The 46,083-nt window shown below is 73.8% G+C and carries 36 protein-coding genes and 4 tRNA genes; 19 read left to right on the top strand and 21 right to left on the bottom strand.

Annotated features, from left to right (window positions below):
- Window positions 1-22: 22 nt before the first annotated feature.
- A complete protein-coding gene (locus AR3_RS30690) occupies window positions 23-346 on the bottom strand; it encodes a hypothetical protein (protein WP_067915302.1) in 324 nt (107 codons plus the stop codon).
- Window positions 347-554: 208 nt separating this feature from the next.
- Here AR3_RS30690 and AR3_RS17585 point away from each other — a divergent pair, with 208 nt between their 5' ends.
- Window positions 555-1,826, top strand: a complete 1,272-nt coding sequence (locus tag AR3_RS17585) for a sensor histidine kinase (protein WP_083951630.1) — start codon at window positions 555-557, stop codon at window positions 1,824-1,826.
- Complete coding sequence (locus AR3_RS17580) at window positions 1,814-2,473, top strand: response regulator transcription factor (RefSeq protein ID WP_067915301.1); 660 nt, start codon at window positions 1,814-1,816, stop codon at window positions 2,471-2,473. The genes AR3_RS17585 and AR3_RS17580 overlap by 13 nt, the downstream gene beginning before the upstream one ends.
- Before the next feature lie 160 nt (window positions 2,474-2,633).
- Here AR3_RS17580 and AR3_RS17575 read toward each other — a convergent pair whose 3' ends face one another.
- The gene (locus AR3_RS17575; protein ID WP_067915300.1) at window positions 2,634-5,162 is read right to left on the bottom strand and encodes an ABC transporter permease; all 2,529 of its coding nucleotides are present in this window, start codon (window positions 5,160-5,162) and stop codon (window positions 2,634-2,636) included.
- A gap of 3 nt (window positions 5,163-5,165) precedes the next feature.
- On the bottom strand, window positions 5,166-5,933 hold the full coding sequence (locus tag AR3_RS17570; RefSeq protein WP_067915299.1) for an ABC transporter ATP-binding protein: 768 nt from the start codon (window positions 5,931-5,933) through the stop codon (window positions 5,166-5,168).
- Window positions 5,934-6,239: 306 nt separating this feature from the next.
- On the opposite strand from AR3_RS17570, the gene AR3_RS17565 reads away from it, so the two are divergent.
- Window positions 6,240-7,181 (top strand): CPBP family intramembrane glutamic endopeptidase, encoded by a 942-nt coding sequence (locus AR3_RS17565; protein WP_083951629.1) that lies wholly within the window; start codon window positions 6,240-6,242, stop codon window positions 7,179-7,181.
- Window positions 7,182-7,305: 124 nt separating this feature from the next.
- Here the strand turns inward: AR3_RS17565 and AR3_RS17560 are convergent, their stop codons facing one another.
- Window positions 7,306-7,545, bottom strand: coding sequence for an EF-hand domain-containing protein (locus AR3_RS17560; RefSeq protein WP_067915298.1), 240 nt, complete (start codon window positions 7,543-7,545; stop codon window positions 7,306-7,308).
- A 177-nt stretch (window positions 7,546-7,722) separates the two neighbouring features.
- Window positions 7,723-10,233 (bottom strand): ATP-dependent Clp protease ATP-binding subunit, encoded by a 2,511-nt coding sequence (locus AR3_RS17555; RefSeq protein ID WP_217998606.1) that lies wholly within the window; start codon window positions 10,231-10,233, stop codon window positions 7,723-7,725.
- Window positions 10,234-10,886: 653 nt separating this feature from the next.
- Here AR3_RS17555 and AR3_RS17550 point away from each other — a divergent pair.
- Window positions 10,887-11,714 carry an SAM-dependent methyltransferase gene (locus tag AR3_RS17550; protein ID WP_067915297.1) on the top strand — a complete coding sequence of 276 codons (828 nt, stop codon included), beginning with the start codon at window positions 10,887-10,889 and terminating at the stop codon, window positions 11,712-11,714.
- On the opposite strand, the gene AR3_RS17545 is transcribed toward AR3_RS17550, so the two are convergent.
- From AR3_RS17545 to AR3_RS17525, 5 genes are all read right to left on the bottom strand, one after another.
- Window positions 11,635-13,134 carry a glycosyltransferase family 4 protein gene (locus AR3_RS17545; protein WP_067915296.1) on the bottom strand — a complete coding sequence of 500 codons (1,500 nt, stop codon included), beginning with the start codon at window positions 13,132-13,134 and terminating at the stop codon, window positions 11,635-11,637. The two genes, AR3_RS17550 and AR3_RS17545, sit on opposite strands and share 80 nt — an antisense overlap.
- 173 nt (window positions 13,135-13,307) lie before the next feature.
- Window positions 13,308-14,504 (bottom strand): L,D-transpeptidase, encoded by a 1,197-nt coding sequence (locus AR3_RS17540; protein WP_067915295.1) that lies wholly within the window; start codon window positions 14,502-14,504, stop codon window positions 13,308-13,310.
- 243 nt (window positions 14,505-14,747) lie between these two features.
- Entirely contained in the window at window positions 14,748-15,935 is a 1,188-nt protein-coding gene (locus tag AR3_RS17535) for a L,D-transpeptidase (protein ID WP_067915294.1), read from the bottom strand.
- 152 nt (window positions 15,936-16,087) lie between these two features.
- Window positions 16,088-16,816: a VC0807 family protein gene (locus AR3_RS17530; RefSeq protein WP_227023150.1), complete on the bottom strand. Its 729-nt coding sequence runs from the start codon at window positions 16,814-16,816 to the stop codon at window positions 16,088-16,090.
- Between the two features lie 217 nt (window positions 16,817-17,033).
- Window positions 17,034-18,017, bottom strand: coding sequence for a LysR family transcriptional regulator (locus tag AR3_RS17525; RefSeq protein WP_067915293.1), 984 nt, complete (start codon window positions 18,015-18,017; stop codon window positions 17,034-17,036).
- A 143-nt stretch (window positions 18,018-18,160) separates the two neighbouring features.
- On the opposite strand from AR3_RS17525, the gene AR3_RS17520 reads away from it, so the two are divergent.
- The gene (locus AR3_RS17520) at window positions 18,161-19,498 is read left to right on the top strand and encodes a pyridoxal phosphate-dependent aminotransferase (RefSeq protein WP_083951627.1); all 1,338 of its coding nucleotides are present in this window, start codon (window positions 18,161-18,163) and stop codon (window positions 19,496-19,498) included.
- 138 nt (window positions 19,499-19,636) lie between these two features.
- Here AR3_RS17520 and AR3_RS17515 read toward each other — a convergent pair.
- Window positions 19,637-19,721: transfer RNA gene (locus tag AR3_RS17515), tRNA-Ser, on the bottom strand.
- An 89-nt stretch (window positions 19,722-19,810) separates the two neighbouring features.
- Window positions 19,811-20,515: a type 1 glutamine amidotransferase domain-containing protein gene (locus AR3_RS17510; RefSeq protein ID WP_067915292.1), complete on the bottom strand. Its 705-nt coding sequence runs from the start codon at window positions 20,513-20,515 to the stop codon at window positions 19,811-19,813.
- 75 nt (window positions 20,516-20,590) lie between these two features.
- Here AR3_RS17510 and AR3_RS17505 point away from each other — a divergent pair, with 75 nt between their 5' ends.
- Both AR3_RS17505 and AR3_RS17500 read left to right on the top strand, forming a co-directional pair.
- Window positions 20,591-21,508, top strand: coding sequence for a LysR family transcriptional regulator (locus AR3_RS17505; RefSeq protein ID WP_067915291.1), 918 nt, complete (start codon window positions 20,591-20,593; stop codon window positions 21,506-21,508).
- A gap of 95 nt (window positions 21,509-21,603) precedes the next feature.
- Window positions 21,604-22,017 carry a nuclear transport factor 2 family protein gene (locus AR3_RS17500; protein ID WP_067915290.1) on the top strand — a complete coding sequence of 138 codons (414 nt, stop codon included), beginning with the start codon at window positions 21,604-21,606 and terminating at the stop codon, window positions 22,015-22,017.
- A gap of 1 nt (window position 22,018) precedes the next feature.
- On the opposite strand, the gene AR3_RS17495 is transcribed toward AR3_RS17500, so the two are convergent.
- The 4 genes from AR3_RS17495 to AR3_RS17485 all read right to left on the bottom strand — a co-directional run bounded on the left by AR3_RS17495 (window position 22,019) and on the right by AR3_RS17485 (window position 22,928).
- A tRNA-Gly gene (locus AR3_RS17495) sits at window positions 22,019-22,090 on the bottom strand.
- Between the two features lie 67 nt (window positions 22,091-22,157).
- Window positions 22,158-22,228, bottom strand: a tRNA-Ala gene (locus tag AR3_RS17490).
- 28 nt (window positions 22,229-22,256) lie between these two features.
- Window positions 22,257-22,328 (bottom strand) — tRNA-Trp (locus AR3_RS30685).
- Between the two features lie 84 nt (window positions 22,329-22,412).
- Complete coding sequence (locus AR3_RS17485) at window positions 22,413-22,928, bottom strand: PaaI family thioesterase (RefSeq protein WP_067915289.1); 516 nt, start codon at window positions 22,926-22,928, stop codon at window positions 22,413-22,415.
- Window positions 22,929-23,130: 202 nt separating this feature from the next.
- On the opposite strand from AR3_RS17485, the gene AR3_RS17480 reads away from it, so the two are divergent.
- A complete protein-coding gene (locus AR3_RS17480) occupies window positions 23,131-23,703 on the top strand; it encodes a hypothetical protein (RefSeq protein WP_067915288.1) in 573 nt (190 codons plus the stop codon).
- A 1,595-nt stretch (window positions 23,704-25,298) separates the two neighbouring features.
- Window positions 25,299-25,859 (top strand): CGNR zinc finger domain-containing protein, encoded by a 561-nt coding sequence (locus AR3_RS17475; RefSeq protein ID WP_067915287.1) that lies wholly within the window; start codon window positions 25,299-25,301, stop codon window positions 25,857-25,859.
- Window positions 25,860-25,890: 31 nt separating this feature from the next.
- On the opposite strand, the gene folP is transcribed toward AR3_RS17475, so the two are convergent.
- Window positions 25,891-26,721 carry a dihydropteroate synthase gene (folP, locus tag AR3_RS17470; RefSeq protein ID WP_067915305.1) on the bottom strand — a complete coding sequence of 277 codons (831 nt, stop codon included), beginning with the start codon at window positions 26,719-26,721 and terminating at the stop codon, window positions 25,891-25,893.
- Between the two features lie 257 nt (window positions 26,722-26,978).
- Between folP and AR3_RS17465 the strand changes: the two genes are divergently transcribed.
- The 3 genes from AR3_RS17465 (at window position 26,979) to AR3_RS17455 (ending at window position 30,636) form a co-directional block, all read left to right on the top strand.
- Complete coding sequence (locus AR3_RS17465) at window positions 26,979-28,013, top strand: GDP-mannose 4,6-dehydratase (protein WP_067915304.1); 1,035 nt, start codon at window positions 26,979-26,981, stop codon at window positions 28,011-28,013.
- 93 nt (window positions 28,014-28,106) lie between these two features.
- Window positions 28,107-29,669 carry an MFS transporter gene (locus AR3_RS17460; RefSeq protein WP_067915286.1) on the top strand — a complete coding sequence of 521 codons (1,563 nt, stop codon included), beginning with the start codon at window positions 28,107-28,109 and terminating at the stop codon, window positions 29,667-29,669.
- 94 nt (window positions 29,670-29,763) lie between these two features.
- Window positions 29,764-30,636, top strand: coding sequence for a LysR family transcriptional regulator (locus tag AR3_RS17455; RefSeq protein WP_067915285.1), 873 nt, complete (start codon window positions 29,764-29,766; stop codon window positions 30,634-30,636).
- Window positions 30,637-30,731: 95 nt separating this feature from the next.
- On the opposite strand, the gene AR3_RS17450 is transcribed toward AR3_RS17455, so the two are convergent.
- Window positions 30,732-31,661 carry an Lrp/AsnC family transcriptional regulator gene (locus tag AR3_RS17450; protein ID WP_067915284.1) on the bottom strand — a complete coding sequence of 310 codons (930 nt, stop codon included), beginning with the start codon at window positions 31,659-31,661 and terminating at the stop codon, window positions 30,732-30,734.
- A gap of 681 nt (window positions 31,662-32,342) precedes the next feature.
- On the opposite strand from AR3_RS17450, the gene AR3_RS17445 reads away from it, so the two are divergent.
- From AR3_RS17445 to AR3_RS17425, 5 genes are all read left to right on the top strand, one after another.
- Window positions 32,343-33,779 (top strand): GuaB1 family IMP dehydrogenase-related protein, encoded by a 1,437-nt coding sequence (locus AR3_RS17445; RefSeq protein WP_067915283.1) that lies wholly within the window; start codon window positions 32,343-32,345, stop codon window positions 33,777-33,779.
- Window positions 33,780-33,892: 113 nt separating this feature from the next.
- On the top strand, window positions 33,893-35,284 hold the full coding sequence (locus tag AR3_RS17440; RefSeq protein WP_067915282.1) for an LCP family protein: 1,392 nt from the start codon (window positions 33,893-33,895) through the stop codon (window positions 35,282-35,284).
- A 109-nt stretch (window positions 35,285-35,393) separates the two neighbouring features.
- On the top strand, window positions 35,394-36,887 hold the full coding sequence (locus AR3_RS17435; RefSeq protein ID WP_067915281.1) for an LCP family protein: 1,494 nt from the start codon (window positions 35,394-35,396) through the stop codon (window positions 36,885-36,887).
- A 154-nt stretch (window positions 36,888-37,041) separates the two neighbouring features.
- A complete protein-coding gene (locus tag AR3_RS17430) occupies window positions 37,042-38,067 on the top strand; it encodes an enolase C-terminal domain-like protein (RefSeq protein WP_313819684.1) in 1,026 nt (341 codons plus the stop codon).
- Window positions 38,068-38,170: 103 nt separating this feature from the next.
- Window positions 38,171-38,779: a P-loop nucleotide/nucleoside kinase family protein gene (locus tag AR3_RS17425; RefSeq protein WP_067915280.1), complete on the top strand. Its 609-nt coding sequence runs from the start codon at window positions 38,171-38,173 to the stop codon at window positions 38,777-38,779.
- Here AR3_RS17425 and AR3_RS17420 read toward each other — a convergent pair.
- The 3 genes from AR3_RS17420 to AR3_RS17410 are packed head-to-tail and all read right to left on the bottom strand — an operon-like array spanning window position 38,773 to window position 43,565.
- The gene (locus AR3_RS17420) at window positions 38,773-39,927 is read right to left on the bottom strand and encodes an acyl-CoA dehydrogenase family protein (protein WP_067915279.1); all 1,155 of its coding nucleotides are present in this window, start codon (window positions 39,925-39,927) and stop codon (window positions 38,773-38,775) included. The two genes, AR3_RS17425 and AR3_RS17420, sit on opposite strands and share 7 nt — an antisense overlap.
- Complete coding sequence (locus AR3_RS17415; RefSeq protein WP_067915278.1) at window positions 39,924-41,939, bottom strand: acetyl/propionyl/methylcrotonyl-CoA carboxylase subunit alpha; 2,016 nt, start codon at window positions 41,937-41,939, stop codon at window positions 39,924-39,926. Before AR3_RS17415 ends, AR3_RS17420 begins: the two co-directional genes overlap by 4 nt.
- A gap of 9 nt (window positions 41,940-41,948) precedes the next feature.
- Window positions 41,949-43,565, bottom strand: coding sequence for an acyl-CoA carboxylase subunit beta (locus tag AR3_RS17410; RefSeq protein ID WP_067915277.1), 1,617 nt, complete (start codon window positions 43,563-43,565; stop codon window positions 41,949-41,951).
- 424 nt (window positions 43,566-43,989) lie between these two features.
- On the opposite strand from AR3_RS17410, the gene AR3_RS17405 reads away from it, so the two are divergent.
- Window positions 43,990-44,619: a TetR/AcrR family transcriptional regulator gene (locus AR3_RS17405; protein ID WP_067915276.1), complete on the top strand. Its 630-nt coding sequence runs from the start codon at window positions 43,990-43,992 to the stop codon at window positions 44,617-44,619.
- Window positions 44,620-44,676: 57 nt separating this feature from the next.
- The gene (locus AR3_RS17400; protein ID WP_067915275.1) at window positions 44,677-45,198 is read left to right on the top strand and encodes a GNAT family N-acetyltransferase; all 522 of its coding nucleotides are present in this window, start codon (window positions 44,677-44,679) and stop codon (window positions 45,196-45,198) included.
- Window positions 45,199-46,083: the final 885 nt, after the last annotated feature.

Raw genomic sequence — 46,083 nt, 5'->3', positions numbered from 1 at the left:
CCTTGCTCGCGCGTCGGCAGGGTCACCGGCGGATTCCTTCCGGGCCCCGTTCCGGCGGCTCGGGCGGCGCGGTAAGGCGGTCCGAGGAGGCTGCGGGAGGCGCGGTCTCGGTCTGCCGGCGCCGGTTTCGGCGGTGCTGGACGATCAGCGCGGTGGCGCAGGCGAGCGTGGCGAGCCCGAACACGACGCCGACGGCCGCGTGGACGGCGGCGGTCGAGGTGACCATGGTGCCGGTCGCGCTGAGCCCCAGCAGCATCCACAGCACCGCCCGAACGGCCGTCGAGCGCGCGCTCGAGAAGCCGCCGGACGTCCCGGCCGCCCCCGAGATGTCGTGCTCGTTGGCCATCGGCGTGCTCCTCGACAAGTGCCGCGATCGTTCAGCCACACACTAGGAGCGGGCCCGGTCCCCGGCGATCCAGCCTTCGCGCCGTCCTTGGTACAGCAGGCTGTACTTCTTCGGCCGGATGACCGCCAGTGATCGGCCCGTGTCCTAGGGTCTGGGGAACGGAAGGGACGTCGGAGGCGGTATCGCCAGAAGGCGGGAAGAAGTGCCGATGGGCGGCAAGGCCACACGACGCCCCGGTCTCGGGCGGGGCGTCCGAGGACGCGCGGCCGCGCGCGCCCGGGCCCTCCTCGACGCGCTCGAACATCTGGTCGGCGGTCTGGGCACCGCCATGCTGGCGTTCCTCGCCTCGGTGTGGGTGGTGCTGGTCGCGCTGCTGAGCGTCGTCGGCGTGGGCCTGCTGCTGGCGCCCACGGTGCCGCGCGTCGTCCGATCCGTCGCCGAGCGGGAGCGCGCGCGGCTGTCGCGCTGGGGCCCGGAGATCATCGGCGCGGGCCCCGCGCCGACCGCCGTCCGCGCCGCGCTGAACGACACGGCCGTCCGCCGCGAGCTGGGCTGGGTGTTCGTCCACGGCACGCTGGGCCTGGCCCTCGGCGCGGCCGGGGCGACCCTGACGCTCAACGCCATCCAGGACCTCACCTTTCCGCTGTGGTGGCGGCTGCTGCTCCCGCAGGACCCCCGGCCGACCCTGGTGTTCTGGGACGTCCACGACGACCGCGACGCCCTGCTGGTGGCGCTGCTCGGCGCGGGACTGGCCGCCGCCTTCCTGATCTTCGGCCCGGCCATGGCCCGGTTGCAGGCCTGGCCGGGACGGCGGCTGCTGGCGCCCGCCTCGGACGCCGACCTGTCCCTGCGGATCGCGGAGCTGACCGCCACCCGCGCCGCCGCGCTGGACGCGCACGCGACGGAGCTGCGCCGCATCGAGCGTTCCCTGCACGACGGGGCGCAGAACCGGCTCGTCGGCGTCACCATGCTGATCGGCGCGGCCCGTCGCGCGCTGGCCCGCGACCCGGCCGACGCCGAGGCCATGCTGGACCGCGCGCAGGACGCCGCCGAGCAGGCGCTGGCCGAGCTGCGCGCGGTCGTCCGCAGCATCCTGCCGCCCGTCCTGGCCGACCGCGGACTCGCCGGCGCGCTGACCGGGCTGGCCGCCGACTGCGGGGTCCCGTGCACGGTGGACGTGGACGTGCCCGGCCGGTGCGCCGCGTCGGTCGAGGCCACCGCCTATTTCGTGACGGCCGAGGCCCTCACCAACATCTCCAGGCACAGCGGGGCCCGCACGGCCGCGGTGACCGTGCGCCGGCAGGGCGCCCGGCTGCTGCTGCGGATCGAGGACGATGGCGTCGGCGGCGCCGACGAGCACGAGGGCTCCGGCATCGCCGGGATGCGCAGCCGCGTCGAGGCGCACGACGGGCGCCTCACCCTGACCAGCCCCCGCGGCGGGCCGACGACTCTCCAGGTGGAGCTGCCATGCGGATCGTGATCGCCGAGGACGACCCTCTGCTGCGCGAGGGGGTGGCGCTGCTGCTGCGCGCCGAGTCCCTGGACGTGGCGGCCACCGCCGACACCCCGGACGCCTTCCTGGCGGCCGTCGACGCCCACGACCCCGACGTCGCCATCGTCGACGTCCGCATGCCGCCCACCCACACCGACGAGGGGATCAAGGCGGCGGTCGAGGCCAGGCGGCGCCGGCCCGGGCTCGCCGTGCTCGTGCTGTCCGCCTATGTGGAGCAGGCGTTCGCCTCCGAGCTGCTCGCCGGCGGCGCCGACGGGCTCGGCTACCTGCTCAAGGAGAGGGTCGGCCGCGTCGAGCAGTTCCTCGACGCGCTGCACCGGGTGGCGAACGGCGGCACGGCCATCGACCCCGAGGTCGTCGCGCAGCTGCTCACCCGCACCCGCAGGACCAGCGCGCTGGACCGGCTGACCGCCCGGGAGCACGAAGTGCTCGCCCTGATGGCCGAAGGGCTCGGCAACACCGCCATCGCCGAACGCCTCGTCGTCACCGAAGGCGCGGTGCACAAGCACATCCGCAACATCTTCGCCAAGCTCGACCTGCCTCCCACCGACCGGACCGACCGACGCGTCGCCGCCGTCCTGCGCTACCTGGAGGAGAAGGGGCACCTGTCCTGATCACCGCCCTGCGCGGCCGGAGGCGGTCGGTCTCGTCCCGTCGTGTGCGTCCGCGGCCCGGACGTTGAGAAACCCCGTTCCATCGGGCTCAGGGCTGTCGGTGATCAGCAGAAACGGATGAACCGGGTGCGCGGCCCGGCGGGCCGCGCACCCGGCGGGACTACTCTCGAATGCCCATGCCTTCGACCGGCGGGGTGCGCAGGAGCAGCCTGATCGGGACGGCCGTGGACACCAGCGCCAGCGCGACGGCGCCGCCGATGACGGCGGCCCAGCCCTGCGCCGGAACGTGCGGGACGGGCTGCCCGACGACGGCGTCGACGACCGCGGACAGGGCGACCGCCGCGATCGCGACGCCGATCGCGAGCGCCACGCCGAGCAGGGCGGTCTGCTCGGCGTTCGCCATCCGCCTCACCTGGCGGCGGGTCATCCCGAGCAGGCGCAGCAGGGACAGCTCCCGCGCCCGGGCGAGCGCCGCCATGATCAGCGTGTTGGCGGCGGCGAGCGCCGCGTACCCGACCAGCACGGCGACCAGCAGCCTGTTGAGCCAGGAGCCGACCGCCAGGTCCGTGGCCGGCGCGCCGGTGAACCGGTCGGTGCCGGTCACGGCGCCGCCCGGGTAGGCGGCCGCGAGCCGCTCCAACGCGGGACGCACGTCGGCGCCGGGGGCGCTGCGGACCAGCACGTGGTCGTCGACGCCGGCCGCGGTGTGCCCGGCGAGGGTCCGGTTGTCCAACGTGACGTCGCCGAACCCGAGGCCCCGCTCGTAGACGGCGACGACCTTCAGGTCGACCGGCGTGCCGTCGCCCAGCCGCAGCCGGGCCCTGCCGCCGATCTTCCAGCCCGCCGAGTCCGCCTGGGCCGAGGACACCGCCACGGTGCCGGGCCCCAGGTCGTCGAGCCTCCCCGCCTTCACCTTCAGGTCCATGGTCCGGCTCGCGCCCTGCGGGTCGACGCCCTGCGCGACCGCCGTCGTCGCCTCCCCCAGGAACGGGACGATCACCGTGGTGCGGCGGACCCCGGTCGCCGCGAGCACCCCGGGGATCCGGCGGGCCTGCTCCGCCGCCGCAGCGGGCAGACCGGCGGCGCCGACGAGCGCGTGCTGGGCGAGCGTCCCCTCCCTGCTCTGGATCACCGTCTGCCGTTCCAGGTTGTCCTGCAGGAACCAGACGGTGCCGCCGAACCCGACGGACAGCACCAGCGCGGTCAGCACGGCCACCATGCCGCGCGCGTTCGCCCGCAGGTTCGCGGCGGCCAGGTGGCCGCTGTCGCCGAAGACGGTCCGCAGGGCCGGGGCGAGCGCCACCGCCGCGGCCCGGTTGATCCACGGGGCGAGCAGCGCGACCGCCAGCACGAACGTGTACAGCATGGCCACCGCGGCGCCCAGGGCGGTCTGGCCGCCGGTGACGCCGGTGAGGCCGATCAGGGCGACCGCGCAGCCGAGGAGCGCCAGCCCGGAGACCAGCCGCACCCTGCCGCCCAGGGCGGGCTCCACCGCCGCCTCGCCGAGCGCCTCGGTGGGCCGGATGCGGGTGGTGCGCCGCGCGGCGATCCACGCGGACGGCAGCGCGACGGCGGCCACTCCGGCGACCGCCGCCGGCACGGCCAGGAACCCGCCGGTCAGGGCGAAGTCCTCCGGGACGAACCCGCGGGTCGCCGACTGGTCGCGGATCCAGAAGGCGGCGAGCACGCCGCTCGGGACGCCCGCCGCTCCGGCGAGCAGGACGAGCAGGCCCACCTCGCCGAGGACCAGCGCCCGCACCTGGCCCGGGGTCGCCGCGATCGCCCGCAGCAGCGCGAAGTCGCGGCGGCGGTGCCGCACGGACAGGCCGACCGTCGCCGCCACCGCGAACCCGATGATCAGCGCGGCGTAGCCGCCGAACGCCCCTCCGGCCTCGAGGACGAGGCGCTTGGCGGCGGCCGCCTCCGGCCGTTCGGCGAGCCCCCGGTCGTCACCCGTGTACACCGTCGCCCCGGCGCGCTTCGCGAGGCGCTCCACCGCGGCGGTCACGGCCGCCCGGTCGGCGCCCTTGTCGAGGATCACGCCGATCGCGTCGACGCGGCCGGGCCGCGGGGACAGCCGCGCCGCCTGCGCGTCGGTGAAGAACAGCGCCCTTTCCTGCCCGCGCGCACCGGGCGCCTTGACGACGCCGCTCACCCGGACCCGCTGGACGGCCCCGCCGGCGATGACCGTCGTGGCGGCGCCGGGCCGCAGCCTCCCCGCCACGGCGAGCCGCTCGTCGACGGCGACCTCGTCGTCGCCGCGCGGCGGCGCGCCGGACACCACCGTGTACGGGGCGAGCGCCGCGCTCGCCCAGCCGTGTCCGGAGACCGGCTCGCCCGGCGCGGCCGCCACCGCGGTCGAGATCGTGCGGTCCGCCACCGCGGTCGCCACGCCGGGAACCGCGGCCACGTCGCGGACCAGCGCTTCCGGGAGGCTGCCGCGTTCGGGCAGCGGCACCGTGGTGGTCTCGCGTTCGCCGAACACCTCCGGCCCCTGGACCGTGATGTCGTGCCGGGCGACGACGGCGAAGGCCGCCGAGTACCGCTCCGGTTCGCCCCTGTACCACAGCGCCGATTCCGCGAGCATTCCGCAGACGGTCAGGACCATGACGCCGGCGGCGAGCGCGATGAAGGTCGCGACGAAGTCGCCCTTGCGATGGCGGATCATCCGTGCGGCCAGTCCGAGCACCGCTCAGCCCTCCCGGTCCGCGACGGGCCGACGCCCTCCGGCGGGCGTCGCCAGCTGCTCGGCGATGACCCGGACGCCGGGCTGCGGCATGTCGGACGCGATCCGACCGTCGGCCAGCCTGATGACGCGGTCGGCGTACGACGCGGCGACCGGATCGTGGGTCACCATGATCACCGTCTGGCCGGTCGCGTCGACCGCGGACCGCAGCAGGGCCAGCACCTCCGCCGCGGTCCGCGAATCCAGGGCGCCGGTCGGCTCGTCGCAGAAGATCACCTCGGGCCGGGCGACCAGCGCCCGGGCGATCGCCACCCGCTGCTGCTGGCCGCCGGACAGCTGCGCCGGACGGTGCCCGAGCCGGTGGCCCAGCCCCACCCGGTCGATCACCTCGGCGAGCCACGCCGGGTCCGGCCTGCGGCCCGCCAACCGCGACGGCAGCAGGATGTTCTGCTCCACGGTGAGGGCGCCCACCAGGTTGAACGCCTGGAAGACGAAGCCGATCCGGTCGCGGCGCAGCTCGGTGAGCCGTTTCTCCGACATCGTCGACAGGTCGGCAGCGCCGATCATGACGCGGCCGGAGGTCGGCCGGTCCAGCCCGGCCGCGCAGTTCAGCAGGGTGCTCTTGCCGGAGCCGGACGCTCCCATCACCGCCGTCATCGTTCCCCGGCGGAACCGGACGTCGACGTCGACGAGAGCCGTGACGGGATGGTCGCCTCCGTACGTCTTGCTGACCCGTTCGAGGCGAACGGCGTCGGCGGGCGGGGGCACTGACATGGCGGACCTCTTCCGGATGCCTGATTGCGACGGGTCTCGACGCTAGGCAGTGGGCCCCGCCCCAACAATGCAGCCAGTTGCCCATGCGAAGTAGTGCAGGCACTACTCCCCGCTGCGTCGCGCCCACGTCGCGCCGTCGGCTACGGGACCCGCGTTATGGGCCTGGCCTGCGCCGCGTCCAGGCTGCACCACCACGAGGAGGCAGGCTGCTGGAGCGGATATCGAGCAGATGGCGGGAGCGACCCGCGGGGCGTCCCAGTGCTGCCATGGACCGGCACGATCCCCGCTTCACGAAGGGTTCTGGCAATGCACACGCCGACGTCGTCCACCGCGGCGCCCCACGCCGCCCCGCCTGCCCGGCCGCGCCGCGGCGGCCTCACCGGAATCATCCGGCGCTTCCCGCTGACCGCGTTCTTCGTCCTCGCATCGGCGCTGAGCTGGGCCGGGTGGACGCCGTACATCCTGTCCGAGCACGGGCTGGGTCTGGTGCGCGTCGGCTTCCCGTCGGGAGGCGGCGCCCAGCTCCTCGGCATCCTGCCCGGCGCGTACATCGGGCCGCTCGGCGCGGCGCTGGTGGTCACCGCGGCCGCCGGCGGCCGGGAGGGGCTGCGCGCCTGGCGCCGGCGGCTGTTCCGGCTGCGGGTGGCCTGGCACTGGTACCCGATCGTGCTGATCGGCGTCCCGGTGCTGCTGATCGGCGGCACCTTCCTGGTGCCGGGGGCCGCCGACGAGGTGACCGCGCCGCCCGCCGTGGCCCTGGCGGCCTACCTGCCCGCCCTCGTGCTCCAGGTGCTCACCACCGGCATGGCCGAGGAGCCCGGCTGGCGCGACTTCGCCCTCCCGCTGATGCAGCGCCGCCTCGGACCGAACGGCGGCACCTTCCTGCTCGGCATCCTCTGGGCCGTCTGGCACATGCCGCTGTTCTTCACGGACTGGTCGCTGGCCGGCACGCGGCCGGACACCGCGCACTGGTGGACCACCGTCGGCGTCTTCTTCGTCATGTGCCTGGCGATCAGCTACCTCATCACCTGGGTGTTCAACCACACCAAGGAGAGCCTGCCGATCGCCCTGCTGCTGCACGCGAGCAACAACACCGTCGCGTCCGTCATCCTGCCGGAGATGTTCCCCAAGAGCGACGAGGCGGTGATGCTGTCCGGCGGCGCCATCGGGTACGGCGTCGCAGCAGTCGTCCTGCTGGTCGTCACGCGCGGCCGCCTGGGTTACAAGGGGCCCCGCGACCGGATGTGACCGAGCGCCTCTCCGCGGCCCCCGGCCGCGGCGGCGATGAGATCTGACCGTGAGCGGAGACGGGCCGCCCCGCGGAGGACGAGGTCTGACGCGGTGGGCGGTCCCGTCCGTGCGGCTCGGGCGTTCAGTTCGCGGAGTCGAGTTCGGGAAGGTTCTTCGCCAGGGGCACGAACTCGTTCACCGTCAGCCGCCCGTCGCCGTTGGTGTCGTACTCGGCGAACAGCGCCTTGACGATCCCGGACAGGTCGTTCACCTCGGCCGCCGGGAACAGGCCCGCGACCGCCGCGGTCACCTCGTCCACGGTGAGCAGCCCATCGCCGTCGGTGTCGTAGCGAGCGAATACCGCCTCGAACTGTTCGGACATGTCTCCCTTTCGCGAAGCAGCCGTGATCCCCGATCGTAACGACTTCCCGGGGCGGCGATGGCCGAGACGGGGCGAGCCCGGACGAACCGATGCGTCGGCCGGGTCTTCGTCATGGCGGCGCTGCCCGAGCGTCCGGAGCGCTCGCCGGACCGGCGGCGAGGAGGCGGCGGCGCGTGCTCAGACGCTCGCCGTCTGCGGCACCTCGGTGTCGAAGGCCAGGCTGCCCTCCGCCACCCGGACCCGCACGTGCTGCCCGGAGCGCAGCCGTCCGTCGAGCAGCATCGTCGACAGCGGGTTGTCGACCTCGCGCTGGATGGTGCGGCGCAGCGGACGGGCGCCGAACTCCGGTTGGAAGCCGCGCTCGGCCAGCCAGTCCACCGCCTCGGGGGTGAACTCCACGGTGACGTCCTGGGCGTGCAGGCGGCGCCGGGTCTCCTCCAGCAGCAGGTCGGTGATCTGCCGGAGCTGCTCGGCGCCGAGCCGGCGGAACACGATGATCTCGTCGATGCGGTTGAGGAACTCGGGGCGCAGCGACTCGCGCAGCCGCCGCATGACCCGCTCCCGCACGGCCGCGTCCACGGCCCCCGACCGGACGGTGAAGCCGATGCCCGCGCCGTCCTCGGTGATCAGTTCCGAGCCCAGGTTGCTCGTCATGATCACGATGGTGTTCTTGAAGTCGACGGCGCGCCCCTGCGCGTCGGTCAGCCGCCCGTCGTCCAGGACCTGCAGCAGGATGTTGAACACGTCCTGGTGGGCCTTTTCGATCTCGTCGAGCAGCAGCACCGCGTACGGGCTCCGCCGCACCGCGCCGGTGAGCTGCCCGGCCTCCTCGTACCCGACGTAGCCGGGCGGGGCGCCCACCAGTCGGCTCACGGCGTGCCGCTCCTGGAACTCGCTCATGTCGAACCGGATCATGCGGTCGGACGAGCCGAACAGCGCCTCCGCCAGCGCCCGGGCCAGCTCGGTCTTGCCGACCCCGGTCGGGCCGAGGAACAGGAAGCTGCCGATCGGCCGGTCCGGGTCGGCCAGGCCGGAGCGCGAACGCCGCACCGCCTCGGCGACGGCCGCGACCGCCTCGTCCTGCCCGACCACCCGCCGCCGCAGCTGCTCCTCCAGCCGCAGCAGCCGCGCGCGCTCCTCCTCGGTGAGGCGCGCCACCGGGACGCCGGTGGTCCGCGACACGATCTCGGCGATGTCGACCTCGGTCACCTCGGGCACCGCGTGCGGGTCGGCGTCGCGCCGCTGGGCCTGGCCCATCCGGCGCTCCAGGTCGCGGATCTCGTCGCGCAGCGCCGAGGCGCGCTCGTACTGCTCGTTGGCGACGGCGTGGTCCTTCTCGCGGCGGCGGCGCTCCAGCTCCTGCTCCAGCCGGCGCACGTCGGCGGCCGGGGTGCGCACCCGCAGCCGCACCCGCGCCCCCGCCTGGTCCACCAGGTCGATCGCCTTGTCGGGCAGGAACCGGTCGGTGATGTAGCGGTCGGCCAGCTCCGCGGCGGCGACCAGCGCCTCGTCGGTGAAGCGCACCTGGTGGTGGGCCTCGTAGCGGTCGCGCAGGCCGCGCAGGATCTCGATGGTGTCGTCGACGCTCGGCTCGGGGACCAGGATCGGCTGGAACCGCCGCTCCAGCGCCGCGTCCTTCTCCACGTGCTTGCGGTACTCGTCGACGGTGGTGGCGCCGATGACGTGCAGCTCGCCCCGGGCCAGCGCGGGCTTGAGCATGTTCCCGGCGTCCACCGCGCCCTCGGCGCCGCCCGCGCCGACCACGGTGTGCATCTCGTCGATGAACACGATCAGGTCGCCGGAGTGCTCGCGGATCTCGTCGATGATCTTCTTGAGGCGCTCCTCGAAGTCGCCCCGGTAGCGGGTGCCGGCGACCACGCCCGCCAGGTCGAGCTGGACGACGCGGGTGGCGCGCAGCGTCTCGGGCACCTCGCCGTCGGCGACGCGCTGGGCGATGCCCTCCACGATCGCGGTCTTGCCGACGCCGGGGTCGCCGATGAGCACCGGATTGTTCTTGGTGCGGCGCGACAGCACCTCGATCGTCTGCTCGATCTGCTCGTCGCGGCCCACCACCGGGTCGATGCGGCCCTCCCGGGCCATGGCGGTCAGGTCGCGGCCGAACTCGTCCAGTGTCGGCGTGCCGGTCGGCGGGGACGCGCCCGGTCCGCCGGCCCCGGCCCCCTGGAGCGTCTCGGGCGTCAAGCGGACCCTGGCCAGGATGCGACCCGCGGGCGACTCGGGGTTCAGCGGCAGCGCGAACAGCATGTGCTCGGGACTGATGTACGTGGCGCCCAGGGCCCGGGAGATCTGATGGGCGTCCAACAGCGCGCGCTTGGCCGCGGGCGTCAGCACGGGGGGCGTGTCGCGGGGTTCGCCGCGCACCACCTCCGACTCCACCTCCCGAGCGATGGCGTCCGGCTCGGTGCCCGCGCGCTTGAGCAGCCGGCGCGTGGCGTCCTGCCGGGTCAGCGCCCACAGCAGGTGGTCGGTGTCGAGGTCGCGGCTGCCCCACTCGGCGGCCTTGGCGGCCGCGCCCCGCAGCGCCTCCCGCGCCTCCTCGTTCATCAGCCGACCGATGTCGATGCGGTGCATGGGGCGGCGTGCGATGCCGGGACCGAAGAAGCGGGCGAAGAAGTCCTCGAACGGATCGGGGCCGAACGCCCCGCGCCCGAACATGTCGCCGGTCATGACGTTCCCCTTCGTCGGCCATAACGGACTCCTCCCCGCCCTGCCCTGTGATGGACGGGCAAAACGGCCGCCTGGCGGAGGGACGGGCCGCCGTCGCGCACGCCCGTCGGCAGGGATTCGGCCCGCCGCGCCGCGCCGCCCCCGGGTGCGGCGGGTCCAGGGCAGCGGTGCGGCGAACCAGCACAGCACGTCGCGGCGTCCGCCGAAGCGGGTTGGCACGTCGTTGGTCTGCTCATGGTCAGGGGCGTACACACCGCCGTCGCCCGTTCCGGGCCTCGGCCTGGCCGGGGCGGGCACGCCGGAGCCGCGGGACGCGGCGCGCGCGGGCGTCGCGCACCCGCAAGCGGCCGGGGCGGCCGGATTCGGTCACCTGTCAATAACGGTCAAGGGCTCGGTTTTCCCGTGCCGGTCAGGGAATGATCGGTATGTGGCCCAGGGGCGGGCGGCGCTCCCGCGTTCCGCCGGACCCGTCCCCGCCCGCCGTCCGCCGCGCGACGGTGGGCCACCGCGCCGACGGGGGTCGGTTGTCGAACCGAGGGTGAGGTGACCATGTTGCACGACGGGTCCACGTTGGACGACGGGGCCACGTTCCACCGCGCGACCGCGCAGCGCCGCACAGCCGCACACCGCGCCGGGCGGACGGCGGGCCCGTGATGAGCGGACCGCAGGCGGCCCCCGCGGCGCCGCCCGCGCCCGTCCGGTCCGAGCCGTGGGCGACGGCGGGCCAGGCGAAACCGGCGCGGGTCTACGACCTGCTGCTGGACGGCAAGGACAACTACGCCGCCGACCGCGACCTGGTCGACCGGATGCTGCGGGTGCAGCCGCACGTGCGCACCGCCGCCCGGGAGAACCGCGCGTTCGTCCGACGGGCCGTGCGGGCGCTGGCCGAGCGCGGCGTGGCGCAGTTCCTCGACATCGGCTGCGGCCTGCCGACCAGGGAGAACGTCCACGCGATCGCGCAGCGCCACGTCCCGGGCGCCCGCGTGGTGTACGCCGACCACGACCCGGTCGTGCTGTCGCACGCCCGGGCGCTGCTGGCCGACGACGCCAACGTCAGCGTGGTGCGCGCCGACCTGCGCGACCGCGACGGGCTGCTGGAGACGGTGACCGCCGCCGCGCCGCTGGACTGGACCCGCCCGGTCGGCGTGCTGCTGACGAGCGTGCTGCACCACCTCGCCGACGCCGACCGCCCGGGCGATACCGTCGCCGCGCTGCGCCGCGCCATGGCCCCGGGCAGCGCCCTGGTGGTCTCGCATCTGACCGCCGACCCGGCGCCCGCCGCGATCGCCGAGACCGCCGCGCTGTACACCGCGGGCTGCGGCACGCCGCTGGTGCCGCGCGGGCGGGCGGAGGTGGCCGCGTTCCTCGGCGATCTGGAGCCGCTGCTCCCCGGAGTGGTGTTCACCTCCGAGTGGCGTCCGGAGGGCCCGGTGCGCCCGCCGGATCAGGCGCTGATGTACGCGGCCGTCGCCGTGCGGTGAGCGCGGCGGGTCGGGCGGCCCCCGGCCGGCGGGGGCGGACGCCGTCGACGCGGGCCGGGCGGCGGACCGCCGACAGATCGTCCAGCAGCCGGTCCCACTCGGCGCCGACCCGGTCGAGGGCGTAGCGGCGGGCGGTGACGGCGGCGCCCTCGCCAAGCCGGTCCCGCAGCTCGGCGTCCTCGATCACCCGGCGCAGCGCGGCGGTGAGCGCCGCCACGTCCTCGGCGGGCACCACCAGTCCGTCCCGGCCACTGGTGATCATTTCGCCGGGTCCGGTGGGGCAGTCGAACGCGACCACCGCCAGGCCCTTGCTCATCGCCTCCAGGACCACCATGGGCATGCCCTCGAACCGGGACGGCAGCACGTACACCGAGGCCCGCGTCATCTCCCCGGCCAGGTCGCGGGTGCGGCCGCGCAGCTGCACCCGGCCCGCCAGGCCGCGTTCGGCGATCGTCTCGCGCAGCGCGTCGCGCATCGGGCCGGCGCCGAAGATCCGCAGCGTCCAGTCGGGGCGCTCGGCGGCCAGCGGGGCGTAGGCGCGCAGCAGCAGGTCGAAGCCCTTCTGCCGGGTCAGGCGGCCGGCGGCCAGGATCACCCGGTCGGTGCGCGGGGACGGGCCGCCCGGCAGGTCGGGCAGCGCGTTGGGGATGCGCACCACCCGGGTCGGCGCGCCCGCCAGCACGGCCCGGTAGTCGTCGCGGGACGCCTCGGTCAGCACGGTCACCGCGGTGAGCCGCCGATAGGCGCGGGCGATCTCGCGGCGCAGACCGGGCCGGTAGGACGGCAGGTTCATGTGGTCCTGGCCGATGGTGACCGCGCCGCGTCCGCCCAGCTCGGCGGCGAGCAGGTTGAGCGACGGCCGGGTGCCGATCAGGACGTCGGGCGCGGGCCCGCGCAGCGCGCGCAGCAGGCACACGTCCGTCCACAGGCTCACGGTGCGGAACGAGGCGTCGTCGACGGGGACGAGCACGCTGGGCAGCCGCGCCAGCAGGCGCGCGACCCGCCCGGGCGGCGGGACGCGGCGGTCCTCGGCGAACCGGACGGTCACGTCCGGGGAGATCGGGAAGAAGGGCTCGGCCCGGCGCCGGACCACGCTGACGATCTCCACGTCGTGCCGCCGGGCCAGGCGGCCGGCCAGGTTGAGGACGGTGCGGACGGTGCCGCCGGTGCCGTGGGCGTGCTGCAACAGGAACCGCACGCGCAGCCGGCGTCTCCCGCCCGGGCCGGGATCCGCCGCCGCGGCCCCGGACGGCCCCTCGGCCGGAGGAGCGGACGGTGATCCGGGACGCGGCGGCGCGGACGACGGCCGGAACACCAGCGGCCGCACGCTCCACAGCGCCATCCTCCGCACGCCCCGGTGCGCGACCACGAGCAGCCGCCGTCTGCCGCGCCGCAGCCTGCGTCGGACGGCAGCGCGCACGTCGCGCCGCGGCGCGCGCTGTGCTCCTCGTGCTCCGTGCGCCATGGCGCGCCCCCGATCTCCCGGATCCCCCGTAGGGGATATTTCCCGAGATATCAGGACAGCAACGCGAGCGTCGGCGCGCGAAGGCCGCGGGGTCGTTCAGGCGGGGCGGTGGGGGCCGGCGACGCGCCTCAGGCGGTGGAGACTTCGCGGTCGAGGGCGCTGCCCTTCACCCAGCGGTCCCAGCTCATCTGGTAGTAGCTCCACCCGTTGTTCCATTCCAGGCGGCGCTTGCTGCCGGTGATGATGACGACGTCACCCCGGTACGACCAGTTGTAGAACCACTTGGCGTAGGCGGGCGGAGAGTTGACGCAGCCGTGGCTGACGTTCTGGCGTCCCTGGGCCCACACGGTGGACGCCATGGCGTGGATGTACTCGCCGCTGTTGGAGATGCGCACGGCCCACGGGATGACCTCCCGGTAGCCGCCGTTCTTCTTGTCCTTGGGGTCGACGCCCATCCACTCCGACGTCATGATCGCCGGATTCTCCTTGCCCATGGTGAGGTGGATGCCGCTGGTGGTCAGGAAGGTGTCGACGCCGTTGACCACGCGGCCGCCCCGCCCGGCGCTGATCGGCCAGCTCTTGACCCGCCGTCCGTTGCTGGTGGCGACGAGCCGCTTGGTCTTGGTGCTGACCTTGACGATGTGCGCGTCGCCGATGGTGAACCGGCGGGCCACGTCGTTGAGGCCGTAGGTGCCCTTGCCCGCCTTGACCCCGGCCAGGCGGGCGCGGAAGACGACCGTCTGGTTGGGCTGCCAGTAAGCGCCGTTCTTGGTGCGGAAGATCACCTGGTTGGGCGCCGTCCAGAACCACGCGCCCGTCGCGGGCTTGGTGGACTTGACCTCCAGCGCCCGTTCGACCGCGCGCTTGTCCTGCACCGGCCGGTTGAACGTCACGATGATCGGCATGCCCACGCCGACCTTCTCGCCCTGCATGGGCGTCACGTCGGTGACGGTCAGGGCGACCGGGGCCTTCATCGTGGTGAAGGTGCTCTGCACGGTGGTGGTCTTGCCCTGGGGGCTGCGCGCCACCGCCGACACCTCGTACCGGGACCCGGGCCGCAGGGTGCGCGACTGCCAGCTGGTGCGGTCCTGCGACAGCCGGCCCTCCACCGGCTTGCCCTTGCGGGTCAGCGTGACCCGCTCGATCGTGCCGCCCGTGACCCGGACCGTGACCCCCTGGTCGGGACGGGCCCGACCGGTGCCGTTGCCCGGGGTGACCGTCACCTGGGGGGCGCCGGCCTCGCCCTTGCCTCCCACGGTGACCCCGTCGCCGTCCTCACCGCCGGAGCATGCGGCCGTCGCCAGGAGCAGGAGAGCCCCCGTCATTCCCGCGCCCGCCCGGGCTCCCGCGGACAACCTCCGCTGCACTGCTTTCCAACCTCCAGGACCCCGCCGTCTACCACCGGAACATTAGCGACAAATGAGGTTCCTGATGTCGCTAACCGGGGTATTCGGCGGGGTCCGATGCCACGGCGTCGCGGCCGGTCGCGCAGGCCGCCGGACCGGCGACCGAGCGCGATCGGTGAGGAGCGTCCGGGGGACGGCCCCTCTTTGAAGATCGGGACCGCGTCAGGACAGGGCGCTGCCCTTCTTCCACTCGGCGAACGACAGCTGCCAGAAGCTCCAGCCGTTGTCCCATTCGACTTCGCGGTCGGTGCCCGTGAGCTCGATCACGTCGCCGCGCTGCATGATGTCGTAGTACCACTTGGCGTTGGACGGGCTGACGTTGATGCAGCCGTGGCTGACGTTGGCCGAGCCCTGCGCGCCCACCGACCACGGCGCCGAGTGGACGTACTCGCCGCTGTTGGAGAAGCGGACCGCGTAGTTGACCTTCTGCTTGTAGTAGCCGGGGTCGCCCGGCTTGCGGCCCGGCGACTCCATGACGACCGGGTTCCCCTTCTCCATCAGCAGGTGGACGCCGCTGGTGGTGGTGTACTCGCGGGTCGTGCCGTTGCCCGCGCTGAAGGGGATGGTGCGCAGCTTCTTGCCGTCCCGGGTCACCGTCATGTGGTGGCGGTTGATGTTGCCCTTGGTGATCTGGGCGGCGCCGATCTCGATGGTCTCCTCGACGTCCTTGGCGCCGTAGGCGCCGCCGCCGGCGTTCAGCCCGGCCAGCTGGGCGCTGAACCGGACCCGCTGGTGCGCCGGCCAATACGTCGCGGTGCGGTACACCACCTGGTCGGGCGCGACCCACCGCCAGGCGCCCTCCACCGGCTTCTCCGGCGTCACCCGCAGGGCCCGCTCCACGGCGGCCCGGTCGGTGACCGCCCGGTTGAACCGGACGAAGATGGGCATGCCGACGCCGACCTTCTCGCCCTCCACGTTGGGCGTGACATCGATGATCGACAGGGTCTTCGCCGGCTTGAGCGTGGTGAAGGTGCTGCTCACCGTCTCGGTCTTGCCGTCCCGGCGGACCTGCGCGGTCACCGTGTAGGACGTGTTCGGGGTCAGCGTCCGGTCCGACCGCCACGTCTTGCGGTCGGCCGACATCCGCCCGGTGATGACGGCGCCCTTGCCCTGCACGGTGACGTTCTGCAGGGTGCCCTCGGCGGCCTTGACCTCGATCGGGCCGTCCGGCCGGACCGAGGTGGCGCCGTTGGCGGGAGTGATCGTCGCCGTGGCCGTCTTGCCGGAGGCCAGCTCGCCCGAGCCGCTGCCGCCGCTGCAGCCCGCCAGCAGGACGAGCACGGCACCGGCGCCACCGGCCACGGCCAGCCCGAAACGACCTGTGTCGCCCACGAACACCCCCAATGTCATTGAACGGCCCCTTACCTGGAATCTATCCGTAGATGGAAGACGCGACGCCAGGCGGAAAAGTTCGGTTCCGGGTGTGAGATCGACGACGTCGTCGGGACCACCCGGCCTCCGGGCGGCGGGCCGCCGGGCGACCGGCGGCCCGAGCGCGGGCGTCAGGCGGCCGACGGCGCGGGGCGGGCGGCCGGGGCGGCGACGGCCCGCTCGCCGTTGACGTGCCGCAGGCATCGCCGGAAGCCCCACACCGACACCGCCGCGGCGGCCGCCCCCAGCGCGGTCACCAGGCTGGTGCGCACCCACAGATACACGCCGATGGACTCGTTGAACAGCATCCACAGGCTGATCAGCGCGTTGGCGAAGAACACCAGCGACCACAGCAGCGAGATGCGCAGGAAGAACCGCCGGACGCGGTCGTGCTCCAGGAACGCCTCGGGCAGCGGCACCATGTCCGTGGCCAGCTTCTGGGCGAGGGGGCGGCGCAGCGGCACCGACACCAGGAACGCCATGCTCACCGCCAGCGTCCCGAGCGTGGGCTGCAGGAAGTACAGCACCGGGCTGTGCGTGGCGGCCGCCAGGGCCGCGCGGACGGTCACGCCGAGCGCTGCCAGCAGCAGCATCGCCGACACCCCGTGGCCGCGCCACCAGCGCCAGACGATCCCGCCGTAGACCCACAGGACGGCGGCGGCCAGCCCGCCGTTCAGGCCGAGCAGCGCGAACGCCGCGTAGAACACCGCGACCGGCGCGATGACGCCCTCGACGAAGCGCGGCAGGGCGTGCCGGATCAGCGCCGTCAGGCGGGGCATCTCGAAGGCGTGGTGGTCGGTTCGGTCCATGAACGGCTGCGTCCCCGAAGCGGCCAGGTCCGCGCGAGCGGAAGCGGTCACGATCCGCTCCACGGTACGAGATGCCGCATACCGGGCGGGACGGTGTCGCCCCGGATCGCTCTCCATGCTCCGGCGCCTCCCCTCGGCGGCGTCCCCGCGCGGGCGCCCGTGCGCGGGTGTCTCGTCGCGCGTTAGTTCGGCCCGGGCGGCGGCGCGGTCCGGCCCCTGGCCGGATGCGGTCATGATCGAACCGGTTCGGGCCCGTCCCGCGTACCCCTCACCGGTCCGCGCGCGGGGGCGGCTCGTCCGGCGGCGAGGCCGGGCCGAGCTCGTCGTCCGACTCGGGCAGGACTTCCGGGACGTTCTGGGCGGCCTCGTAGATGGCGCGCAGCGTCACCGCGACCGAGGGGCGGCGCACGCTGGCCGCCCGCGTCACCGCGTACACCTCGCGGGCCAGGTCGCAGTCGGGGATGCGGCGCACCGCGACGCGCTGCTCGCCCGCCGCCAGCGCCAGCGCGGGGATGGCGGCGATGCCGATCCCGCGCGCCACCAGGCTGAGGATGGTGTGCAGGCCCTCGAACTCCCACGGCACGGGCCGCCTGCCCCCGACGGTGTCCAGCAGCCGGTCCACGGCCTGGCGGGACGGCTCGCCGGCGGGCGCGGCCATCCACGGCTCCTCCCGCAGCTCCTGCAGGTCGACGGGCTTGGCCGGGTCCGCCATGGGATGCCCGGGCGGCACCGCCAGCACCAGCGGGTCGCGGCGCAGGTGGAAGAACTTCAGCGCGGCGGGCGCGTGCGCGGACAGCTTGCCGGACCAGTCGTCGACGAGCGCGATGTCGACCTCGCCGCTCTGCACCTGGCGGATGCCGTCGCCGGGCCGCGTCTGGCGCAGGACGAACGTCAGCTCCGGGTGGTCGCTCAGGCTGCCCGCCAGCGCGGGGGCGAACGCCACCGCCGCGGACGGGAAGGCGGTGACGACCACCCGGCCCATGGGGGCGTCCGCGTTCGCCGACAGCTCGGCCTCGGCGGCCTCGACCAGGGTGAGGATCTCCTCGGCGCGCTCGGCGAGCCGCCGGCCGGCATCGGTCAGCTCGGCGCTGCGGGCGGTGCGGTCCAGCAGCGCCACCCGCGCCTCCCGCTCCAGCGCCGCCAACTGCTGGGAGACCGCCGAGGGGGTGTAGCCCAGGGCGGACGCGGTCGCCGCGATGCTGCCCCGGCGGGCGAACTCGGCGAGCAGACGCAGCCTGCGCAGTTCAAGCATCAGTTCATCTTACGGTCTGCATCGCTGAGACTCGCTTGTGGTGACGCTTTTTCTGGGAAAACAATGAGTCGAGCCCGGCCGGGTCACTTACGGGGATCCCTGCATGACTCTCCGTGTACGCCACATCATGCCTGGAGCATTTGATGCCTGTCGAGAATGAGTCCACCGAGGCGACGTCCACCGGGTCCAGACCCCGCCGGGTGCCGTTGTCGCCGACGCTCGCCATCAACGAGGCGATAGCCCGCAAGCGCCGCGAGGGCGTCCGGGTGCTGCCGCTCGGCTTCGGCGAGGCCGGACTGCCCATCCACCCGGCGCTGGCGCGCGAGCTGGCGGCCGGCTCCGACCGCGGAGCCTACGGCCCCGTCGCGGGCTCGGCGGCGCTGCGCGCCGCCGCGGCCGGGTACTGGAGCCGCCGCGGACTGCCCACCGAGCCGGCGATGGTGGTGGGAGGCCCGGGCAGCAAGGCATTGCTCTTCGGCCTGGTGATGTCGCTGGGGGGTGAGATCGTCATACCGGCGCCCAGCTGGGTCAGCTACGCCGCCCAGGCGGCCCTGGCCGCCGAGGGGGCGCTCCAGGTCGCCACGCCCCCGGGCGAGGGCGGGCTGCCCAGCCCCGCGCTGCTCGCCGACGCCGTGGTGCGCGCCCGCTCGCAGGGCCGCTCGGTCGCCGGCGTGGTGGTGACGCTGCCGGACAACCCGACCGGAACGCTGGCGTCCGAGCAGTCGGTGCGGCGGCTGTGCGAGGTGGCCCGCGAGCTCGACCTGGTGATCATTTCCGACGAGATCTACCGCGACCTGGTGCACGATCCGTCCCGGGACGTGCCGAGCCCGGCCCGGTACGCCCCCGAACGCACCGTGGTGACGACGGCGTTGAGCAAGCACCTTGCGGCCGGCGGCTGGCGGATCGGCGTGGCCCGGCTGCCGGAGGGCCCGATCGGGGAGGCGCTGCGCTCGGACCTGCTGGGCGTGGGCAGCGAGATCTGGTCCAGCGCGCCGGCGCCGATGCAGCACGCGGCGGCGTTCGCCTTCTCCGAGCCGCCCGAGCTGGTCGAGCGCGTGAACCGCAGCCGCCGCCTGCACGCCATCGTCGCCGCCGCCGTCGCCGAGCGCTTCGAGGCCGCCGGGGCGCGCGTCCCCTCCCCCGAGGGCGCCTTCTACGTCTATCCCGACCTGGAGCCGCTGCGCGACCGCCTGCGCACCGACCACGGCGTGCGCACCGGCACCCAGCTGGCGGAGCTGCTGCTGGAGCGGTACGGCGTGGGCGTCCTGCCGGGCGCCGCCTTCGGCGACGCCGACGAGGCCCTGCGCATGCGGGTGTCCTCCAGCCTGCTGTACGGGGAGACCGAGGAGCAGCGTCTGGCGGCGCTGGCCACCCCGGACCCGCTGACGCTCCCTTGGATCGCCGACTCCCTGGACCGCCTCAGCGAGGTCCTGACCGCGCTGACCGCCCCGACGCCCCTGGCCGCGCCGGCCACCTGCTGACCCCGTCCCCGGCAGGTCGCATCCGTACGCCACGGCGGCTCACCGGCCGCCGTGGCCTCGCCGTGTGAGCCGGGGGGCGTTTCCGGCGTCCGTGCGGAGCAACTGGGCGGCGTCGTCGCGGGCCGCCCGGTCTTCGGGCGGAGGGTAAGGGATTCGAACCCCTACGAGTGTGACCTCGACCACGGTTTTCGAGACCGGTGCCTTACCGTTCGGCCAACCCTCCAACGCCCTGCCATTGCAGCAGCGCGGAACGGGCGGTCTCAACCGAATATCCCGCGGGGCGGCCGTGGACGCCCGTCCACGGCCGCCTTCTCATGCCGAGCCGGCGACGGCCTTGACGAACTCGGCGGCCACCGCTTCGGACGACTGCGGGTTCTGCCCGGTCAGCAGGTTGCGGTCGACGACCACGTGGGACTGCCAGGCCGGGCCCTCCACGAACTCGGCGCCGATCTCCGTCAGGCGGTCCTGCAGCAGCCACGCGGCCTTGTCCGCGTACCCGGCCTGCGTCTCCTCCGCGTTGGTGAACGCCGTGAGCCGGTACCCGGCGAACGGCGAGGCGCCGTCGGGGCGGCGGGCGGCCAGCAGCGCGGCAGGCCCGTGGCACACCGCGCCGAGGGGCTTGCCCGCGTCCAAAGTGGCCGTCAGCACCCGTCCGCACGACGGATCGCGCGCCAGGTCCTCCATCGGGCCGTGCCCGCCGGGGACGAACACCGCGTCGTAGTCGGCCGGGTCGACGTCCTCCAGCGCCACCGGCCGGCGCAGCGCGTCGAACGCCTCCAGGCCGGCGGCGAGCTCCCGGGCCGCCTCGGGCCCGCTCGCCGCGTCTGGTGTCAGGCTGGCGCGGTCCACGGGCGGCTCCACCCCGCCCGGCGTGGCCACCACGACCTCATGGCCGGCCTCGGCGACCGCCCGGTAAGGGGTGACCGCCTCCTCGGCCCAGAAGCCGGTCGGGTGGCGTTCGCCGTCGGCGAGCGTCCAGTGGTCCGCACCGGTCATCACGAAAAGGATCTTCGCCATCGTCGTCCTTCCCATCTGCCGGACGGCATCGAACCTAGGGATCCCGGTGCAAGACAGACAAATAGGATGAACTAGGTGAGCCATCGAAAAACCGATGCCCCGTTGGACCTCAACCAGCTGCGCACCTTCCTCACCGTGCACCGTTCGGGCTCGTTCACGGCCGCGGCCGCGCTGCTCGGTCTGGCGCAGCCGACCGTGACCGCGCAGGTGCGGGCCCTCGAACAGCGGCTGGGGCGCCGCCTGTTCGAACGGCTCCCCCGCGGCGCGGCGCCGACCCCGGTGGCCGACGAGCTGGCCGCCCAGGTCGCCGCCCCGCTGGACGCCCTGGCGGCCGTGGCGGGCGGCGGCGAGCACGAGGCGCCGCCGGCTCCGGTGCACCTGGCGGGCCCCGCCGAGCTGCTGTGCCTGCGGGCGCTGCCGTCCCTGGCGCCGCTGGTGGACGACGGCCTGCGGCTGCGCGTCACCACCGGCCTGACCGACGACCTGCTCGCCGGCCTCGGCAAGGGCGTGTACGACCTGGTCATCGCCACCCGTCGGCCCCGGGGCCGGACGCTGGTGGCCGAACCCCTCATGGACGAGGAGTTCGTGCTGGTCGCCTCGCCGGGCTGGGCGGAACGCATCGGCCCGGAGCGCGTCGCCCGGGAAGGACCGTCGGCCCTGCGCGGCGTCCCGCTCGTCACCTACGCCGAGGACCTGCCGATCGCGCGGCGGTACTGGCGGCACGTGTTCGGCACGCGCTTGGCGGGACCGGCGGCGGTGGTCGTCCCCGATCTGCGCGGGGTCCTGGCCGCGGTCGCCGCGGACGCCGGCATCAGCGTGCTGCCGCGCTACCTGTGCCAGGACGAGCTCGCCTCCGGCGCCGTGGTCCCGCTGCTGGAGCCCGCGGATCCGCCCATCAACACCGGCTTCCTGGTCCAGCGGTCCGGCCCCGCGGACAACCCGCACGTCGCCCTCGTCCGCGACCGCCTGCTCGAGGCCGCGCGCGCCTGGTAGCCGGGCCGGGACGCCCTCCGCGCACGCCTGGACAAACGCCGCCGCGCCGCACTAACGTCCACACCTATTCAACAATCTGACTATGGAGGTGGCGGATGCACCCGTTCCGCGCGGCGGTCGAACGGGGCGACGTCGACGCCCTGCCCAGGCTGCTCGCCGAGGACGTCGTCTTCCTCAGTCCGGTGGCCTTCACCCCGTACACCGGCCGGGCCATGGTCGGCGCGATCCTGCGCGGCGTCGCGCGGGTCCTCGACGACCTGCGGTACGTGCGGGAAATGGCCGACCCGAGCGGACGCGACCACGCGCTGATGTTCACGGCCCGGATCGGCGCCCGCGAGGTCCACGGCTGCGATTTCCTGCGCACGAACGACGCCGGGCTGATCGAGGAATTGTGCGTCATGGTCCGGCCGATGACGGGCATGCGCGCCCTGGCCGACGCGATGGCCGCCCAGTTCGACGCGATTGAACGCGAAGCGCTGGCCGACGGGCGCGCGCGACCGGCGCGATGAGAGCCGTAGCCGGGAGTCGAACCCGGTTCTCCAGGGTGGAAACCTGACGCCTCACCCACAAGGCTTCTACGGCGTGCGGAGAAGGCCGCGGACCTCGCGGCGGGACCGGCGAGGCCCGCCGTGCGGGCTGATCAGCCCCGTGGACCCGCAGGGAATCGAACCCCGATCCTCTGTGTGCAAAACAGATGTGTTCCCTTTACACCACGAGCCCATGACGGCGGGAGCCGCTACTCGTCTCGCAGGGGCGGCAGGAGTCGAACCTGCTTTTCACTGGTTTTGGAGACCAGTCGCCTAACCGGTGGCTCGCCCCTCCGGCCTTTCCCTTTCGGCGTGTTCTAGGATGCGCAGGTCGACGGCGCCCCGCAATTGTTTTTCCGGCAGGGAGACCGCGGCGGTCACAGGTCGGGGCCTGCGGCATCGGCGCCGTCGACGAGACGCAGCGGCTCGCGCCGCGGAACGATCATCATGGAGAAGTCGGCGGAGGCGATCACGCGGTCCTCGGCGTCGGCGACCCGGCATTCGACGATCACCAACCGACGGCCGGCCTTGAGCACCTCCGCGCGGGCGAACACCGTGTCGCCGCGCGGCCGCCCCAGGTAACGGACGTGCAGGTCGGCGGTGACCAGGCCCTGCTCCTCCGGCCGGAAGCCGCTGCCGCGCGCCGCGGCGGTCCCGGCGGCCACGTCGATGAGCGTGGCGATGGCGCCGCCGTGCAGGTTGCCGGTGCTGTTGAAAGCCTCCGGGCGCACCGGCATGGACAGCACGGCGTGCCGCTCGCCGATCTCGACCAGCTCCAATCCCAGCAGCCGGTGCAGCGGGGTGGAGTCGCGCAGCATGGCGTGCAACTCACGCCGCCGTTCGGGCGGCAGGTCGGCGACGCGGACGGTGCCGGGAGGCGGCGGAGCGCTCATGACCGGTCTCCCTCGTGACATGGTCTGGTCATTCCTGTTACTGGCTGGATCGTCACATATAAGCGTGGTGTAAAGTCCAACGTCGCAGGGGCGAATCACACATAGCACCGGTATCGACCTGGTGGCCCGTGCCTGACGTCACAGTGGTAGCCCCACATCGGTGTGATGTGGCGGATGGATCGATGATGCGAGGGGGCCCGCCATGAGGCATGCACGTGACGGGGCTGCCGCGGCGATGAGCGCCGCCTCCAGGATTCTGGTCGCGCGGGGCAAGAACGAGCCTCAGGAGCTGGAGAACCCCGACGTCGGCTGGGGCCAACGCGCCCGCGACGGCGTGTGGGTGCCGACCAAGGACGGCCAGCGCATCCACATCGGGATCGACGTGACGGCCGCCGACACCGTCGCCCAGGTGATCCGGCCGACCTTCCGGGCGTTCATCGGCGTGGACGTCGACACCGACATGCTCGCGCAGACCACCTCCAGCGGCATCCGGCTCCTCACGGTCATCCATGGGCCGGACGCGCCGGAGGAGTACCGCTTCCCCTTCACGCTCGCCGACGGACTGGCGCTGGAGGCCATGCCGTCGGGCGGCTACGACGTCGTCCACCTGCGCTACGGCGCCACGGTGGGCCGCCTCTACAGTCCGTGGGCGTGCGACTCGATGTTCCGCCAGGTCAAGGCCGATTACGTGCTCGACGGCAACGTCGTGACGATGCGCGTCAAGCACGAGGGCGCCTACTACCCCGTCGTCGCCGACCCGATGTACTCGCTCTGAGCCGACGCGCCCGGTCCCCGCGCCCCGCGCCCGCGACGAGGAACGCCGGGACGCCGCCGCCCTCGTCCATGACGGGCCTGGGGTGCGGGACGGGAACACCTGCGTCACCGACTGTCCGGCCGACTACGGCAGTACCGCACGTAATACCGCACGTGATGCAGTACCGCACGTAATGGAGACCAGCGGCGCAAAGGACGGGCCGAAGACCACGACTGCTGGTCGCGCCTCTCCCCTGCCCGCGTTCTCCTGTCGGCGTGCAGCTGCCGACGGACGCGTTCCGGACGCGCCTTCGGCGCCTACCTGAAAGCCCCTCAATGCGTCATTGATCTCGCGCGGGCGGTTCCATCCAGCCGACCGGCCCCACGTGCTCGGCGGCGTTCCGGTCATGGCCCTGGCACCTCCGCCGACCCGCTCGGCTCGGACCGGCGCGGCGGCCCCGACAGGCTCTGACCGGTCGGGCGAGGTCCCCGCGGACCGACGACTCCATGGCGTAAACGATCGTGCCGCGCATCCCGCCCATCTTGACCGCCGCGCGCCGCAGGACGCCAGCGCGGCACAGCCCGCCCGTGGCCGATAGTGGTCACTGAGCACATTGAGCACCAGCGCCCCAGAAGCTCGAGCGGAACATCGCCGACTCCATCCGCACAGACCGGGCACGCCCGGCAACGCCTGCCCGACGACCATGACGCGGTCTGCAACGGATCTTCGCCGAGCGCGCCGCAAAAGCCCCGACGGTCACGCTGGCCGCACCGTGGACGCACACAGGGCTGACAAGCTCACTGCGCCGTTGCTCAAACCCTTGACCCTGCTGGTCGACGAGGCCGCGCGCGACCATCCCACCGGCCGCATCGCCGAGCCCAGCAGCGCCGCCCGCGCCGTCCAGCGCGAACAGCGTGGGACCGCTCCACGATCGCCAGCCCGCCAAGCCTGGCCCCGTTGTGCAGACCCTCGCCCTGCTCACTGCCTCCGGGGTGCGCGGGACGACAGGACCACCGGCCACATCGCCGAATGCGGTCTGCCCCGGGCCGCCCGGCGCCGACGGTGAAGGGCGCAGCCACCCCCTGGCCCGACAAGCCCCACGGCGCCGTTGCGCATGCTCCTGGTCTGCTGATCGACAGCTGCTCCGCGCAGCGCCAGGCTCGCGGGCCGCCTCGTCCATCGTGTCCTATTCCGGCCATCCCAATCTCGGTGAACAGCTGACCCGGATCTCAACGGGCGACCCGACAGGCACTGCGGCGTCGGTCGTGACTCGGGTGGCACGGGCATCGGAGGCAGCCCTGACACCGATCCGACCGCCGTGCTCCGCGAGCGGCAAGATCGCGTCTGGCCTGCGCTGAGAAGGGCGGCGAGAACGACGACGATCCGTGCCTCTTCGTGGGGCTGCGGCGTCGGGGAGAGCGCGGCGCTTGTGCGTCCCATGAGGACGTCACCTGGGGCGACGGCCGCTCGTCGCCGGGCCGCGGGGGCCTGCCTCCGGCCAGGGCGGCGTTCACCCCAGGCGTCATATGGTGATAACGTGCGGCGCTCTCAGGGGGGTCCCTCTCCCGTGCCGCGTTTTCGCACGTCCGTCGCCGGTCTCCGAGACTGGAGTCACAGTGATCTTCACTCATGACGCCGAGCACGCGTTGGCCACCGTCGTCGACCTGATCAACACCGGGCCCGAGGCGTCGGGTGAGGAACGGCTGGCAGACCTGGGCGCGCTGCGGGCGTTCGTCGACCGCAACCGGTTCAGCGACGTGCACCAGTTGACCGAGCGCGACCTGGAGCGGGTGCGCGACCTGCGGACCCGCTTCCACGCGGTGTTCACCGCGCCCGACGTCCAGGCGGCCGTCCGGCTGATCAACGAGATCATCGGCGAGGTGCGCACCACGCCGCACCTGACCGACCACGACGGCTACGACTGGCACGTGCACTTCTTCGCGCCGGGCGCGCCCATGGACGAGCATCTGGCCGCCGACTGCGGCATGGCGCTGGCGTACGTGGTGGCCGCGGGCGAACTGGAGCGTCTGCGCACCTGCGAGGCGCCCGACTGCTCCCGCGTCCTGGTGGACCTGTCCCGCAACCGCTGCCGCCGCTACTGCGACAGCCGCACCTGCGGCAACCGGATGCACGTGGCGGCCTACCGGGCCCGCCAGCGCGAGGCCGCCGCCCACTGACGAGGCCCCGCGCCGTCGGCGCGAAGGGCGGTCACGGGGCGAGGGACGCGACGGCGTCCAGGGCGCGGCGGGCGCCCGCGACGTCGTGGACGCGGAACACGCGCGCGCCCAGCCACGCCGACACCCCCAGCACCGCCATGGTGCCGACGCCGCGCTTGTCGACCGGCTGCCCCAGGGTCTCGCCGATGAAGTCCTTGTTGGACACCGCGACCAGGACGGGCCAGCCGGTGGCCGTCAGCTCGCCGAGGCGGCGGGTGATCTCCAGCGAGTGGCGGGTGTTCTTGCCGAAGTCGTGCGCGGGGTCGATGAGGATGGCGTCGCGCGGCACGCCGAGCGCGACGGCCCGCTCGGCCTCGGCGGTCACGTGCCGGATGACGTCGGCCACCACGTCGTCGTACCCGACGCGGTGCGGGCGGGTGCGGGGCGCCAGGCCGCCCGCGTGCGCGCAGACCAGGCCGATGCGGTGCGCGGCGGCGACCTCGGCCAGCCGCGGGTCCGGGCCGCCCCAGGTGTCGTTGAGCAGGTCCGCGCCGGCGGCGGCCACGGCCTCGCCGACCTCGGCGCGCCAGGTGTCCACGCTGATCACGATGTCGGGGTGCCGGTCGCGGACGGCGGCGACCAGCTCGACCACGCGCCGCTTCTCCTCGGCCGCGTCGACCTCCTCGCCCGGCCCGGCCTTGACGCCGCCGATGTCCACGATGTCGGCGCCCTCGGCGACGGCGCGGTCCACGGCGGCCAGCGCGGCGTCGAAGGCGTAGGTGGCGCCCCGGTCGAAGAACGAGTCGGGCGTCCGGTTCACCACGGCCATGATCGCGTACCGGCCCAGCGGCCGCCCGTTCGGCCGCAGCGGCGGCGGCTCCATCGGCGGCTCCGTCGGCGGGTCGCCGGCGGGCGGACGGGCCTCACCGGCGGTCATCGCAGCACCCCATGATGAGCCCACGCTCGCACAGACCGGCCCCGCGCCGCCACGCGGATGTGAAACTCGAAGCAAATTCGGTGCAAACGGCGCCCTCTCTCGTCAGCGTCGCAAGCGGGTCGCTAACCTCATAATTCACTCTCACAGCGGGGGACCTCCTCGCAGTGAGCCCCGTGAGCGACCGATACGGCCAGGAGGATCCGCTGTCCAGGCGAGCACTCATCACCGGCATCACCGGGCAGGACGGCTCGTACCTCGCCGAGCATCTGCTCGCGCAAGGGCATGAGGTGTGGGGCCTGGTCCGCGGTCAGGCCAACCCGCACGTGGCGCGGCTGCGCAAGCACGTCGGCGACGTGCGGATCACCACCGGGGACCTGCTCGACCAGGGCAGCCTGATCTCGGCGGTGGAGCGGGTGCAGCCGGACGAGGTGTACAACCTGGGCGCGATCTCCTACGTGCCGATGTCCTGGCAGCAGGCCGAGCTCACCGCCGAGGTGACCGGCATGGGCGTGCTGCGCATGCTGGAGGCGATCCGGGTGGTGTCGGGCATCAGCCCGTCCCGCACTCCCGGCAGCGGGCAGATCCGCTTCTACCAGGCCTCGTCGTCGGAGATGTTCGGGATGGTGCGGGAGACGCCGCAGAACGAGAAGACCCCGTTCCACCCGCGCAGCCCGTACGGCGTCGCCAAGACCTACGGGCACTACATCACGCAGAACTACCGCGAGTCGTACGGGATGTTCGCGGTCAGCGGCATCCTGTTCAACCACGAGTCGCCGCGGCGGGGCGCGGAGTTCGTCACCCGCAAGGTGTCGCTGGGCGTGGCGCGCATCAAGCTGGGCCTGGCCAAGGAGCTGCGGCTGGGCAACCTGGAGGCGCGGCGCGACTGGGGCTTCGCCGGCGACTACGCCCGCGCCATGCACTTGATGCTGTCGCAGGACACCCCCGAGGACTTCGTGATCGGCACGGGCGAGACCCACTCGGTGCGCGAGCTGGTCGAGTTCGCCTTCCGCACCGCGGGCCTGGACTGGCGCGATCACGTGGTGACGGACCCCCGCTACACCCGCCCCGCCGAGGTGGACCTGCTGTGCGCCGACCCCAAGAAGGCGCGCGAGCAGCTGGGCTGGGAGCCCGAGGTCACCTTCGAGGAGCTGGTGACGATGATGGTGGAGTCCGACCTGCGGCTGCTGTCGGAGTCGGCGCGCCCGGAGGACGAGCCGTTCAGCCCCGACCACTGGTGACCCCGCCCCGGCGGGACGCGGGAGGCCGCTGAAGCGCCGGCCTGCGACGTGCGACGATGCTGGTATGCCGTCGCGCGAGCCGGTCCGGCGCTGATGCCGGACGTCACGCTGGGAACCGCCCGGGGCCGCTGGCTGCTGCTGGCCACCGTGCTCGGCTCCAGCGTGGCCCTGCTGGACTCCACGGTCGTCAACGTGGCGCTGCCGCGCCTGGCCCGCAGCCTGGACGCGTCCATGGCCGACCTGCAGTGGACGGTCAACGCCTACACGTTGACGCTGGCCGGGTTCATCCTGCTGGGCGGCTCGCTGGGCGACCGGTACGGGCGGCGCCGCGTGTTCCTGATCGGCGTGGTGTGGTTCGCGGCCGCGTCGGCGCTGTGCGCGGCGGCGCAGGACGTCGTCACGCTGGTGGCGGCCCGGGCGCTGCAGGGCGCGGGCGGGGCGCTGCTGACGCCCGGCGCGCTGGCGCTCATCCAGGCGTCGTTCGCGCCGGACGACCGCCCCCGCGCGGTGGGGGCCTGGTCGGGGCTGGGCGGCGTGGCCGCGGCGGTCGGCCCGTTCGTCGGCGGCTGGCTGGTGGAGGCCGCCGGGTGGCGCTGGGTGTTCCTGCTGAACCTGCCGCTGGCGGCCGTGGTGGTGCTGGTGACGGCGCGGCACGTGCCCGAGAGCGCCGACCCCGGCGCGCACGGCCGTTTCGACGCGCTGGGCGCGGCGCTGGCGGCGCTGGCGCTGGCGGGCCTCACCTACACGCTGACCGAGGCGCCCAAGGGCGCCGCGGACGCGGTGGTCGTCGCGGCCGGGGCGGCGGGGGTGCTCGCGGCGGCGGCGTTCCTGCTCGTCGAACGCTCCCGCGGCCGGGCTCAGGCCTCGGGCGGCGTCCGGCGCGGCCGCCGGACGATCCCGCAGCCGATGCTGCCGCTGGAGCTGTTCGGTTCGCGGCAGTTCTCGGCCGTCAACGCCGTCACGTTCGTCATGTACGGCGGGATGGGCGTGATGTTCTTCCTGCTCGTGCTGAACCTGCAGGTGGTGTCGGATTTCACGCCCGTCGCCGCGGGCGCGGCGCTGCTGCCGGTGACGGTGCTGATGCTGCTGCTGTCGTCGCGGGCGGGCGCGCTGGCGCAGCGGATCGGGCCGCGGCGGCCGATGGCGGCCGGACTGGCGGTCGCGGCGGTCGGCGCGCTGCTGATCGGACGCATCGGGCCGCACGCCTCGTACGCGCGCGACGTGCTGCCCGCCGCGGCGGTGTTCGGGCTGGGCCTGTCGGCGGTGGTCGCGCCGCTGACCGCCTCGGTGCTGGCCTCGGTGGACGACCGGCACGCGGGCGTGGCCAGCGGCGTCAACAACGCGGTGGCGCGCACGGCGGGGCTGCTGGCGGTGGCGGCGGTCCCGCCGCTCGCCGGGCTGACCGGCGCCGCCTACGCCGAACCGGCGGTGTTCGCCGACGGGTTCGCGGTGTCGATGCGGGTGTGCGCGGTGATGCTGCTGGCCGGGGCCGCGCTGGCGGCGCTGACCATCGGCGACGACGTCCTGCGCGCCGCGCCCGGCCGCGCGCGCGAGCCGTGCTGCAAGAGCCACTGCGCGGTGGGGGCGCCGCCGCTGGAGCCCGGCCCTGACGCCGCTTCCCCGCCGGCCGCCGCGCCGGGCGGGGGCCTGCGCTAGCACGCTGACGCGGACACGTCCTCGTCAGGGAATTCTCAGGTCCGATTCCGGCTATGTCCGGGACCGAAGCGGTTCGTTGGCATACGGTCAGGGCATGAATCTGCGGCAGCTGCGCTACGTCGTGGCGACCGCCGACCACGGGACGATGACGTCGGCGGCCCAGGCGCTCTACGTCGCCCAGCCCGCGCTGTCGCGGGCGGTCCGCGAACTGGAACGGGAGCTCGGCGTGGAGCTGTTCGCGCGCTCCGGCCGCGGCGTCGTGCTCACTCCGGTCGGCGAGGAGGTGGTGCGGCAGGCCCGGGTGGCGCTGGAGGCGGTCGAGGCGATCGAGGGTCTGTCGGTGGCGCACGGCAACGGCCGGGGCGCGGAGCTGCGCGTCGCCACCCCGCCGTCCCTGGAGCCGGAGCTGACCGGAGGGCTGCTGCCCCGCTTCGCCCGCGACCGTCCGGCGGTGCGGGTGCGGGTGGTGCGCTGCCGCGGCCGCGAGGCGGTGACCGCGGTGCTGCGCTCCGGCCGCGCCGACCTGGCCGTCGCCGACCTGCCGGTGCCCGGCGACCTGATCGCGCATCCGCTCGAGGAACGGGAGGTGGTGCTGGTCTCCCCGCCCGGGCTGCGGCTGCGCGAGCCGGTGCCGCCGGCGGCGCTGGACGGCCTGCGGCTGATCATGCCCGCGCGCGGCGGGGCCAGCCGCGCGGAGCTGGACGCCCTGCTGGCGCGGCTGGGCGTCACACCGGTGCCCGCGCTGGAGTCCGACGAGCGCGCGGCCTGGCCGGGCTGGGTGCGCGCGGGGCTGGGGTCGCTGGTGTGGTACCGCAACCAGATCGACGACACCGAGGGCCTGGTGGTGCGCTCGTTCGGACCGCCGGTCACCCGCATGATCGGCCTGGTGCACGCGCACCGGCAGCTGTCGCCGGCGGCCCGCGACTTTCTGAACTTCGCCAAGGAGAGCGGCCGCGACCAGCACTGACCGGGAGGCGGCCGCGGCGTGCCGGCCCGGCCGCCACGGGAGCGCTCCCGTGGCGGCCGGGCCGACACGCCGGCGACGCTCCGGGCCCCGAAGGGTCAGTGCCCGCCGGAACGGACGGCGCCGTTCAGGGGCTTGTCGGGAAGCTCGACGGCGTAGGACTCCTTGACGACGTCCAGGTGGTGCCACGACTCGCGGACGGTGGCGCCGGGCACGGCGCGGATGGCGTCCAGCACCGACACCAGCTCGGCCCGGGAGGCGGCCTCGGCCTGCCCCACGATGTCGTAGCGGCCGAAGCCGGTCGCCACGTACCGCACGCCGTCCTGCTCGGCCACGGCCTCGGCGACGCGCCGCAGCCCGCCGGTGACCACCAGCCCGAAGCCGCCCAGTTCGCGGGCGCCCAGGGCGTGGGGGTCGGCCAGCCCGGTCACCTGGATGACGCCCGAGCGCATCAGCCGGACCACCCGGGCCCGGGTCGCCGCCTGCGACAGGCCGATGATGTTGGCCAGGCGGGTGTAGGGGGCGCGGCCGTCGCGCTGCAGCTCCTGCAGCAGCCGCCAGTCGATGTCGTCGAGGCTGATCTCGCCCAGCTCGCGCACCACCGAATGGGTGTCGCGGACCGTGGTCACCGACCGGAACACCTCCGCGGCGCGCACGCCGGGGACGGACCGGATGTAGTCCACCTCCGCGGCCAGGGCGGCGTCGTCGCGGGTGCGGATCTGGGCGACCACGTCGTGCGGCCCGGCCGTCAGGGCGGCGAAGCTGACCGCGGGCCGCGCGGCGATGACCGCGGCGACCTCGCGGGCCGAGCCGTCGACGGTGACCGAGACGTGCCCGATCGCCTCCGCGCCGACCACCGCGGCGTGCACGATGCCGACGACGCGCACCACCTGGGACTCGAGAAGGTGCTGCACCCGGGCCCGCACCGCCGTGCGGGACAGCCCGACGCGGTCAGCGAGCGCCTGGAACGTCGCCCTGCCATCCCGCTGGAGCTCGCGGACGAGCACGGCGTCGACCGCATCCAGCACGGCTCTCCTCCTCGACACGCAATGAATCGATTTGCCAATGACTGCAAGATCATTCCATTCGGGGACGGTCTGACGTCAAATATTGATCTTGCTCGTGTTCGTCCTGCCCGGCGACCGTCGATGCGTCGGCGTCCGGTCGCGGCGACGATCGGATGCCGCGTAAACCGGTACGACAGCGCAACGCTGATCGGATCATCGTGCGCGGACGGTGACGCTGGGCGACGGCGCGGCACCGGACGACGTTGCGACGATCACCTGCCGGACGTGACGAGCCCCGGCGCGGGCGGACGCGGCACACCGGGGTCGACAGCGTGACATGCATGCGCTTCTCCCGGTGTTCTGCTGTGACGCCTCCTACGGGGGGCAGCCGTCCGCGTGAGGCACATGTAAGAAAACTGCAACGAGCCGACAGGATCGTCAAGAGGTAACTTTACAGAGAGCGAAACCTCACGTTGCCCACATATCGACTCTTGTCCGTCTGATCACACTGGCCAGGAGAGAAAGCCCTGGCAGCGGCGTTGAGGCCACCACCTCGTCACCCTCAGGTAGTACGCCCCCGACCCCCCGGAAGCCCCGGCGGCGCGGGGGTCGGCGGCGGAGCTTGGCGGAAGCACCCCGGGGTATGGATCACAATGTACGGTGATCCAGCCAGTTTGACTGTGATTGGTGTGTAGTACAGCCGTGCGCCTGCTGAACGGTGAGCGCGTCGCTCACGACCTCACCTATAACGACGTTTTCATGGTTCCCCGCCGTTCGTCGGTCGGGTCGCGGCTGGACGTGGACCTGACCACCTCCGACGGGAGCGGCACCACCGTGCCGATCGTGGTCGCCAACATGACGGCGGTGTCCGGCCGCCGCATGGCCGAGACCATCGCCCGGCGCGGCGGGATCGCGGTGATCCCCCAGGACATCCCGGTCGACGTCGTCGCCGACGTGATCGGCTGGGTGAAGCGCCGCCACCTGGTCTACGACACCCCGATCCGGCTGACCCCCCACTCGACCGCGGGCGAGGCGCTGGCCCTGCTGCACAAGCGCGCCCACGGCGCGGTGATCGTCGTCGAGGACGACCGTCCCGTCGGGGTGGTCACCGAGGCCGACTGCCAGGGCGTGGACCGCTTCTCCCAGCTGCGCGACATCATGTCCCGCGACCTGGTGACGCTGCCCGACGGCATCGACCCGCACGACGCCTTCGACCGGCTGCACGAGCGCGGGCACCGGCTCGCCCCGGTCGTCGACGCGCGGGGCCGCCTGACCGGCATCCTCACCCGCACCGGCGCGCTGCGCGCCACCCTCTACACCCCCGCGGTCGACGCCTCCGGGCGGCTGCGGGTGGCGGCGGCCGTCGGCGTGAACGGGGACGTGGCGGGCAAGGCGAAGGCGCTGCTGGACGCGGGCGCCGACCTGCTGGTGGTGGACACCGCGCACGGCCACCAGGACAAGATGATCAACGCGCTGCGGGCGGTGCGCGGGCTGGACCCGGCCGTTCCGGTCGTGGCGGGCAACGTGGTCACCGCCGAGGGCGTGCGCGACCTGGTGGAGGCCGGCGCCGACATCGTCAAGGTCGGCGTGGGGCCCGGCGCGATGTGCACGACGCGGATGATGACCGGGGTGGGCCGGCCGCAGTTCTCCGCGGTGCTCGAGTGCGCCGCCGAGGCGCGCCGCCTGGGCCGCCACGTGTGGGCCGACGGAGGCGTGCGGCACCCGCGCGACGTGGCGCTGGCGCTGGCCGCGGGCGCCTCCAACGTGATGATCGGCTCCTGGTTCGCCGGGACCTACGAGTCGCCGGGCGACGTGCAGCGCGCCGCCGACGGACGGCTCTACAAGGAGAGCTTCGGCATGGCCTCGGCCCGCGCGGTGCGGCTGCGCACCGCCGACGACTCCCCGTTCGAGCGGGCCCGCAAGGCGCTGTTCGAGGAGGGCATCTCCACCTCCCGCATGTACCTGGACCCCCAGCGTCCCGGCGTGGAGGACCTGCTCGACTCGATCGTGGCCGGGCTGCGCAGCGCCTGCACCTACGCGGGCGCCCGCACGCTGGAGGAGTTCCACGAACGCGCCATCGTCGGCGTGCAGAGCCCGTCCGGCTACGCCGAGGGAATGCCGCTGACCACGAGCTGGTAGACGGCGGGTCCGAAAACCCCCGGCAAACCCCAACCGGCCGTGTCCGCGATGGCCCGGACGGCGGTGATCGGCCCAGGCTGTCCCTCCGGTGCGGTTCGGAGGGGAGAGGCCACATGGACGGCGACGCGCCGTGGCGCGGACTCGGCAGGGCGCTGCTGGTCACGGCGGTCTCGGCGGTGGTGCCGGGCATGGCGCACCTGCGCGCGGGACGGGTCCGGACGGGCACGGCGCTGCTGTTCTCCTACACGCTGGCGCTGAGCGGCGTCGTCCTCGCCGCCGGGTGGCTGTGGTCCGCCCTCGTGGACGCGGCGGTCCGGCCGCAGCGGCTGGCCGCGCTGGTCGTCGGCTGCGCGGCGCTGGCCGGCGGGTGGACGCTGCTGATCGTCCGCTCCTACGCCGTGCTGCGCCCGGACGGGCTGTCCTGGCCGTGGCGGCTGGCCGGCGGCGCCGCCGTCGCGGCGATCTGCGCGCTGGCGGCGCTTCCGCCGCTGACGGCGGCGCACCTCGGCACTCTGCAACGCGACCTGCTCGACAGCGTCTTCCCGGCCCGCGACCCGGTCGCGGCGGGCCTGCCGTCCGCGCGCCCCGGCGGGGCCTCCTCCCCCGTCGGCGCCGCGCCCGCCGGCCGCGACGACGTCCCGCGGGCGCTGCCGCGCCGCCTGGACGTGCTGCTGATCGGCGCGGACGCCGACGTCACCCGCCCCGGGCTGCGCGCCGACAGCATCACCGTGGCGAGCGTCGACACCCGCACCGGCCGCACGCTCCTGCTGGGCCTGCCGCGCAACCTGCAGCGCGTGCCGGTCTGGTCGGGCCGCGGCCGCGTGCCCTTTCCCCGGCGCGAGCTGCTCAACGCCGTGTACGCGCTCGGCCGCGCCCGCCCGGACGCGCTGGCGGGCGGCGACGGCCGCCGGATCCGCGATCCCGGCGCCGAGCTGCTGAAACGCACCGTCGGTCACATCCTGGGCCGTCCGGTCCCCTACTACGTCATGGTGGACATGCGCAGCTTCCGGGAGATCGTCGACGCGATGGGCGGCGTGCGGGTGTGCGCCCGCCGGGCCGTGCCGGTGCCGCGACGGCAGGTGCCCCGGGGACGCGTGGGACCGGGCTGCCGCAGGCTCACCGGACGCGAGGCCCTGTGGTACGCGCGATCCCGCACCGGCAGCGACGACTACGACCGGATGACCCGCCAGAAATGCCTCATGTGGGCGATCGCCCGGCAGGCCCGCCCGCTGCCGGTGCTGCGCAGCTTCCGGCGGCTGTCGCGCACGTTCGCCCGCTCGGTCAGCACCGACCTGCCGCGCGGCATGCTGCCTCATTTGGTGCGGCTGGCCGGACGGGTCCGCGGCGCCGAGATCACGACCCTGCAGTTCACGCCGCCGCTCGTGCGGCCCGGCGCCCCCGACTACCCGGCCATCCGCCGGATGACCGCCGAGGCGGTGGCGGCGTCGCAGAACGGCACCACGAACGCCGTCGGCTTGCATAAGATCAGTAAAAGCTGCACCTGACCTGTCGCGGAGGGCGGCGGTCGACGGCTCCGCAACCCTGCGACGTTTTCACGCGTCCATAATGTAGGCGGGAGCCTGTTTTTGAGCGTGGGTGGGGATCGGAGCGTACATGGCGAGTCGATCGGCGGCGCGTCCCGCCTCTGACGAGGACGAGGACGCCGAAGGCACCGCCCCCGGAGGCCACGGGCTCCTCCGCGCGCTCGGGTTGACCCTCGCGTCCACCCTGCTGTGGGGCGTGGCGCACCTGCGCGTCGGCCGCCGCTGGTCGGGCGCCCTGCTGATGGCCCTGTTCCTGGCGCTGGCCGCCGCCGGCGCCGTCGCCGGACTGTTCTTCCGCCCCGACCTGCTCCAGCTGGCCGTGCGCCCGGACTGGCTGACCGGCCTGGCCGCCGGGATCCTCGCGCTGGGCCTGCTGTGGATCACCGTGGTGATCCGCTCGTACCAGCTCGTCCGCCCCGAGACCCTGTCGCTGGCCGCCCGCGCCGCGGGCGCGGCGGGCGTGATCGTGCTGTGCTTCGCGGTGGCGCTGCCGGCCGCCTGGGCCGGATACAGCGCCTACGTCTACCGCGACGCGCTGACCAGCATCTTCCGCACCGGCGACAGCCGCGGACGCCCCGTCGACGTCAAGGACCCGTGGAACGGGCAGCGCCGCGTCAACGTGCTGCTGCTCGGCGGCGACGCCGCCGCCAACCGGCAGGGCGTGCGCACCGACAGCATGACCGTCGCCAGCATCGACACCAAGACCGGCGACACCGTCCTGCTGAGCCTGCCGCGCAACCTGGAGCGGGTGCCGATGCCGCCCGGCCCGGCCCGCGACCGCTTCCCCTACGGGTTCACCGGCGACGGCCCCAGCACCCCCGGCCTGCTGAACGAGGTCTACCAGTACGCCGAAGACCACCCCGACGTCGTGCCCGGCGCCCGCAAGAACGAGCGCGGCCCCGAACTGCTCAAGGCCACCATCAGCGGCATCCTCGGCCTGCCCATCGACTACTACGTGCTGGTCGACATGTTCGGCTTCGCCGACATCATCGACGCGATCGGCGGCGTCAAGATCAGGATCGACCAGCCGATCCCCTACGGCCTGGAGGGCGGCGTCCTGCAGCCCGGCTACCGCACGCTGTCCGGCAAGGAGGCGCTGTGGTACGGCCGGTCCCGCACCAACAGCGACGACTACACCCGGATGGGGCGGCAGAAGTGCCTGCTGCGCGCGATCGCCCGGCAGGCCGACCCGCGGACCGTGCTGACCAAGTTCGACCGGCTGGCCGCCGCGACCAAGCGCGCGATCTCCACCGACATCCCGCAGGAGCTGCTGCCGGCGTTCATCGAGCTGGCCGACCGGTTCAAGGACGGCGGCCAGGTCACCAGCCTGCAGTTCGTGCCCCCGCTGATCTACACCGGCAACCCCGACTACGCGCTGATCCGCCGCCTGGCCGCGCAGGCCGTGGCCACCCCGCCCGAGTCGTCCGCCTCCCCGTCCGCGTCGCCGTCGGCCTCGGACAGCGGCGCCGCGGATTCGGGCCGGTCGACGCCGCGCGCCTCCTCGTCCGGGCGGCCCGTCCGGCAGACCAAGCCGGTGTCGCTGGACGCCACCTGTCCCTCCTGACGCCTCCCCTCCTGACGCCGCGGGCGCCGTCCCCGGCCGGCGGGCGTCCCCACCGGGCTCCGCGAGGGGGGATCATGGAGAGGGTGAGAGTTCCTCCTCCGGAAGGACGGTGCGGGTGCCCCAGGTCTCAGGATGTGACGTCTTCCGCGTGGCCATGCCGCGCGGGCGGCGCCCGGAGAGCATCCTCGTACGGCTGACCGACCGCGGCGGCGCGGTCGGCTGGGGCGAGGTCGCCGTCCCCGACGGCGCCCCCGGCCCCGACCCGGTCTGGGCCGACATCGAGGAGCGGATGGGCCCGGCGGTCCTGGGCCTGGAATGGGAGCGGCCCGAGGACGTGTCGGCCGTGGCCGACCTGGGCTCGCGCCTCGCCGCCGCGGCCGTCGACATGGCCTGCTGGGACCTGTGGTGCCGCGGCCGGGGCCTGCCGCTCGCGCACGCCCTGGGCGGCACCCGCACCTCCATCGTCACGGGCGCCCGCATCACCCCCGAGCCGCTGCTGGAAACGGTGGTGAGCCGCGTCAACCAGGCCGTCGGCGCCGGCCACACCCGCATCACCGTGGAGGTGCGGCCGGGCTGGGACATCGAACCGGTGCGGGCGATCCGGCACGCCTACCCGGCGCTGGCGATGGTCGTCGACGCCGGGCACTCCTACACCGAGTCGCCCGAGCACCTGAGGGTGCTGGAGGCCCTGGACGCCTACGGGCTGCTCGCCGTCGAACGGCCGTTCCCCGCCGACGACCTCGCCGCGCACGCCCGCCTGCAGCGCCAGATCGCCACCGCCGTCGCCCCCGCGGTCGGCGACCCCGACACCCTGGAGGCCGCCCTGTCCATGGAGGCGGGCCGCGTGCTCAACCTGCGCATCAGCAGCCTGGGCGGCCTCACCGCCGCGCGCAGCGCCCACGACCTGGCCTACGCGGCCGGATGGGACGTGTGGTGCACCGGCTCGGGCGCGTTCGGCATCGGCCAGGCCGCCGCCGTGGCGCTGGCCGCCCTGCCCGGCTGCACCCTGCCGAGCGACGTGACCGACCCGGCGAACGGTCCCGCGTTCGTGTCGCCGCCGGTGCGCTCGTCCGGCGGCATGGTCGGCGTCCCCCTCACCCAGCCCGGCCTCGGCCACCAGATCGACGAGGTGCGCATCGACCGCCTCGCCCGCCGCCGCACCCGGATCCCCGCGTCGTGACCGGGCGGGAACGGCACGGCGCCGCCCGGACGGGACGGCGGCGCGCAAGCCCGGACGGAAGGCGGCGCCGCCCCGGCGCCGCGCACGCGAGCGGAGGGCGCGGATGAGCGTCGCGGCGGTCTGGGTCGTGGCGGGCGCGCCGGGGAGCGGCAAGTCGACCGTGGCGGCGCGGCTGCTGGCCCGGCTGCGCCCGGTGCCCGCCCTGCTCGACAAGGACACCATGTACGGGCCGTTCGTCGCGGCCACGCTGGCGGCGCACGGACGCGACCCGGGCGAACGCGAGGGCCCCTGGTACGACGAGCACGTCAAGCGGCACGAGTACGACGGGATGACCGCGACCGCCCGCGAGATCCGCTCCCACGGCTGCCCGGTGCTGCTGAACGGCCCGTTCACCGGGCAGATCCGCTCGCCGGATCGGTGGGCGGCGTGGGTGGACGCCCTGGGCGGCCCTCCGGTGCGGCTGGTGTGGATCCGCTCCGACGCCGCCACGCTGCGGCACCGCCTCACCGCGCGCGGCCTGGAACGCGACCGCGGCAAGCTGGCCGCGTTCGACGCCTTCGTCGCCCGCATGCGGCCGGACGTGCCGCCGCCCGTCCCGCACGTCGAGATCGACAACCGGCTGTCGGCGCCGGTGCCGCTGGACGAGCAGGTCGCCCGTCTCGCCGCGCGCTCGAGCGCGGTCCCGCACGACGCGCGAGCCGGGCGTCAGTAGGACTTCGGCAGGCCCAGCGAATGCTGGGCCACATAGTTGAGGACCATCTCCCGGCTGACCGGCGCGATCCGCATCAACCGCACCATCCCGGCGAGCATGCCCACGCCGTACTCGACGGTCAGCCCGTTGCCGCCGTGGGTCTGGATGGCCTGGTCGACGCAGCGCACCGCGGCCTCGGCGGCGGCGTACTTGGCCATGTTGGCCGCCTCGCCCGCCCCCTCGTCGTCGCCCTGGTCGTACAGCCAGGCCGCCTTCTGCCCCATCAGCCGCGCCAGCTCCAGCTCGATCTTGGCCTGGGCGAGCGGATGCGCGATGCCCTGGTGCGCCCCGATGGGCGCGCGGAACACCTGCCGCTCCTTGGCGTAGGCGACGGCCTTGCCGAGCGCCAGCCGGCCGATGCCCGCGCCCATCGCCGCCGCCATGATCCGTTCGGGGTTGAGCCCGGCGAACAGCTGCAGCAGGCCGCCGTCCTCGTCGCCGACCAGCGCCTCGTAGGGCAGCCGCACCTCGTCCAGGTGCAGCACGAACTGCTTCTCCGGCGAGACGATCTCCATCTCGATCGGGGTGTAGGCGAAGCCGGGCGCGTCGGTCGGCACGATGAACAGCGACGGCCGCAGCGCGCCCTTCTGGTCCTGGGTGCGGCCCACGACCATCACCGCGTCGGCCTCGTCCACCCCGGAGATGAACGTCTTCTGCCCGGTGAGGACCCACCCGTCGCCGTCGCGGCGCGCGGTGGTGGTGATGCGGTGGGAGTTGGACCCGGCGTCCGGCTCGGTGATCGCGAACGCCATCGTCACCGACCCGTCGGCGAACCGCGGCAGCCAGTGCTCCTTCTGCTCGGCCGTGCCGAACCGGGAGATGATCGTCGCGCAGATCGCCGGGGACACCACCATGAGCAGCAGCGGGCAGCCCGCCGCGGCGAGCTCCTCGCACACGGCCGCCAGGTCGCCGATGCCGCCGCCACCGCCGCCGTACTCCTCCGGCACGTTCACGCCCAGGTACCCCAGTCGTCCGGCCTCCGCCCACAGCTCGCGGGTCTTGCCGCCGCTGCGCGCCTTCTCGGCGTAGTAGGCGGGCCCGTACTTGGCGCCCAGCTCGGCGACGGCCTCGCGCAGGGCCCGCCGCTCCTCGCTCTCCACGAAACTCACTCGGATCCCCCTTCGGACGACGGCGGTTCGGCGATCACGGCGAGGACGGCGCCCGCCTCCACCTGCTGCCCCGCGGCGACGTTCAGCTCCGCCACGGTCCCGGCGGCCGGGGCGGTGACGGGGTGCTCCATCTTCATCGCCTCCAGCACCACCAGCGTCTGCCCCTCGGTCACGCTGTCGCCGGGCTCGACGTCCACCCGCACGACGGTGCCGGGCATGGGCGCGAGCAGCGACCCGGGCGCCACCAGGTCGCCGGGGTCGGCGAAACGGGGCAGCGCGCGCAGCGCCACCGGCCCCAGCGGCGAGTCGACGAACAGCCGGTCGCCGACGGCCCGGACGCGGAACACCCGCCGCACCCCGGCCGCGTCGAGCGTCACCTCCACCTCGCCGCCCGCCTCGTCGACGACGACGGCGCGGACCAGGTCCACGCCGTCGTACCCGTCGGCGATCAGGCCGCCGCGCGCCAGCCGGTAGGCGACCTCGATCGCGGCGCCGTCCGGGCCCTCGAACGTCTTGCGCTGCGGCTGCGACGGCACGTTGCGCCACCCGGACGGCAGGCCGCGCTGCACGGGCGCGGCGGCACGGTTGAGCTCGGCGTCGGCGAGCGCCGCGGCCAGCGCCGACACCCGGACGGCCCGCGCGTCGGCCAGCGGCGCCGCCAGCGCGTCCAGGCCGACCTGGTCGATGTAGCCGGTGTGGGTGTCCCCGGCGAGGAACGCCGGCTCGGCCAGGATCCGGACGAGCAGGTCCCGGTTGGTGACGACACCGTGCAGACGCGCCCCGGCGAGGGCGGCGCGGAGCCTGCGCGCCGCGCCCGCCCGGGTCTCCTCCCACACGATGACCTTGGCGAGCATCGGGTCGTAGTGGACGCCGACCTCGCCGCCGGCGCCCACTCCGGCGTCCAGCCGCACGCCGTACCCGGCCCCGCGGCCGGGCAGGTCGAACGCGGCGTCCACGCCGGGAACGTCGAACGTGTGCAGCACGCCGCTGCCGGGACGCCACCCCGCGGCGGGATCCTCCGCGTACAGCCGCACCTCGATCGCGTGCCCGGGGCGGGGCGGCGGAGGCTCGGCGGGCAGCGCACGCCCCTCGGCGACCTCGATCTGCAGCCGCACCAGGTCCACGCCGTACAGGCACTCGGTGACCGGATGCTCGACCTGCAGCCGCGTGTTCATCTCCAGGAAGAAGAACCGGCCGTCGTCGGCCAGCAGGAACTCCACCGTGCCCGCGCCGACGTAGCCGATCGCCCGGGCCGCGTCCACCGCCGCCGCGCACAGCCGCTCCCGCAGCGCCGGCGTGACCGCGGGCGACGGCGCCTCCTCGACGATCTTCTGGTGGCGGCGCTGGATCGAGCACTCCCGCTCCCCCAGCGCCCACACCGTGCCGTGCCGGTCGGCGACGATCTGCACCTCGATGTGCCGGGCCCGCTCCAGCAGCGGCTCGCAGAACACCGCCGGGTCGCCGAACGCCGACTGCGCCTCCCGCCGGGCCGCCGCCACGGCGTCGGCCAGCTCGTCCATCGCGCGCACGACCCGCATGCCGCGTCCGCCGCCGCCCGCCGACGCCTTCACCAGGACCGGCAGGTCGGCGGGGGCGACGGCGTCCGGGTCCAGCTCCGGCAGCACCGGCACGTCCGCCGCGGCCATCAGCTTCTTGGCCTCGATCTTCGACCCCATCGCCGCGATCGCCTCGGGCGGCGGGCCGATCCAGGTCAGCCCGGCCGCGCCGACCGCGCGGGCGAACTCGGCGTTCTCCGACAGGAACCCGTAGCCGGGATGGACCGCGTCCGCCCCCGCCGCCCGCGCCGCCGCCACGATCAGGTCGCCGCGCAGGTAGGTGTCGGCGGGCGCCGCGCCCGGCAGCCGCACCGCCGCGTCCGCCTCGGCCACGTGCGGGGCGTCCGCGTCGGCGTCGGAGAACACCGCCACCGTGCCGATCCCCAGGTCGCGGCAGGTGCGGAAGACGCGGCGGGCGATCTCGCCGCGGTTGGCCGCCAGCACAGACTCGATCATCGCCTCACATCACATCCGGAACACGCCGAAGCCCTCGGCCCCGGCGACGGGAGCGTTGTGGATCACCGACAGGCAGATGCCGAGGACGGTCCGGGTGTCGCGCGGGTCGATCACCCCGTCGTCGTAGAGCCGCCCGGACAGGAAGAACGGCAGCGACTCGGCCTCGATCTGCGCCTCGACCATCTCCCGCATGGCCCGGTCCTGCTCCTCGTCGTACTCCTGCCCGCGCGCCCGCGCCGCCTGGCGCGCCACGATCGACAGCACCCCGGCCAGCTGCTGCGGCCCCATGACGGCCGACTTGGCGCTCGGCCAGGTGAACAGGAACCGCGGATCGTACGCCCGGCCGCACATGCCGTAGTTCCCGGCCCCGTACGACGCCCCCATGATGATCGAGATGTGCGGGACCCGGCTGTTGGCCACCGCGTTGATCATCAGCGCGCCGTGCTTGATGATGCCCGCCTGCTCGTACTCCTTGCCGACCATGTAGCCGGTGGTGTTGTGCAGGAACAGCAGCGGCGTGTCGGTCCGGTTGGCCAGCTGGATGAACTGCGCGGCCTTCTGCGACTCCTGGCTGAACAGCACGCCCTGCGCGTTGGCCAGGATCCCGATCGGATAGCCGTGCAGCCGCGCCCATCCGGTCACCAGGCTGGTCCCGTACAGCGGCTTGAACTCGTCGAACTCCGAGCCGTCCACGATCCGCGCGATCACCTCGCGGGGGTCGAACGGCGTCCTGAGGTCCTCGGGGACGATGCCCGCGAGCTCCTCTGCGTCGTACAGCGGCTCGCGGACCGGCCCCGGCTCCGGGCCGAGCCGGCGGTGGTTGAGCCGCGCCACGATCTGCCGGCCGAGGCGCAGCGCGTCGGGTTCGTCCACGGCCATGTAGTCGGCCAGCCCGGACGTGCGCGCGTGCATCTCGGCGCCGCCCAGCTCCTCGTCGTCGGCCTCCTCGCCGGTGGCCATCTTCACCAGCGGCGGCCCGCCGAGGAACACCTTGGCGCGCTCCCTGACCATGACGACGTGGTCGCTCATCCCGGGGACGTAGGCGCCGCCCGCGGTGGAGTTGCCGAACACCAGCGCGATGGTGGGGATGCCCGCCGCCGACAGCCGGGTCAGGTCGCGGAACGTCCGCCCGCCCGGAATGAAGATCTCCTTCTGGGTGGGCAGGTCGGCGCCGCCCGACTCCACCAGGTTGATCAGCGGCAGCCGGTTCTCCAGCGCGATGTCGAACGCGCGGAAGGTCTTGCGCATCGTCCACGGATTGCTGGACCCGCCGCGCACGGTCGGATCGTTGGCGACGATCACGCATTCGACGCCCTCGACCACCCCGATCCCGGTGACCACGCTCGCCCCGACCGGGAACTCGGTGCCCCACGCGGCCAGCGGGCTCAGCTCCAGGAACGGCGAGTCCGGATCGAGCAGCAGCTCGATCCGCTCGCGCGCCAGCAGCTTGCCGCGCTTGCGGTGCCGGGCGACGTACTTCTCCCCGCCTCCGGCCAGGGCCTTGGCGTGCTCGGCTTCCAGCTCCTCCAGCTTGGCGAGCATCGCCGCACGCCGCTCCCGGTAGGCGGGGCTGCCGGTGTCGAGAGAACTCCGCAAGGGCCGCGCCGATCCGCGGTGGGACGTCATCGCCCGCACCTCCCCGGCGTTCGACGCGCGCCCGCCTTTACGTCGTAGATCAGCAACCGCTCGCCGGCGGCCGAGCGGATGGGCCGGGACCCGCCCGCTCCGCCGACCACGCCGACGTCGTCCGAACGCACAACGCGACCCGAGATCTCGGCCCCAGCGGCGCCCCGGCCGCCACGATCCGCCCCGCGACCAGGCACCTCCCACGTCCGGTGCGGCGGTGACGACGCCTGCGAGCCAGGCGCCGCTGGACGCTCGAACGAGAACCCGCTCGGGCACGACGGCCCGCGGGACCGGATCGCCGTCGCGGCCGGGCGGCGAATGATCCGCGGCGGTTTGTCCATGGCTGCACCCTGCCACCCCGGCGCGAAGAAATCAATCACGCTTGATTGTTTTTCGGTCGGGCGGTCTGGTTGACTTGGACGTCATGGAACCGAGGGCGACGGGGACGCAGGCGGTGCGCGAACCGCAGCAGGACCGCAGCCGCGCCACCCGGCGCCGGCTGCTGGAGGCGGCCATCGACTGCCTCGCCACCCTCGGCTGGTCCCGCACGACCGTGGCCGTGGTCGCCGAACGCGCGGGGGTGTCCCGGGGCGCCGCCCAGCATCACTTCCGCACCCGCGAGGAACTCGTCACGGCCGCCATCGAGTACGGCACGGAGGTGCGCCTGCGTCGGATGCGCGAGCATCTCGACGCCCTGGCGGGGAGACGGCCGCCCACTCTCGACGTGCTGACGCTGCTCGCGGAGATGTACACCAGTCCGCTGTTCCGCGCGGCCCTGCAGCTGTGGGTGGCCGCCAGTTCCGACGAGCAGCTGCGGGCACGGGTCGTCCCTCTGGAGGCCCGCGTGGGGCGGGAGGCGCACCGCCTCACCGTGGAGGCGCTCGGCGCCGACGAATCGGTGCCCGGCGTCCGGGAGACGGTCCAGGCCACGCTGGATCTCGTGCGCGGCCTCGGCTTGGCGGATCTGCTCACCGACGACTCGGCCCGTCGTTCCCGTCTGCTGCGGCAGTGGGCGGTGACGCTGGACATGGCCTTGGGAGCCCGGGCGCGCTGACGGCATCGGCCGGTGAATACCGATATTTGGCGGTCTGCGGGGGACGCCCTACCGTGGATGATCATGAGTGTTGATCAAGTGGCGTTGCGCCCGGTCTTCGAAGCAGATCTGCCGCTGCTGGACCGGTTTCTGATCGATCCCGAGCTCAGCAGCCCGTATCAGTGGTTCGGCTGGTCCGACCCCGGTCGCTTGCGGCGCCACTGGGCCGACAACGGCCTGCTCGGCGATGACGGCGGCCGCCTCATGGTGGTGCGCGGCCTTGAGCGGCTCGGCTACGTCGCCTGGCGGAAGGTCCTGACCGGCCCCACCTCGCACTGCTGGAACATCGGAATCATTCTGCTTCCGGAGGCCCGCGGCCGCGGTTACGGCACGCAGGCGCAGCGCCTGCTGGCCCGCTATCTGTTCGCGCATACGCAGGTCGTGCGGGTCGAGGCCGAGACGGAGGTGACGAACGTGGCGGAGCAGCGTTCGTTGGAGAAGGCCGGTTTCACCCGTGAGGGCGTTCTCCGCCGCTACACGTTCCGGGACGGCGAGTGGCACGACGCCGTCGTCTACAGCGTCCTCCGCGGCGAAATCTGAAACCCGCAAAGGCCCGCCAACGGCGGGCCCACCCAAACAACAATCCCACCCGAATTTGAGCCTGGGCCTCACCTGAAGTAGCACTAGGCGGGCGTTGTGCGCACTATCAGCTCCAGTCGCCTACTGTCCGCGCAATACAGGACCGTGTGCCCCATCGCCCCCGCTGCAGAAGCGCAGCCAGTCGTGCACCAACCGCAGCGTCCACGACAGCCCGCCGGCCGTTAGGCCGACTCCCGGCATGGGCGTCACGACGGCGCTGCTGGGCGTGCGGGCATCCGAGTCTTCAAACAGATGATTCGGACTCCAGACCGCCGCCATGCAGTCGGGCGCTTTCGGGTCTCGCCAGGAGAAGTCGCCGCGGCCCGGTCGTCTCCCGCGTCTTGAGGCCGACGACGGAACGGCGTGCCTTTACGTGGTCGTCGCCGCGACACTTCGGATCAGGAGTATGCCGCGCACCGCCAGGGTTTCCTGACCAAGCGGGGCTACGCGACTCCGTCCTGACAGGCGAGGAGATCTGACCCCGGCGGCCTGAGGGCGGCTCCACCGGGTGTGTTCGGCGCTGTGAGCGAGAGATCGCGCTCGCGTGCCGTGCCGGAGCCGAGAGGGACGGTCCATGGTCCGGCGGGCGTTGCGGACAGCCTCGCGGGCCCGGCCTCAGCGGATGCCGCCCAGTAGCCGCAAACAACAGGGCCGCACCCCACACGAACAAGTCCACCCCGTACCCACCAGAGACACCGTTAACGACCTCAGACGCCACACAGGAGAGAGCGCCAACCACGCCGCGGGACCGGCGACATGCGAGCACCCGGATCACCAACCAAGACCGCACTCCACCGCCCACCAGGACAAGCCGGAGGACCCCAACAAGCCCTAGAAAGCACCACG

Source organism: Actinomadura rubrobrunea NBRC 15275, assembly GCF_001552235.1.
Lineage (GTDB): Bacteria > Actinomycetota > Actinomycetes > Streptosporangiales > Streptosporangiaceae > Spirillospora > Spirillospora viridilutea.
Note: the sequence above shows the minus strand (reverse complement) of the source record. Positions and strands in the feature narration are given on the sequence as shown.

Excerpts from the sequence above, each read along its gene's own strand:
- AR3_RS30690 (WP_067915302.1), bottom strand. The coding sequence starts at position 346 with ATGGCCAACGAGCACGACATCTCGGGGGCGGCCGGGACGTCCGGCGGC.
- AR3_RS17585 (WP_083951630.1), top strand. The coding sequence starts at position 555 with ATGGGCGGCAAGGCCACACGACGCCCCGGTCTCGGGCGGGGCGTCCGA.
- AR3_RS17580 (WP_067915301.1), top strand. The coding sequence starts at position 1,814 with ATGCGGATCGTGATCGCCGAGGACGACCCTCTGCTGCGCGAGGGGGTG.
- AR3_RS17570 (WP_067915299.1), bottom strand. The coding sequence starts at position 5,933 with ATGTCAGTGCCCCCGCCCGCCGACGCCGTTCGCCTCGAACGGGTCAGC.
- AR3_RS17565 (WP_083951629.1), top strand. The coding sequence starts at position 6,240 with ATGCACACGCCGACGTCGTCCACCGCGGCGCCCCACGCCGCCCCGCCT.
- AR3_RS17560 (WP_067915298.1), bottom strand. The coding sequence starts at position 7,545 with ATGTCCGAACAGTTCGAGGCGGTATTCGCTCGCTACGACACCGACGGC.
- AR3_RS17555 (WP_217998606.1), bottom strand. The coding sequence starts at position 10,233 with ATGACCGGCGACATGTTCGGGCGCGGGGCGTTCGGCCCCGATCCGTTC.
- AR3_RS17550 (WP_067915297.1), top strand. The coding sequence starts at position 10,887 with ATGAGCGGACCGCAGGCGGCCCCCGCGGCGCCGCCCGCGCCCGTCCGG.
- AR3_RS17540 (WP_067915295.1), bottom strand. The coding sequence starts at position 14,504 with ATGACGGGGGCTCTCCTGCTCCTGGCGACGGCCGCATGCTCCGGCGGT.
- AR3_RS17535 (WP_067915294.1), bottom strand. The coding sequence starts at position 15,935 with ATGACATTGGGGGTGTTCGTGGGCGACACAGGTCGTTTCGGGCTGGCC.
- AR3_RS17525 (WP_067915293.1), bottom strand. The coding sequence starts at position 18,017 with ATGCTTGAACTGCGCAGGCTGCGTCTGCTCGCCGAGTTCGCCCGCCGG.
- AR3_RS17520 (WP_083951627.1), top strand. The coding sequence starts at position 18,161 with ATGCCTGTCGAGAATGAGTCCACCGAGGCGACGTCCACCGGGTCCAGA.
- AR3_RS17510 (WP_067915292.1), bottom strand. The coding sequence starts at position 20,515 with ATGGCGAAGATCCTTTTCGTGATGACCGGTGCGGACCACTGGACGCTC.
- AR3_RS17500 (WP_067915290.1), top strand. The coding sequence starts at position 21,604 with ATGCACCCGTTCCGCGCGGCGGTCGAACGGGGCGACGTCGACGCCCTG.
- AR3_RS17485 (WP_067915289.1), bottom strand. The coding sequence starts at position 22,928 with ATGAGCGCTCCGCCGCCTCCCGGCACCGTCCGCGTCGCCGACCTGCCG.
- AR3_RS17480 (WP_067915288.1), top strand. The coding sequence starts at position 23,131 with ATGAGGCATGCACGTGACGGGGCTGCCGCGGCGATGAGCGCCGCCTCC.
- folP (WP_067915305.1), bottom strand. The coding sequence starts at position 26,721 with ATGGAGCCGCCGCCGCTGCGGCCGAACGGGCGGCCGCTGGGCCGGTAC.
- AR3_RS17460 (WP_067915286.1), top strand. The coding sequence starts at position 28,107 with ATGCCGGACGTCACGCTGGGAACCGCCCGGGGCCGCTGGCTGCTGCTG.
- AR3_RS17455 (WP_067915285.1), top strand. The coding sequence starts at position 29,764 with ATGAATCTGCGGCAGCTGCGCTACGTCGTGGCGACCGCCGACCACGGG.
- AR3_RS17440 (WP_067915282.1), top strand. The coding sequence starts at position 33,893 with ATGGACGGCGACGCGCCGTGGCGCGGACTCGGCAGGGCGCTGCTGGTC.
- AR3_RS17435 (WP_067915281.1), top strand. The coding sequence starts at position 35,394 with ATGGCGAGTCGATCGGCGGCGCGTCCCGCCTCTGACGAGGACGAGGAC.
- AR3_RS17430 (WP_313819684.1), top strand. The coding sequence starts at position 37,042 with ATGCCGCGCGGGCGGCGCCCGGAGAGCATCCTCGTACGGCTGACCGAC.
- AR3_RS17425 (WP_067915280.1), top strand. The coding sequence starts at position 38,171 with ATGAGCGTCGCGGCGGTCTGGGTCGTGGCGGGCGCGCCGGGGAGCGGC.
- AR3_RS17415 (WP_067915278.1), bottom strand. The coding sequence starts at position 41,939 with ATGATCGAGTCTGTGCTGGCGGCCAACCGCGGCGAGATCGCCCGCCGC.
- AR3_RS17410 (WP_067915277.1), bottom strand. The coding sequence starts at position 43,565 with ATGACGTCCCACCGCGGATCGGCGCGGCCCTTGCGGAGTTCTCTCGAC.
- AR3_RS17405 (WP_067915276.1), top strand. The coding sequence starts at position 43,990 with ATGGAACCGAGGGCGACGGGGACGCAGGCGGTGCGCGAACCGCAGCAG.
- AR3_RS17400 (WP_067915275.1), top strand. The coding sequence starts at position 44,677 with ATGATCATGAGTGTTGATCAAGTGGCGTTGCGCCCGGTCTTCGAAGCA.